The organism is Acinetobacter gandensis, from assembly GCF_001678755.1.
In the GTDB taxonomy this organism is placed as follows: domain Bacteria; phylum Pseudomonadota; class Gammaproteobacteria; order Pseudomonadales; family Moraxellaceae; genus Acinetobacter; species Acinetobacter gandensis.
The window spans coordinates 57,672-111,852 of the sequence record NZ_LZDS01000004.1; the positions used below are offsets into that span (position 1 = coordinate 57,672).

Sequence of the window (54,181 nt, forward strand, 5' to 3'; positions counted from 1 at the left end):
GGATAGTAATGTCAGCTCTCTTTTGTTTTATGTGGATATGATGGGGTAAATCTGACGTAGACTTTGGTCTCAATTGAAAGATATTTTTATATGTAGCACCATATCATAGATGAAAATACATACTCTGTATTTAGCTAATTTATGAATGGTATGTGTCAAAAAAATCAATTGAAAATGCCCGAACGTGTTAGCATTTATAGCATCAGTGTATGTAAAAAATAGGCTTGATATAGGTACATTTTTTCAACAAATTTAGTGCTTCAGACAGTATATAAATGTGCTTAAGTCGGTTTAGAAAAGCCAAATGGTCAATATTTGATTTTTCCAAGACGATTTGCAAAAAATTGCCCGATTAATGTCGGGTATTTCTCAATGAGTAATGATGCCGCTGAGGGCGTTATTGTTCATTAATCACATCAGGTATTCCTGATGTTGTGATAACGCCTCATGGCTTCAGCCTGATGGGGACTAATGTCATGTTACCAATTTGACATTATTAATCATGGGTTCGCTTAAAAAGCATCCTGAAATGTTTTGCAATAGGAAATGGGTCCACAAATGCAAGAAGTTGCTGACGCACTGCGTCTTGACACTGAACTTAGCGCTGACAGTGCAGCGTATATTGAAGAACTTTATGAGCAGTATTTAACGGCTCCAGATTCAGTAGAAGCTGACTGGCGTGCATACTTCGATAAATTCCCGAAAGGTGATCAACCACACAGCAATGTACGCGAGCAATTCCTATTATTAGGCCGTAATTCAAGCCGTGTTCAACCTGTCGTTCAAAGCGCAGTAAGTTCTGAACACGAGCGCCGTCAAATCGGTGTTTTACAGTTAATCGCTGCTTATCGTAACCGTGGTCACCAAAACGCTAAATTAGATCCACTTGGTCTTGCAAAACGTGAAATCGTGCCAGATCTTGATCTTGCTGCACATGGTTTGACTCAGTCTGATCTAGATACAGTATTTAATACTGGTAATCTAGCAATTGGTAAGTCTGAAGCAACTCTAGGTGAAATGGTTCAGGCAATGGAAGCAACTTATACAGCTTCTATTGGTGTTGAATACATGCACATTGTTGATACCAAAGAAAAACGTTGGATTCAACAACGCCTTGAAGGCGCACGTGGTCAATTCGGTTTCTCTGCTGAACAAAAGAAACATGTATTAGAGCGTTTGACTGCTGCTGAAGGTCTTGAAAAATACCTTGGTAATAAATTCGTTGGTGCAAAACGTTTCGGTGTTGAAGGTGGTGAATCATTCATTCCTATGGTGAATGAACTTATTCAACGTGCAGGTTCAGTTGGTTGTAAAGAAGTGGTTATCGGTATGCCTCACCGTGGCCGTTTAAACCTTCTTGTCAACATCATGGGTAAAAACCCAGCAGACCTTTTTGGTGAATTTGAAGGTAAAGCACTTCATAAGAAAGGTTCTGGTGACGTTAAATACCACCAAGGTTTCTCTTCAAACGTAATGACTCCAGGTGGCGAAGTTCACTTAGCATTAGCGTTTAACCCATCTCACTTAGAAATCGTTGGACCTGTAGTTGAAGGGTCTGTACGTGCGCGCCAAGTACGTCGTAAAGACATTGGTGGTGATGACGTATTGCCAATCATTGTTCATGGTGATGCTGCATTTGCTGGTCAAGGTGTAAACCAAGAAACCTTCCAGATGTCACAAACGCGTGGTTACACCGTGGGTGGTACAGTTCATATCGTTGTAAACAACCAAGTTGGTTTCACAACTTCAGATCCACGTGATGCTCGTTCTACAGAATACTGTACTGACATCGCGAAAATGATCCAAGCGCCGATTTTCCATGTGAACGGTGATGATCCTGAATCTGTATTGTTTGTTTCTCAATTGGCACATGACTTCCGTCATACCTTCCGTAAAGACGTCGTTATTGACATGTTCTGCTACCGTCGTCGTGGTCATAACGAAGCGGATGAACCTGCTGCAACTCAGCCAATGATGTATCAAGTGATCAACAAAAAAGCGACAACTCGTACGCTTTATGCAGATCAATTGGTTCAAGAGGGTGTATTAGATCGTGCAGCAGCTGACGCAATGGTTGAACAATATCGTTCAGACCTTGAGGCAGGTAAACACGTAGCGAATGCACTTGTTTTAGAGCCAAATACTAAAATGTTTGTGGATTGGAAACCTTACCTAGGCCACGAATATACAGATAAATGGGATACTACTTTCCCAATCGAACGTCTGAAAGAGCTTGGTGCGAAAATGCGCGAGCTTCCAGAAGGCTTCGTAATGCAACGTCAGGTTGCGAAAGTGATTGATGACCGTCTGAAAATGCAGACTGGTGAAATGCCATTGAACTGGGGTGCTGCAGAAACTTTAGCTTATGCATCTATCTTAGACGAAGGTTTCCTTGTTCGCTTAACTGGTGAAGATGTTGGCCGTGGTACTTTCTCACACCGTCACGCGAAACTTCATAACCAAGTGGATGGTTCAACTTATATTCCATTATGTAACTTGAAAGAAAATCAACCACGTACTGCAATTTATGACTCATTATTGTCAGAAATGGCTGTATTGGCATTCGAATATGGTTATGCAACAACTCTTCCTAAGAGCCTTGTGATTTGGGAAGCGCAATTCGGTGACTTCGCAAACTGTGCGCAAGTTGTAATTGACCAATTCATCGCTTCTGGTGAAACCAAATGGGAGCGCGTATGTGGTTTAACTATGCTTCTTCCACACGGTTTTGAAGGTCAAGGTCCTGAGCATTCATCAGCTCGTTTAGAGCGTTTCTTACAGTTATGTGCTGAAGAAAACATGCAAGTGATCACACCGACTACACCAGCGCAGATTTACCATGCGATGCGTCGTCAAGCACTTCGCCCGATTCGTAAGCCAATGATCGTGACTTCACCTAAGTCGCTTCTTCGTCACAAACTTGCAACGTCTACATTAGAAGAACTTGCAAATGGTACATTCCAAACTGTGATCGATGAAATCGACAACATCAACAAGTCTGACGTAACACGTCTAGTACTTTGTGGTGGTAAGGTTTACTACGACTTACTTGAAAAACGTCGTGAAAAAGAATTGAACAACACTGCAATCGTTCGTATTGAACAATTGTATCCGTACCCAGAAGCACGTCTTGCTGAAGTTCTAGCTCAATATCCAAACGTAACTGAATTGGTGTGGGCGCAAGAAGAACCGAAGAACCAAGGTGCATGGTTATTCATCGCTCCGCGTCTATATGACGACGTGATGAAAGCGGGCAAACAAGTTCGTATTAGTTATGCAGGTCGTGAAGCTTCTGCTGCACCGGCTTGTGGTTCACCATATTTGCATGCAAAACAACAAGCTCAGCTCGTAAATGATGCTTTAGCTATCGTAGCTGAATAACAGGAGATTCTTAAAAATGGCAACCGAAATTAAAGCACCGGTATTCCCAGAGTCAGTTGCTGACGGTACAGTTGCAACTTGGCACAAACAACCGGGTGAAGCAGTATCACGTGACGAAGTTATCTGTGATATTGAAACTGACAAAGTTGTTTTGGAAGTTGTAGCTCCTGCTGACGGTACAATTACAGAAATCGTTAAAAACGAAGGTGATACAGTTCTTTCTGCTGAAGTTATTGCAACTTTTGAAGAAGGTGCTGCTGCATCTGGCGCTGCGCAAACTCAAGCAGTTCAATCTGAAGCTCAAGTTGAACAAGCGGCTGCGCAAACTCAAGCGGGTGCTGCTCCTGTTGTTGAACGTGCACAACCAGTTGCTGATCAAGCTCCTGCTGTTCGTAAAGCATTAACTGAGTCTGGTATTGCTGCTGCTGACGTGGCAGGTACTGGTCGCGGTGGTCGCATCACTAAAGAAGATGTTGCTGCTCATCAAGCGAAACCAGCTGCTCCTGCTGCTGCGCCATTAAGCGTTGCTGTAGGTGAGCGTATCGAAAAACGTGTTCCTATGACTCGTCTTCGTAAACGTGTTGCTGAACGTCTTCTTGCTGCGACGCAAGAAACTGCAATGTTGACTACGTTTAACGAAGTGAACATGAAACCAATCATGGAAATGCGTGCACAATATAAAGATGCGTTTGAAAAACGCCATGGTGCTCGTCTTGGCTTCATGTCATTCTTCGTTAAAGCTGCAACTGAAGCACTTAAACGCTACCCAGCTGTAAACGCTTCAATTGATGGTAACGATATCGTTTACCACGGTTTCTATGACATCGGTGTAGCTGTATCAAGCGACCGTGGTCTAGTGGTTCCAGTACTTCGTGATACTGATCGCATGAACTATGCTGAAGTTGAAAACGGTATCCGTGCATATGCTGGTAAAGCACGTGACGGTAAATTGGGTATCGAAGATATGACTGGCGGTACATTCACTATTACTAATGGTGGTACTTTCGGTTCATTGCTTTCTACACCAATCTTGAACACTCCACAAACTGCAATCTTGGGTATGCACAAAATCCAAGAGCGTCCTATGGCAGTAAATGGTCAAGTAGAAATTCTTCCAATGATGTACTTAGCGCTTTCTTATGACCACCGTCTAATCGATGGTAAAGAAGCTGTAGGTTTCCTTGTAACAATCAAAGAATTGTTAGAAGAACCAGCTAAGCTAATCCTTGATCTTTAATACTTCAGAATAATGCAATGGGCTTAGAGTGATCCTCTAAGCCCATTTTTGGAGATACACATGTCTCAATTTGATTTAGTTGTTATTGGTGGCGGTCCTGGTGGTTATGAAGCTGCTATCCGCGCTGCTCAATTAGGCTTTAAAGTAGCTTGTATTGAAAAACGTATTCATAAAGGTAAACCATCTTTAGGTGGTACTTGCTTAAACGTGGGTTGTATCCCATCTAAAGCATTACTTGATTCATCTCACCGTTACGAAGATACAGTTCATCACTTAGATGACCACGGCATTACAACTGGTGAAGTGAAGTTTGACCTTGCAAAATTACTTGCACGTAAAGACAAAATCGTTGACCAATTAACTGGCGGTATTGACCAGTTATTAAAAGGTAACGGTATTGAATGGTTAAAAGGTACTGGTAAATTACTTGCTGGTAAAAAAGTTGAGTTCGTATCTCACGAAGGCGAAACTCAAATTTTAGAACCTAAATACGTGATTCTTGCGACTGGTTCTGTACCTGTAAATATCCCTGTAGCTCCTGTAGATCAAGACATCATTGTTGATTCTACTGGTGCGTTAGAATTCCAAGAAGTGCCTAAACGTCTTGGTGTGATTGGTGCAGGCGTAATTGGTCTAGAACTTGGTTCTGTATGGCGTCGTCTTGGTGCGGAAGTTGTTGTATTTGAAGCAATGGATGCATTCTTACCAATGGCTGATAAAGCTTTGGCAAAAGACTATCAAAAACTGTTAACTAAACAAGGTCTTGATATCCGTGTTGGTGCTAAAGTTGCTGGTACAGAAATCAACGGTTCTGAAGTTACTGTTAAATACACACAAGGTGGCGAAGAAAAAACTCAAGCATTCGATAAATTAATCGTTTGTGTGGGTCGTCGCGCTTATGCTGAAGGCCTATTGGCTGATGACTGTGGTATTAAATTGACTGAACGTGGTTTGGTTGAAGTTAATGATTGGTGTGCGACTTCTGTTGAAGGCGTATATGCAATTGGTGACTTAGTACGTGGTCCAATGCTTGCGCATAAAGCAATGGAAGAAGGCGTAATGGCTGTTGAACGTATCCACGGTCATGCAGCTCAAGTGAACTATGACACAATCATTTCTGTTATCTACACACACCCAGAAGCGGCGTGGGTTGGTTTAACAGAACAGCAAGCTGCTGAAAAAGGTCATGAAGTGAAAACAGGTCAATTCGGTTTCGCTGTAAATGGTCGTGCGTTGGCTGCTGGTGAAGGCGCTGGTTTCGTTAAGTTTGTTGCTGATGCGAAAACAGATCGTCTACTTGGTATGCACGTGATTGGACCAGCAGCGTCTGACATCGTTCACCAAGGTATGATCGCACTTGAATTTGTATCTTCTGTTGAAGATCTTCAATTAATGACTTTTGGTCATCCGACATTCTCGGAAGTTGTTCATGAAGCTGCGCTTGCAGTAGATGGACGTGCGATTCACGCGATTCAGCGTAAACGTAAATAAGATGTAAAAAGAGCGGCTAAGGCCGCTCTTTTTTGTTTCAGGTGGTTGTTTTTGTTTGAACAATCATCTAAAAATAAAGATAAGAAATATTTTAAGATTTAAAAAGGTTAAAGCTGCTTTGACGGATGTCTGGGCTTTAATAGTTCATAACAAAGCGAAAAAAGAGTAAAAGGTTGTTCAATGAATCTACATGAATATCAAGCGAAAGCGTTATTAAAAAAATATGGTATGCCGGTTCAAGAAGGTATTCTTGCAACAAATGCAGATGAGACAGTGGCTGCATTTGAACAACTCGGTGGTAAATTTGCAGTTTTAAAAGCCCAAGTACATGCGGGTGGTCGTGGTAAAGCGGGTGGTGTAAAAGTAGTGAAGTCTGCTGCTGAAGCTGCAGAATATGCCAATCAAATAATTGGTTCGCGTTTAGTCACTTATCAAACCGATGCAAATGGTCAACCTGTAAACAGTATTTTAGTATCTGAAGATGTATATCCGGTTGAACGTGAATTGTATTTAGGTGCTGTGGTTGATCGCTCAAGCCGTCGTGTAACTTTTATGGCATCGACAGAGGGCGGTGTTGAAATTGAAAAAGTCGCAGAAGAAACCCCTGAAAAAATTATTAAAGTTGAAGTTGATCCACTCGTGGGATTATTGCCATTTCAAGCACGTGAAGTAGCATTTGCACTGAACTTAAAAGATGGTCAAGTAAATCAATTCGTTAAAATCATGTCAGCGGCATATCAAGCTTTCATTGAAAATGATTTTGCATTGTTTGAAATTAACCCATTATCTGTACGTGAAAATGGCGACATTCTATGTGTTGATGCAAAAGTAGGTATTGATTCAAACGCGCTTTACCGCTTGCCAGAAGTTGCAGCACTACGTGATAAATCACAAGAGAATGAGCGTGAATTAAAAGCGTCTGAGTTTGATCTAAACTATGTTGCGCTAGAAGGTAATATTGGTTGTATGGTAAATGGTGCTGGTCTTGCAATGGCAACCATGGATATTATCAAACTCTATGGTGGCCAACCTGCAAACTTCCTTGATGTAGGGGGCGGCGCAACCAAAGAACGTGTTATTGAAGCATTTAAAATTATTTTAGCGGACAGTTCTGTACAAGGTGTATTAATTAACATTTTTGGTGGAATTGTACGTTGCGACATGATTGCTGAAGCAATTATTGCAGCGGTTCAGGAAGTAAACGTAACTGTACCTGTGGTTGTTCGCTTAGAAGGGAACAATGCAGAACTTGGTGCGAAATTACTTGATGAATCAGGTTTGAAATTAATTTCTGCAAATGGTCTTGCTGACGCTGCGGAAAAAATTGTTGCTGCAGTGAAAGGTTAAGGGAGTATCAATCATGAGCGTATTAGTTAATAAAGACACAAAAGTATTGGTACAAGGCTTCACAGGTAAAAATGGTACTTTTCACTCTGAGCAATCGATTGCTTATGGTACGAAAGTTGTTGGTGGTGTGACACCGGGTAAAGGCGGTCAAACGCACCTTGATCTACCTGTGTTTAATACTATGAAAGAAGCGGTACGTGAAACAGGTGCGACAGCAACGTCAATTTATGTGCCAGCACCATTTGTTTTGGATTCAATCATTGAATCGATTGATTCGGGTATTGAACTGATTGTAGTGATTACTGAAGGTGTACCTACACTAGATATGTTGAAGGCCAAACGTTATCTTGAAACGTATGGCAACAATGCACGTTTAATTGGGCCAAATTGTCCTGGGATCATTACGCCAGGTGAATGCAAGATAGGAATTATGCCAGGTCATATTCACCAGCCAGGTAAAATCGGTATTATCTCGCGTTCAGGTACATTGACATACGAAGCAGTAGCGCAAACGACTAAACTAGGATTAGGTCAATCGACGTGTATTGGTATTGGTGGTGACCCAATTCCAGGTATGAACCAAATTGATTGTTTGAAACTCTTCCAAGAAGATCCGCAAACTGAAGCCATTATAATGATTGGTGAAATTGGCGGTACTGCGGAAGAAGAAGCAGCTGAATATATTCAATCGCATGTCACCAAACCTGTGGTGGGTTATATTGCGGGCGTAACTGCACCTAAAGGTAAGCGTATGGGCCATGCGGGTGCAATCATTTCAGGTGGTAAAGGTACTGCTGAAGAGAAGTTCGCTGCATTTGAAAAGGCGGGGATGGCGTATACGCGTAGCCCAGCAGAACTCGGTTCAACGATGTTCCAACTTTTAAAGGATAAAGGTTTAGTTTAAGCCTTTTATATTTTAAAGGAAAAAGCCGTATGTCTTAATTGCACATACGGCTTTTTTGTGGAGAGCATATTGGTTTGCACTAATACATTTCTCTGTATAAAAATAATATGGGTATTAGAGTGTTTAATCTCAGCTGAAAACTATATTTAGCCACATTGAAAAATCCATATTGGACAAAAGACAAAATGGTTAAATTAGAGCAAGATTTACTATGTACTTAACAATCTGAGAATTGATAAATATTTGGTGTTCACTGTTTCTATAGGAGACTATGCTATATTCATAATTAAAATAATTCTTTTGAAGACATAATATTACAGATGTTAAAGCCGATTCATTTATTGTTTTGTCGTTGCTTATTCTTGTTCGGGCTAGCGATGAATAGCACTTATGCTGAAAATGAAGACGTCTACTTGGCTGAGTCTTTGAGTGATGATATTTTCCACTATTATCAGCAGTTAGCCGCACAACATGATGAAGAGGAAAACGATTATACATTGATCAATAACGATTTTTATGAGAATGAATATATTCGTGTATTTAACTACTCGGCCTACAACTCGGATGGTTTGAGCCATAAACTAGGGACAGGGGAGTTTCACAGTTCAGACTTGGATGTACTCAGTATTTCATTCGGGTATGGTATTGAAATTAAAGTCAACAAAAGAAATAAAGTGGGATATGAGTACCTTTCAAATTTTCCTTATGATCGTGGGCAATTGATTCGTTTCTTTTGGGTGCGTTTGCACTAAATGGCTTAACTCGGCTTATTTGAAAAAAAGTTTTTTCCATTACTGTTTAGAATATTTTCACTCAATTGTAGCGTCTAGGATGTTTACATTACTTCTTTGAATTTTCTGATGGTCGGCGAATCGATTACCTAGCTAAACTAACTTAAATTTTTATAATAAATGATAGGTTTGCTGTGCTGAGTGAATTCTTAGCTCTATCGCTTTAACAGCTTAAATGTGTATTTTATTGAAAGTTGAATATTAAAGTAGATGATAAAAAACGCGACAGATCGTCGCGTTTTTTGCTTGTAAGTCTAACTACTATTGAGCTTTGCTTTGCGGTTTTAAGCTTTGGGTTAAACCATTGATGTCGCCGCCTTGAATCCCTAGTTCATTCATCAAGCTATCAATTAGTGGTGCTTGAGTACGATAGCGTAGCGCACTATTTACCACTTGATCAGACAAAGCAACTTGTGAAGATTCCGCACCATCAACCCCAGATGCTACTGAACCGACATTGCCTAAACCATTGACCTGTAAAATTTTGATGTCATCAATATTTTCCATCGGTTTAACACTTTCACGAATGATTTCAGGTAAGTATTTTAACAATGCTAGGCGAATTTGCATTTCAACCTGCTCAGAAGACAATACGTTATTTGCTTCATTCACAGCACGTGTACCTTCAGCATCAACTTGGTATTGTTTTTCCATTGCTTGAGCAAGTAATACTTTTGCGTCTGCTTCACCTTTTGCTTTAAGACGGACTTTTTCAGCTTCAGCTTCAGCTGCAATACGAATCGCTTCTGCATCATCAGCTGCTGCTTGTTTACCTGCTTCAGCAGCTACAGTAATCGCAATTGCATCTTTTTCGGCTTTCTCTTTTGCCGATACCAACTCAACTGCTTTTTGACGTTCAGCTTGTTGAATCTGACGAACAGTAATAACTTCTTCTTCAGCTTTTACCGCTTGAGCACGTGCTTGGTCAGCATGTGCTTTAGCTTCAGATTCAGCACGTGATTTTTCAGCAATCGCAATTGCACGGTCTTGTTCAGCCAGTTCAATGGTTTTCTTTTGTTCGACTTGAGCTTGCTGAATAATCTGTGATTTTTGAATATTCTGGTTTTCAACATCACGTGCTGCAGTAATACGTTTTAAGTCAACTTCACGTTCTGCTGCAATACGCGCTTCTTCAGCTTCACGTTTTTTCGCAGCTTCTTGAGAAGCAATTTCTGCAAGCTGTTCTGCACGGCGTACAGAAATTTCACGTTCTTGTTGCAGTTTCGCGTATTCTTCTTCACGTAAGATTTGTAAGCGTGCTTGTTCTGCTTCTAGGTTTTTAGTTTTAATTGCAAGGTCTGCGTCTTGCTCAATGGCATTACGCTTACGACGACGGTCTTCAATGGTTTCGGTGAGTTTGGTTAAACCTTCAGCATCGAACGCGTTTTGTGGGTTAAAGTATTTAAAACCAGTTTGGTCTAAACCTGTTAAAGAGACAGTTTCCAATTCCAAGCCGTTTTTGTGTAAATCTTCAGAAACCACTTGCTGAACTTTTTGTACGAAGTCGACACGCTTTTCATGTAGTTCTTCCATCGCCATTTCAGCTGCAACGGCACGTAATGAGTCAACGAATTTACCTTCAACTAAGTTTTTCAACTCATTTGGAGACATGGTTTTTTGACCTAATGTTTGTGCAGCAGTTGCGATTGAGTCAGCAGTTGGTTTTACACGTACGTAGAATTCAGCCATGACATCCACACGCATACGGTCACGGGTAATCAAGGCTTGGTCATCAGCACGGCGCACTTCAAGACGAAGTGTATTCATATTTACTGGAATGATTTCATGAAGTACAGGCAATACAATTGCACCACCACCGAGAATGACTTTTTCGCCACCAAAACCTGTACGGACAAATGAAATCTCTTTACTTGAGCGACGATAAAGTCGCGCAATAATAAAACCAATAAAAATGAGCGCGGCAAAAATTATCCCGACTGTTACAAGGATACCGCTTGGAATAATGTCTAACATGGATCTTATCTCTGTTGTTGTAGTTCAAATTAGCGTACAAGGCTAATTATTTTGGTTTAAAAAAGTTATTTTCAGCCCCGTTTTGTAGTTTCTAAATGAACAATTTGATCAGGGCCCTTAATGTGTATTCATTCAAACAGCATTGAATTTCAATCAAATGAAGACTGTTTTAAAGGTTAGTCGCTTGAAAGCCGACAGCGGTTTTTTGGGTGAGTACGACGGACTGACCTTGATTGAAAACTTCATCTAATTCAGGTTCGACCAGAATATAATGGGTCAAACCGTGTTGATCTTGAACACGCGCTTGAGCTGGGTATTTCTGGCGTGCGTTACCTAAAATAATAGTTGCTGTACGACCTATCAATTCATCGCTATAAATAGCTGTAGTTTCATCTTGAGGTAAAATGCGGGCAAGTAGCATTGTGCTATATCGCACGATTGGCATGCACAGGAATACACAAGCAGGTGCAATGAGCCAAGCGCTGAACATCATATTGGTAAACTGATTGACCAAGGCTTGAATTGTGAAGCCAAGTAAACTGTAGGCACATAAGAAAATAATCAGCCATACAAATAGGGGAACACGACCTAAATATAACCAATCAAGAACTTTGGTAAACACACTATGGTCGGCATCAACGCCAAGTTCGGCGTTGTGTCCAACATCTTCAGGCAGGAATTGATCTAAAAAACCTTGCGAGCCGCCACCCAGTAGCGTTAAGACAATTTCAAAAATGCCGAAGAGGAACATCAGGCAAAGACTGATGCTAAATACGATATTGGAAGGATGTGTGAACAGTTCCCACATTATATTTATCTCTATATTTATGCTTATAAAAAATAAAAAAGTAATTCTGGCTGAATCGTTTTTTCCTGTATGTAAAATAGCATTATCTGTCTATATTGTGTAATCAAATTACATGACGAGTTAACAGACTGTTAAGAATTATGTGATGAATGGCAGCTTATTTAAGCGAAATTTCACATTTAAATGTAAAGTTGATACTTAGCAAAAGCTTTGTTTTGGTGTTTTTGCTCTAAATATTTAAACTTAACTTGCTGTTGTGTAATTTTTTTTAGATATAAATAAAAGCAGAGCAGATCTCAATATAAACGCTGAATTAGCATGCTTTGTATTAAATGTTAAAAAGTGTAACTGAAACACTGGCTGCTAAATTCCGATGAAATACAGCAGCTATTTTTGACCTTTAATTAAACAAATTATGCTTCAGTATAAAATTAGATCTTATAGTAAAGAGGTCTGGATACGCACTTTCATATCCAGGGCCGCCTGAACAATAAATGTTTTCATCCATTTGACTTGTTCACCCATTGGGTTGGTTTTTACAGCTGTATCTAAAAAGCCCATGCTAGCTAACTGAAACAATTGTTGTTCAATCGCATCTTCCAGTTGGGTACTGTTTGCAGCAAGCGGTAGGTGAATTAAGTGAAATGCTTTCGGAAAATTATAAAAAGCATAGAGTAAGTTAAAGGCACGCTGATCACCTTTTAGATTACCTGCACCAATTTCATAGCCACGGTCTTGATTACTGTGCGTCACCCCAATTAAAAACTCGAGGTTATTGTCCAAAAGTTGTAGACCAAATTGCAGTCCAATTTGATCGGCTGACAGTTCGTGTTGTACAAAGTTATTTAACGGGCTTCCATCGTCATTCAATGCTTCTTGTAAAACCAAAATGTTATTGGAATGCTGATAGAGATAGCCTGCAAGACTTGCTCTCTCAATCAGTGCTTTTAAAGTTTCAAGTGTGTAATGACTATATGGCATGATCGACAGAATTTGTGAGAGACATGCTCACTGTAGGAGATTTTTATAACTTTTTATATGGATTTATTAGAGGATTTAACGATGAGTTCATTGCTAAAAAATTAATTACAATAGCGAAAAATTTATTAGAATAAGCCACCCATTTTATGTTGCTAAAGACTTAAATTAATTAAAATTGATAAGTGCTATCAGACATTTTGTATATGACGAATAAGAATATCAATATCACAAAACAAGCAATCGTTATGAAGGCTTAATCACTATAATGCATAAATATCTTTAAAAGTGTAATAAGTACACATATTCTAAGCTGGTGTTGTCCATGTCATTAAATGAGGAAAGACTTACTCATCTTAAACAGCTTGAAGCTGAGAGTATTCATATCATCCGTGAAGTTGCTGCTGAGTTTGAAAACCCAGTCATGCTGTATTCAATTGGTAAAGATTCAGCTGTCATGCTGCATTTAGCCCTCAAAGCTTTCTATCCTGCCAAACTACCATTCCCACTACTACATGTAGACACGGGCTGGAAGTTTAAAGACATGATCAAATTCCGTGACAACATGGCGAAAGAGCATGGCTTTGACTTAATCGTGCATCAAAATAAAGAAGGGAAAGACGCAGGCGTAAACCCATTCGATTATGGTAGCTCGAAATATACCGACATCATGAAAACTCAAGGCTTAAAACAAGCGCTTGATAAATACCAGTTCGATGCTGCTTTTGGTGGCGCACGTCGTGACGAAGAAAAGTCACGTGCAAAAGAACGCGTATATTCATTCCGTGATTCGAAACACCGTTGGGACCCTAAAAACCAACGTCCAGAACTTTGGAACCTTTACAACGGTAAAGTGAACAAAGGCGAAAGTATTCGTGTATTCCCATTGTCTAACTGGACTGAGTTGGATATTTGGCAATATATCTACCAAGAGAACATTCCTTTGGTGCCTTTATACTTGGCTGCTGAACGTCCTGTTGTGGAACGTAGCGGTACACTGATCATGGTTGATGATGAGCGTATGCCACTAAAAGAAGGTGAAGTGCCTCAAATGAAATCGGTACGTTTCCGTACTTTAGGTTGTTACCCATTAACGGGTGCGGTTGAATCAACTGCAACAACTTTGCCGGAAATTATCCAAGAAATGCTTTTAGCAACCAGCTCAGAGCGTCAAGGTCGTATGATTGACCATGATGAAGCGGGTTCAATGGAAAAGAAAAAGCAGGAAGGTTATTTCTAAGAATCTCGAAATCTCCCCTTGCGCAGCAGTGCTGCTCACCTCTTTTAAAAGAGGGGCTTAAAAAAGCGGAGCTAAGTCTCCCTTTTTTAAGGGAGATTTAGAGGGATTTAAAGATTAAAGAAACCGATTTCAAAAGAATTTGTGGAGCTTTGAGCAATGTCTCATCAATCAGAACTGATTAGCCAAGATATCTTGGCATATTTAAAACAGCACGAAAATAAAGACTTATTGCGTTTCTTGACTTGCGGTAACGTCGATGATGGTAAATCAACTTTAATTGGTCGTTTACTTTACGATTCAAAATTGATTTATGAAGATCAGTTGCAAGCTGTAACGCGTGACTCGAAAAAAGTGGGCACTACAGGTGATGCACCTGACTTGGCTTTACTTGTAGATGGTCTACAAGCTGAACGTGAGCAGGGCATTACCATTGATGTGGCTTACCGTTATTTCTCTACAGAAAAACGTAAGTTCATTATTGCTGACACCCCAGGACACGAACAATACACGCGTAACATGGCGACAGGTGCGTCGACTGCAGATCTTGCGATTATCTTGATTGATGCGCGTTATGGCGTTCAAACACAAACGCGTCGTCACTCGTTTATTGCTAGCCTTTTGGGAATTCGCAATATTGTTGTTGCAATCAACAAAATGGACTTGGTTGAATTCTCTGAAACGCGTTTCAATGAAATTCAAGCGGAATACAACGAGTTCGTGAACCAATTGGGCGATCGTAAACCTGCAAATATTATCTTCACGCCAATTTCTGCGTTGAATGGCGATAACGTGGTGAACAAGTCGCCAAATACGCCGTGGTATACTGGCGAGACCTTGATGGGTACGCTTGAGTCGGTAGAAATTAACCGTACGTCAGCGAAAGCAGATTTCCGTTTCCCTGTGCAATATGTCAATCGTCCAAACCTTGATTTCCGTGGTTTCTGCGGTACGATCGCACTTGGTGATATCAACGTTGGCGATACCGTAACGGCTTTACCATCAGGTAAATCATCAACAGTAAAAGAGATTGTTACTTTTGACGGCAACTTGGAACGCGCGGTTGCAGGTCAGGCTGTAACGCTTACTTTAAATGATGAAATTGATATTTCGCGCGGTAATATGCTGATTCGTGCGGATCAAGCTGTTCCTAGCATTTCACGTTCGGTAAATGCGACTGTGGTGTGGATGGCGGATCAACCGCTGGTGATTGGCAAGTTGTACAACATTAAGATTGGTACGCAAACCGTTCCGGCCAAAGTAACCGCGATTCATTACCGTACCAACGTTAACACACTGGAGAAGGTTCAAGTCGAAAACCTTGAGCTGAATGCGATTGCCAATGTGACTGTTGAATTTGATGCGCCCGTGGTATTTGATCGTTACCAAGACAGCCGTTACACCGGTTCATTCATCTTTATTGACCGTTTAAGCAACGTAACTGTTGGTGCGGGTATGGTGGAAGAGTCTGTTGAATGGACTGCGCATAGCAACCCTGTAACAGTGGAAGATCGTGCTGCACGTTTAGGTCAAAAACCTGCTGCGGTGACGGTGTCTGCACAAGCACTGGAAAATGCACAAGCAATTGAAAGCTTGTTGATTCAGCAAGGTGTGGTTGCGATTGCGAAAGCAGGTTTAACTGCTGAGCAAGTTGCGCTTGTTCGTGAAACTGGTGTAGTTGTGATTACTGATGCTGCTGAAGGCACTGATGTGACTTATGCATTCGATACTGCTGAAGAAGTTGCTGAGAAAATTGTTGAGTTGGTTCGTCTGTAATCGATTAATCCACTTCAAATAAAAGACCCGCCGGAAGGCGGGTTTTTTATTGCTATAGATTAATTGCTGAAAAATAAAACACTTAAATTGTGTGTGATGGTTCTCATAAATATTTTCTCTGTAAAATGATTATATTGAGGGGTTTTTATGAAAAAGTTTTTATTTTTAATGGGGTTATGTTTGGCTTTTACAGTAGAGGCTAAGCAAAATGGGCAAAGTACAGAGGTAATTAAGCAGAAAATAATACAGCAGTCTATTGATAGTTATCCGGGAAATTGCCCTTGTCCTTACAATACTGCAAGAAATGGTAGTCGGTGTGGTAAGCGAAGTGCCTACAACCGTGCGGGTGGTTATACGCCACTTTGTTATCCTCAAGATGTGAATGACCAAATGGTTCGAGAGCATCGTAAGTAATTAAAAAATATATTTGAATGAGTAGTGATGGGGGGGAGTATGCCTAAAAATTTATTGGCGATTATAATAACTTTAATGGCTACATCGGTCTTTGCGGAAACTGAATGGGCAAATATTGGCTTTGATGCTGATAGAGAGTTTTATTATGAATATAATCCAGCCTCGATTAGTCAAGTTAAAGAGTATTCTTATAAAGGTCATCAAAAGGTTTGGATAAGAAGTACTGTGATTAATGATATTTCTCAAGATGGATTGGCAGTTGGTGATTATAGACTTCAATTGATGTGGGTAAATTGCTCTGATAATACCTTGGGATTAAAATCTATTGTTGGTTATAAAAAGACTGGAAACGTAATTGCTAACTATGGACGCAATTATTCATATGTTGAAATGCAAGATGCAATACCCGGTACTATGGGGCAAGCATTTGTTGATAGTGTTTGTAGCTGATAAGTTAATTAAAACAAAATTATATTAAGCCACTTCACAGTGGCTTTTTTAATATTTTAAATAAAACATGACAAATAGTAAATTAATAATAAGATATATCTTAATTAATCTTAAGGTGTATCTTTGCTATGCCAAATTCAGACATCATTGCCGATATTGAAAGTCCGGTCAAGACACGTAAGCGTCTATTTGAAGCAGGGCACATGAAAATATTGGTGCTGCACCTCATCTCCCAAGCGCCCAAGTTCAGCTACGACATTATTAAAGATGTCGGTACAGTTGTCGGCGGTGGTTACAGCCCAAGTACGGGTACGATTTACCCAACGCTGAATTACTTAGAAGAACAACAGTATATTCACGCTGAACTTAATGCTGACGAGCGCAAGCAGTACAGCATTACGGCTCTAGGTACGCAACACTTAGCGGCACAACAGAGCACCATTGAAAAAATCCTCTGCCGTTTTGATACGCGTAAACAAATCCATAATAACGAAGTGTATATCGACATTAAACGTGCGATGGAAAACCTTAAAGCATCACTGCGCCTAAAAATATTGCATAGCGAACTCAGTGCAGAACAAGTACGAGAGATTGCGGACAAAATTGATCAAGCTGCAGTTGAAATTAGCCGTATGGAGTTGACCCAATGAAACAGCATCAATATCAAATTACTGTAAAGCACGTGGCTGATGCACAGGGCAATCCATCGGCATATACAGAGGAATTACAGTTTAATGCCTATAACCATGATGATATGTTTAAGGTGTTAGAGCATTTGACTAAAGCGCAGCTCTTTGATGATGAAAAGACCAAAGCCTTTGCTGTGGGTCTGAAGCTGTTTGGTGAAACCTTGCTAGAGAACAAAGACCATCCTTTATTTAAAGATTTCATGCCGCATTTTGGCCAATTTATGAAAACACTGAAACAAACCGTAAAAGCCCAGAACGCAGCCCAAGACGAACAATAGGTATTTACAGATGAATCAACTCCCAAAATTTCATCCCAAACATCTGGCATGGCTGATGCCGTTATTTTTATCAGGCATTATGAGCGGTTCAATCTCATGCTTTAATATGCTAATGAATAAAGGCCTGGTCGACGGTTTTATTGGTATTTGGCTACGCGCTTGGGGTATGTCGTGGATGGTGGCGTTTCCGCTAATATTAATTATGCTGCCGTTGGTACGTAAGTTTCTGATGCAGTTTGTACAGATGCCGCCAGCAGTTCAAGAAACAGTTAAAAAACCTGCAGCTGAATAAAATACGAATGCTTTAGGCTTGATGTTCCTGCATGGTTTTTAAAATGATACTTTGCAGGTTAGATTTCGTTTTTACACCTGCTATTCGTTGTACCACTTGCCCTTGATAGAAAATCAAAGTGGAAGGCAAGCCATAGACGTTATAGCGCAGGGTAAGAATGGGCGATTGATCAACATTCACCTTACCAAATTTCAGGTTTAGAAATTGTGCTGACATTTGCGTAGCGCATTGTTCAAAGATTGGAAAGTTTTGCACGCACGGTGCGCACCAGTCCGCATAAAAGCGAATTACTGCAAAACCGTCAAACCATTCATAATCGCTGTAGTTATCTTCGTTATATTCAACAACCTGAACCATGTGCTGCCTATTATCAATTTGCTAAATAGTCAGCCAATTATACATAAGTCCATTGTTATTCAATCTGCATGCTTTCTATGTTCAAATAGTGCAGAGATAGATGAATAGTCAATAATTGAAAAAGGAAGAACAATGTCACAGGCTTTGATGCAACAAGTCATTATTACCGAACCGGGCGGCGTAGAAAAATTGGCCTATGAAAGCGTTGCTGTACCTACTGCAAAATCTGATGAAGTACTGGTAAAGGTTCATGCCTTTGGTATTAACCGTCCAGACATCTTACAGCGTCAAGGTTTATATCCAATGCCTAAAGGTGTAACACCTGTACCGGGTTTAGAAGTTGCAGGCGAGGTGGTTGCAGTCGGTGCTGATGTCACCTTATTTAAAGTGGGTGATAAAGTCTGTGGCCTAACCAATGGTGGTGGTTATGCTGAGTATTGTGTTGTACCTGAAAGCCAAACTTTGAGTATTCCTGAAGGGGTGAGCTTTACTCAAGCAGCGGCCATTCCTGAAACGTTCTTTACAGTTTGGGCAAATGTATTCCAAATGGGTAAAGCCAAAGCAGGTGAAACGGTACTTATACATGGCGGTACTAGCGGTATTGGTACTACAGCGATTATGTTGTGTAATGCTTTAGGTATGAAAACCTTTGCGACGGTAGGTTCAGATGAAAAAGTCGCTGCTATTTCAAATATCACTCATGCCATTAACTATAAAACTCAAGACTTTGAGCAAGTGATTAATGAGGCGACCGCTGAGCAAGGCGTCGATGTGATTTTAGATATCGTGGGTGCACCGTATTTAGCACAGAACTTAAATCTATTACGTCGTGATGGTCGTTTGGTTTATATCGCATTCTTAGGTGGTGCAAAAGCCAAAGAGGTGAAGTTAGGTCAAATCATGATGAAACGCTTAACCATTACCGGTTCAACCATGCGTGCACGTAATACCGAAGAAAAAGCAGAAATTGCTAAGGGTATTCAGGAAAATGTTGTGCCTTTATGGGCAAAAGGTGAATGCCTGCCAATGATCTACAAGACATTTAAGTTTGATCAAATCCAAGAAGCACATGCAGCCATGGATAAAGGTGATCATGTGGGTAAGATTGTGGTCGAAGTAATTTAAATATAAATTTTTGAGAATAAAGTATTTAAGAAATACAGTTCTAAAGTAAGAAGAGAGGGCGTTGTCCCTCTTTTTTTATTGGTGTGTTAAATTTTAGGCATAAAAAAACCAGCTTATCGCTGGGTTCTTTATTTACACCATCTTCAGTAGTAGAAGAATGGTGCCCGAGGCCAGACTCGAACTGGCACGCTTTGTGGGCGGGGGATTTTAAATCCCCTGTGTCTACCGATTTCACCACTCGGGCTTAACAAGATTGGAGGCGGAGGTCGGAATCGAACCGGCGTACACGGAGTTGCAGTCCGCTGCATGACCACTCTGCCACCCCGCCATGTCTTGTTGATGCGTATATTAGCAAGCTCTGAAAAAAAAACAATAGCAGATTCATCTGTATGAGCATAAAAGCAGCATACAAGGTAAAAAATTTAAAATAATCATGTATTATGTGCAAAATTGATTCATATCATCACTTGGAGAAGTGCCGTGGCATTAGTTTTAGATGGTCGTGCATTGGCGAAGCAAATTGAAGCTGACTTGTTAACTCGCGTTGAAGCGCTAAAAGAGAAAACTGGTCGTACCCCAATTCTTGCGACTATTTTGGTAGGTGACGATGGTGCATCTGCAACTTATGTACGTATGAAAGGGAATGCTTGCCGCCGTGTTGGTATGGATTCATTAAAAGTTGAGCTTCCTAAAGAAACCACAACTGAACAATTACTTGCTGAAATTGAAAAATTAAATGCAAACCCAGATGTTCACGGTATTTTGTTACAACACCCAGTACCTGCTCAAATTGACGAACGTGCTTGCTTCGATGCAATCTCACTTGAAAAAGACGTTGATGGTGTTACTTGCTTAGGCTTCGGTCGTATGGCGATGGGTGAAGCTGCGTATGGTTCTGCAACACCAGCAGGCATCATGACCATTTTGAAAGAAAACAACATTGAAATCGCAGGTAAACACGCGGTAGTTGTGGGTCGTTCAGCAATTTTGGGTAAACCAATGTCTGCAATGTTACTTGAAGCAAATGCGACAGTGACTACTTGCCACTCACGTACTCAAAACTTGGCTGACTTTGTTAAACAAGCTGACATTATTGTAGGTGCGGTTGGTAAAGCTGAATTGATTCAAAAAGATTGGATCAAACCGGGTGCTGTAGTGGTTGATGCTGGCTTCCATCCACGTGATGGCGGCGGTGTAGGTGATATCCAATTGGTGGGGATTGAAGAAGTTGCTTCTGCTTATACTCCTGTTCCAGGTGGTGTAGGCCCAATGACCATTACAACGTTGATTCGTCAAACTGTTGAAGCTGCTGAAAAAGCGTTGGGTTAATCTTTTAATTAAAAGATATTTATGTCACAACGGAGTCTTACCGTTATAACTTATAAATGTAAGAAGCCCGTATGTTACTTTTGTTTCGGCAAAAGTAACCAAAACCATTTGTCATCTGCTGAACTCGACATAATCAGTCTTTTGATTAATGGTGTCGCAGAAACAGTGTTCATTCGATTGAGGCCTGTCTCGCACAGCAGCAGATGACGATGTCGCGTATCTAATACGTTTATAAATTCAAATAAAATCATCTCCAAGGCTTAATATGAGCTGTACTTTCCAATTTCCTAAAGCCCCAGACCACCTAATTCAAGCCTTGCATGATGTGATTCCAAACTGTGAATTACTTGCACAGCAATTACCCGAAACTCCAATTTCGTTATGGTTAATTCCACCCGTATTTCCAACCGATAAATTGGATGACGAAGTTATTCGCCGGATTTGGAACGACACGCCGTATTGGATATTTTGCTGGGCATCTGGTCTAGCGATGGCGCAATGGTTGTTGGCAGAACCACAGTATGTCAAAGACAAAGTGGTGCTGGACTTTGGTGCAGGCTCAGGCGTGGTAGCGATTGCTGCAAAAATGGCAGGGGCCAAGCGTGTAATTTGCTGTGATATCGACCAAGTCAGTTTAGATGCTTGCCGTGCGAATGCTGAGCTGAATGATGTTGAATTAGAATATTTGGATGATCTATATAAAGCCGAGCAGGTGGATATTTTGCTAGCAGCGGATGTTTTATATGATCAATGTAATCGCTTCTTTCTAGACGAATTTCTTAAGTTTGCGCCTGAAGTATGGGTGGCGGATAGTCGAGTGAAAAATTTCAGTCATCCAAAATATGAAAAACTTGATGAGCGAAGTGCAACGACATGGCCAGATTTAGATGAATCGCCAGAGTTTCGTAATGTGAGTTTTTATAAAACACTGTAGTTGCAAATTCAAAAATTCAAAGTAAAAAATAAGACGCAAGCAGCGTCTTATTTTTTGTCCTAGGACAGGTCATTTTTTATTAAGAACATGTATAGCGAACAACGCGTAAAGTTGCTGGACGTGCATCTAAAGCATCACGTGCGCCTAGATTGTCTGAGTTACGTAGATCTGGGGTATTCGATAAACCAAAATTCGCACGGGTATTGCCAATTTGGCGACCGTATTGGGTGTTTTTTAAAGCTGGATTGGCAATTTCATTGACGCTAAGAATTTGTAATTTATAAGTTTTTTGTGGGCTTAATACTTTTTGGCAGGCACGTTGAAGTTTGTTGGCATCGAGTTGTTGGTTTTGGCGACCAGCTAATGTATAAGCCAAAGTTGCCGAATCCGCCGACTGTGATTCAATTTGAAAACCTGTTTGTCCATTATAAGCACGTGGTGTGCTTTGGCATGCAGCCATCGACATTGCAACAATACCCAAACTCAAAACTTTATAAATATTTTTCATATTTCATTCGCCGTGTGTATTTATAACTTCAGTATGCCATAGCTTGGACAGGGACTCGATGGCTAAAGTAATTATTGTTGAAATAGATCATTTCGATATGACATAAAAAGCCCATCAATGTGTATTGATGGGCTAGGCTTAAATCACAATAAATCGAATTAATTATCTGTAATCATGCTGTGTTTTTTAGTGTCTTTCATGAAAATGTAAGTCAGTAGTGACAGACCGATCATGAAGGTAATGTAGTAGAAGAAATAATTTTCATGGCCTGCATTTTTGAAGCCCAAAGCGACAAGTTCTGCTGTACCACCAAATAAAGTGTTAGCAATAGCATACGGCAAAGCAACCCCGAGTGCACGGATATGTGCGGGGAACAATTCAGCTTTAACTACAGCGTTAATGGCAGTATAACCAGTCACAATCACCATACCACTCATACAAAGCATAAATGCAGTTGTTGGGCTGGTAGTTGAACCAATACCGTTGAAAATTGGAATCGTGAACAATACACCCAGTACACCAAAGGCAATCATAATTGGTTTACGACCAATTTTGTCAGAAAGCGCACCAACAGCAGGTTGTAACAACATGAAGATGAAAATCGCAGCAGTGGTAATTTCAGTTGCTGTGGTTTTTTCAAAACCTGATGTATTTACAAGATATTTCTGTAAGTAAGTCGTAAAAGTGTTGAAGGCCAATGTACCACCAGCAGTCAACATAATCACAGTGAAAGCTTGTTTAGGGTATTTGGTAAATAACGCCAAGGCACCAGATTTTGGACCACCATTTTTGGCTTGTTCTTGTGCTTCTTTAGATGACTGTGTTTCTACTAAGCCACGACGAATCCAGAACACGACAATCGCGAGTAATGCCCCGATAAAGAACGGTACGCGCCAGCCCCATTCAGTCAAAGCTTGTTCTGATAGGTTGCGTTGCAAAATAATCAACACACACAGTGCAAGTAACTGACCTGAAATGAGTGTGACATATTGGAAACTTGAGAAGAAGCCACGGTGATTTTTACCTGCCATTTCGGTCAAGTAAGTTGCACTTGAACCATATTCACCACCAACACTCAAGCCTTGTAGTAGACGTGCAAGTAATAGAATTGCTGGGGCAAGCATACCAACTGAATCATAGGTTGGAGCGCAGGCAATCATTAATGAGCCGACACACATCAAAGACACAGAAACTGTTAAACCCGCTTTACGGCCTTTGCGGTCAGCATAAATACCCATCACCCATGCGCCAATTGGACGCATTAAAAAGCCTAAGGCAAATACAGCCGCAGCTTGTAAGAGTTTAACGGTGCTGTCGCCATCAGGGAAAAATTGTGGCGCAAAATAGAGGGTAAACGCTGCATAAACATACCAGTCGTACCATTCTACGAGGTTGCCGGCAGATCCACCGAGGATAGATTTGACACGAGTTTTTCTATCAAATTGCTCTGGAGCAACTTGTTCAGATGAGTTTGACACATCATTCTCCGAGGAATGAATGCAAAACATATCCATTTAAACTCTTGAGAGAAAAAGTTTAAATCAATATATTTTGTCGAAATGGAAGATGGGAGGATATTTATTTAATTTATACTCCGATCTAAAGCTAAAATCATGCGACTTTAGTCTAAAAAAAGCGAAATAATTATGCATATAAAGATTTTTCGACTAACTGGAAAAGCTTAAAGCCCCAATAGATAGGGCTTTAAGTATGTATAAAGGTGAATAATTAATCGCCATGATTAATATATCGTCAAGCTGAGGTTGGTTAGTGTTCCTTAATTTGCGAATGATGTTTGGTGTCTTTCATGAAGATATATACAAGTAATGAAATGAAAATCATGATGGTGACATAAATAAAGAACCAACTCTCATGTCCTGCTTCTTTAAAGCTCAGTGCAAAAAATTCCGCTGTACCACCAAAAATAGTATTTGCTAAAGCATAAGGTAAGGCTACACCGAGTGCACGTATGTGAGCGGGGAACATCTCGGCTTTTACTACAGCATTAATCGAGGTGTAACCCGTAACAATGACTAGACCTGCCAAACATAGCCAAAATGCAGTCCAATAATCTTGTGTTGCTCCAAGTGTTTGAAACAATATATAGGTAAACAGCACACCCAATACACCAAAGGCAATCATGAGCGGTTTGCGACCAATCTTGTCGGATAATCCGCCAGCAAGTGGTTGTAAGCACATAAAGATAAACAGCGCCAGTGAGGTAATTTGGGTGGCTTCGGGTTTGGTAAATCCTGAAGTATTTACCAGATATTTTTGTAGATAGGTCGTATACGTATAAAACGCTAATGTACCGCCAGCAGTTAAAAATAGTACCGTGAAAGCTTCTTTAGGATAATGCTTAAACAGTGAAAATAAGCCAGATTCAGGTTGGTCTTTCTGTGTTTGGGCATTTTTAAATGATTGAGTTTCCAATAATCCACGTCGAATATAAAACACTACAATTGCTAAGCACGCACCAATGAAGAAAGGAATACGCCATCCCCAATCATGTAATTGTTGTTCAGTCAGAAGCCATTGCAAAATGAGCAAGACACACAGTGCGGTTAATTGGCCTGCAATCAGCGTGACATATTGGAAGCTGGAAAAGAAACCGCGACGATTTTTTTCCGCCATTTCACTTAAATAGGTTGCACTTGCTCCATACTCACCACCAACACTTAAGCCCTGAATTAATCGCGCAACGACCAATATGATCGGGGCAAGTATGCCAGCCTGATCATGTGTCGGTGAAACGGCTATCATTAATGAGCCAATACACATAAGGGTAACAGATAATGTCAAACCTGATTTTCGGCCTTTTTTGTCGGAGTAAATCCCCATAATCCAAGCGCCAATGGGGCGCATGAGGAAGCCGACGGCAAAGATTGCGGCAGCTTGTAAGAGTTGGGCTGTTTGGCTACCTTCGGGGAAAAAAGGCATGTGCAAAATACAGGGTAAATGCGGCATAGACATACCAATCATACCATTCAACCAAGTTACCAGCTGAACCGCCTAAAATGGATTTGACCCGTGTTTTTGTATCTAAATTTGAGTGAACTACCGTTTCATCCGTCATCCTAAAATCCATATTTTTTATTGTGTGGGTTTATCTTAAGCACATAAAAAAGTATGAAATGTAAACTAAAAAAGAGGTTTTGTTTGCAAAGTGTACAATTTATCATGCTGTCATAGTTTTTGCTTGAACTATGGGTTATGCGCTTTTAAAGCGAAGATTTTTAATTTGATTGAATGTGCTATTGAGATGTGTGGTTTATCCACCTACATTTGGATATAGGCATAAAAAAATGATGATTAAAAATAAAAAATAGGCCTTAAACAGAACAGTAAAATTTAGTTCATTTCATTGATTAATAAAACTGAGAGGTGTGTATGCAAGAACAACACCCAATTTATGACATGGTCGTCATCGGTGGTGGTATTAATGGCGTTGGAATTGCTTGTGATGCAGCTGGACGCGGCTTATCTGTACTGTTGTGTGAGAAGGATGACCTTGCGAGCCATACCTCATCGGCCAGTAGTAAGTTAATTCACGGAGGTCTGCGTTACCTTGAGCATAAAGAATTCCGTTTGGTACGAGAGGCCTTGGCTGAACGGGAAGTACTACTAAGTAAAGCACCACACATTATTCGCCCAATGCGTTTTATTATGCCGCATGAACCACATTTACGTCCTGCATGGTTAATACGCACAGGCTTATTTTTCTATGATCATTTGGGTAAGCGTGAGCAACTTGCAGGTTCAAATCAAGTTGAATTTAGCTCAATCAATAGTCCTTTACATGCAGAAATCACACGCGGTTTTGAGTATTCAGATTGTGCAGTAGATGATGCAAGATTGGTGGTCCTTAATGCGATGCAAGCGAAGGAACTTGGTGCTAAGGTTTTAACCCGTACACAATGTCTGTCTGCAAAAACAGAAAATGGTGTATGGACGGTTAAGCTTGAAAATTCGCATGGTGAATCGGTTGTTCGAGCCAAAGTATTGGTGAATGCGGCAGGGCCGTGGGTCGCAGAATTTCTTCAGCAAAATTTAAAGCAAAAGTCACCTTATGGAGTCCGTTTAATACAAGGCAGCCATATTATTGTGCCTAAACTGTATGATGGTGATAAAGCCTTCATTATGCAAAATGATGATCAGCGTATTGTTTTTGCTATTCCATATTTGCAGGACTACACCTTAATCGGTACGACAGATCAGGAATTTCAGGGTGATCCGAATCATGTCGAAATTACTCAACATGAAATTGATTATCTGCTCGATGTTTCAAATGATCATTTTAAGGTTCAGCTTACACAAGACGATATTGTTGCGAGCTATTCGGGTGTGCGCCCATTATGTGACGATGAGTCAGATAATCCTTCAGCTGTGACGCGAGACTACACATTGTCTTTAACGCAGGTAGAAGGTGCAGTAGCTTTGCTTTCGGTGTTTGGTGGAAAGTTAACGACTTATCGTAAATTGGCTGAATCTGCGATGACCTTATTAAAGCCATACTTCGAGCATATGCGCGGGGTATGGACGGCTGCTGCAAAATTACCAGGCGCTGAGCATTTGGTGTCTTTAGATATTTTAAAGCTGAATATTTTAGAGCAGATTCAAAATTTGGATGATAATACGGCGGAACGATGGACACATGCTTATGGGTCAAGGGTATGGGATTTTTTAAAGAATATTCATAATGTAGATGAGTTAGGTCAGCACTTCGGATGTGGTTTGTATGCACAGGAAGTGGATTATTTAGTTGAGCACGAGTGGGCGAGAACCAGTCAAGATATTTTAAAGCGCAGAACGAAATTGTATTTAAAATTTGAAGAAGAATCAGTTCAAGTTTTGGATAAATATTTGATAAGTTTGCGTGAGCGAAGATTAAAAAAAGAAGTGGCTTAAGGTTTGTGTTCTGACGATATGGTTTGAATAGCCTGAAACGCAAGACTGGAAAAAAGTCTTGTTATTTTTATTAACTCGGCGATTGCTTCATCCGAATATGGTGGCTCAACGGTTTCTGAATTTAACCAGTATTGTAGTTGTAAATGATTGGAATGAACGTATGAACTCAAGGCATTCCAATTCTTTTGATTGAATTGGTTGTTGGTAGAAGCGTATTGGATGGCAATTAATTCAACCATTTGTTTTGTATTTTTTATTTCCTTGCCATTTAGGTATTTGTCTATTTGATTTTTAGTTGCGACAAGCTTAATCCATAGACCTTTAATCACTGCTTCGCAAAGAGGTCTTAGGAGTGCAAATGCTGAGGCTTGAAGTGTTGGGAAATTTAGCAAAAGCAAAAAAATTAAATATTGATGCTGCTGTGCAATTGCAAATAAAGTGGCTGCTACTCGCGAGCGCAAGTCAGTATGAATTATTCTTAATGCTAAGTGCTCGGCTTCTTTATAGGACTCTTGAAATGCTCGTTCTAATTGCATGGTTGTTCAAATAATAAATGGTGCAGAAATAATAAAGCTTTATTTTGAAAGCATAAAAAAAGACCGCATAAAGCGGTCTTTTTTAACTTAATCTAGAAAGAATTAAGCAGATTTAACAGCAGCGATTAACTCAGCTTGACGAGTTTTAAGCGCTTCTGGAAGGCGATCACCTAATTTGTTGAACAATTCAGTGTGGCTTTCAAGCTCTTTGATCCATTGATCTTTGTCTTGAGAAGTAACAAGGTCAAATTGTTCTTTAGTGAAATCTGAACCGTTCCAGTTCAATTGTTCGAAAGTTGGTACACGGCCAATTGGAGTGTCAACAGCAGTTGCACGACCTTCACAACGATCAATGATCCACTCAAGAACACGCATGTTTTGACCAAAACCAGGCCATACAAAGTTACCTTCAGCATCACGACGGAACCAGTTCACGTTGTAGATACCAGGTAGTTTGTTACCGTGAGCAGCAGCTTTAGCAGCAACTTCTTCACCAAGTTCTAACCAGTGAGAGAAGTAGTCAGCCATGTTGTAACCCGCAAATGGAAGCATTGCGAATGGATCACGACGAACGATACCTTGTTGACCAACAGCAGCAGCAGTTGTTTCAGAGCCCATAGTTGCAGCTTTGTAAACACCGTCAACCCAGTCAAATGCTTCTGAAATTAGAGGCACTGTATCTGCACGACGACCACCGAAGATGAACGCAGAAATTGGAACACCTGCTGGGTTTTCCCAATCAGCGTCAATAGAAGGGCATTGACCAGCTGAAACTGTGAAACGAGCATTTGGATGCGCCGCTTTTTCACCAGCAACGTGTGGCTGACCTTTCCAGTTTGTAAGGTTAGCAGGTGCTTCTTTAGTAAGACCTTCCCACCATACTTCGCCGTTGTCAGTTACAGCAACGTTTGTATAGATAACATCTTTAGTTAATGTAGCCATACAGTTCGGGTTGGTCTTGGTATTTGTACCAGGTGCAACACCGAAGAAACCAGCTTCTGGGTTAATCGCATATAGACGACCGTCTTCACCTGGTTTGATCCAAGCAATGTCATCACCTACAGTTTCGATTTTCCAGCCTTCGTAGCCTGCTGGTGGAATCAACATAGCGAAGTTTGTTTTACCACAAGCAGAAGGGAATGCAGCTGCGATGTAGTGTTTTTCGCCTTGTGGGTTTGTCACGCCAAGGATGAGCATATGTTCAGCTAACCAGCCTTGTTGACGACCCATAGAAGAAGCAATACGTAAAGCTAGGCATTTTTTACCAAGCAATGCGTTACCGCCGTAACCAGAACCGTAAGACCAGATTTCACGAGTTTCTGGGTAATGAACGATGTATTTTTCAGGGTTGCAAGGCCATGCAACGTCTTTTTGACCTTCTTCTAGCGGAGCGCCTACAGTGTGTACACAAGGAACGTATTCACCGTCAGTACCAAGAACGTCATAAACAGCTTTACCCATACGAGCCATTTTTGACATGCTTACAGCTACGTAAGGAGAGTCGGTAAGTTCGATACCGATGTGAGCAATATGAGAACCTAAAGGCCCCATAGAGAAAGGGACAACGTACAAAGTACGACCTTTCATTGAACCGTCAAATAAACCGTTAAGGCGAGCACGCATTTCAGCTGGAGCTTCCCAGTTGTTAGTTGCGCCAGCATCTTCTTGCTTTTCTGAACAAATAAAAGTACGACCTTCAACACGAGCAACGTCAGAAGGATCAGAATTAGCAAGGTAAGAACCAGGGTGTTTTTCTTGGTTAAGTTCTTGCATAGTGCCGTTAGCGATCATCAAGTCGATATAACGTTGATATTCTTCTGCGCTACCGTCACACCATTCGATTTTTGCTGGTTTGGTTAATTTGGCAATTTCTTCCACCCAAGCAATAAGCTTAGGGTGACGAACGAATTCTGGTGCGTTCACTTGGGTCATGGTGAGGCCTATCTCAAAAATGTACTAACCGTACAAAGTCTAATCTGCATCATGGGGTACATCATGCAGATAAAATATGAAAAAAAAGTCGCTGTATTAAAGCATAAAATCATAAAAAAAATAAGACTAAAGAAGTGGTAGATTTTATTTGGTAGTTAATGCTATTTAGTAATAAAATTAAATAAAAACAAATGGTTAATAATTTTATTGTGTTTATTTTGTTCTATTTAGAAAAATAATGAACAATATTTTATATAATTATATTTATTAAAAACAATAGCTTGAAATAATTTCTTACATGAGAATTATTATTGATTAAATAAATGGTGGTAATTCGAATTTTACATAAAGGTGCTTTTAATTGTTTGTTAATTCGACAAAATATAAATCAAACGGGTAGAAATGTATAAAAAATGTCTCTTCAAACGAAGCCATTATCTATTATTTACAATAAAAACTCTGGTTTTCATGCTGCAAATAAAGAAGCAGTTTATGAAGAACTGGTTCAAGTCTTGTCCAGTCATGGTTATGAAATTCAATCGTTTGAACTGGGGCAGGATGTCAGTTTTGATGCCTTAATGGATAAGGTGCTTGCACGCCATCAGCAACAGCAAGAGGTTGGTGTGGTGGTTGCAGCAGGCGGTGACGGGACTTTAAATGCCGTCGCGCAGCGTCTAATGCATACCAATATTCCAATGGGTATTTTACCTTTAGGTACCTTCAATTATGTTGCGCGTGTGCTCAATATTCCATTGGATTTAATCCAAGCGGCAAACGTAATAGCAACGGGTCAAAACAGGGAAGTGCATGTTGCACAGTTAAATGATCATATTTATTTAAATAACGCTAGCTTAGGGCTGTATCCGCTATTCATACAAAAGCGTGAATTTTACAATCAAAAATTTGGGCGCTTTCCTTTACACGCCTATACATCAGGGCTTGATGTTCTCATTCGTGATCGTAAAGAATTGAAGCTTGAAATTGAAGTAGATCATCATATCTATCCAGTCAAAACACCGTTGATTTTCTTTGGTAATAATCAATTGCAACTTGCGGATTTAAACTTAAAAATTGCCAAAGATGCTGCACAAGGAAAGGTCGCCGGTGTGGTGGTTGCAAAAAGTGATAAACGCACCTTATTCAAACTGCTGTGGCAGTTGATGCGTGGAAATATTGAAAAAGCACCAGATGTTTATAGTTTTGCAGCGGAGCAAGTCACGATCCACACCAAACGCAATAAAATAACAGTGGCTATTGATGGTGAAATTGTTGAAATGAAACCACCATTACAGATTTCTGTGAAAAAAAATGCCTTAAAAATACGAGTTCCACATGATCCTGCATCTGTCTGATCTGCATTTTGGAACTGAAAAGCCTGAATGTATGTGGGCGATACAACAGTTTTGCCAGCAACATCAGATTGAGGCTGTTGTGGCGAGTGGTGATTTAACTCAGCGCGCACGGTATGCGCAGTTTTTTGCCTGTAAACAATTTTTAGAAAGCTTGAAACGACCTTATATCGTGGTTCCGGGCAACCACGATATACCTCTTTATCATTTATGGAATCGGGTATTTAGTCCATTTACTCGGTATAAACTGTTCTTTGATAATTTAGAAAATGTGCTGGAAACGGAGCATTTTTATTTGGTGGGAGTAAATAGTATTCGCCGGCGTTACCACACACGGGGACACATCTCTTTAGAACAAATACAACGTGTGGATGAGCAGTTAAAAGCCGCACCAAAAAATAAGTTGAAATTGGTGATTGCCCATCAACCTTTTTATACACCTCCCAATGATCCACATGGTGTTAAAGATTGTCCTGTACAAGGCCGATTGGCACTCGAGCAGTGGAGTAAACATGGTTTAAACGGGCTGTTACATGGACATTTACATGTGCCAGCAGCTTACGATTTAAATCAAATCTATCAATTAGGTGCTGCACATCCAGTTTGGGATATTCATGCAGGAACAGCGACGTCGTATCGTTTGCATGACAATCTTCCCAATAGTTTTAATGTCATTGATCATCATATGGATGTACGGCATTATTTCTTTAATGCTGTATCTCAGCAGTTTGAACAGAAGCCTTGATTTTAAGAATTGTTGATCATTGCGATATACAAAAGAGTAATTAGTCGAAAAAAAGTACAAAAAGATTAAAAAAATTAAATTTTACCCTTGAAGCGTTTTTTTCCATCCCCACAAAAGTGTCATCTGAATTAATTTTTGGCGATGGCTTACGGAAATCAAAATGTCATCGTCATTCATCTATAAATAGACTTAGTCTGGAGTTAACTATGAGCAATATTCGTCCTCTACACGATAACGTTGTGATTCGCCGTGTTGAAAAGGAAACTAAAACTGCTGGTGGTCTTATTTTAAGTACTTCAGCAGCTGAACAACCTGCTCAAGGCGAAGTGATCGCTGTAGGTAATGGTAAAGTAACTGACAATGGCGTTCGCGCATTAGACGTTAAAGTTGGCGACAACGTATTGTTTGGTACTTATGCGGGTACAAAAGTAAAAGTAGAAGGCGAAGAGCTTCTTATTATGAAAGAGTCTGACATTTTAGCGGTACTTGAAGCTTAAGCTTCATACACGCATTTAGACCCTTTTATAAAGTATAAATTGTTAAAAATTTAAAAAGATTCGGAGTTAGATATGTCAGCTAAAGACGTAAAATTTGGTGATTCAGCGCGTTCAAAAATGATTGCAGGTGTGAACGTACTTGCAGACGCAGTAAAAGTAACTTTAGGTCCTAAAGGTCGTAATGTTGTTATCGATCGTTCTTTCGGTGCACCACACATCACTAAAGATGGTGTAACTGTTGCAAAAGAAATTGCACTTAAAGACAAATTTGAAAACATGGGCGCGCAATTGGTTCGTGAAGTTTCTTCAAAAACCAATGACATCGCAGGTGACGGTACAACAACTGCAACTGTACTTGCACAAGCAATCTTAAATGAAGGTATCAAATCAGTGACTGCGGGTATGAACCCAATGGACTTGAAACGTGGTATCGACATCGCTGTACGTGCTGTAGTTGAAAACATCAAAGCAACGGCTAAACCAGCTTCTGATACCAAAGCAATTGAACAAGTTGGTTCGATTTCTGCAAACTCTGACACTACTGTTGGTAAACTTATTGCGCAAGCAATGGAAAAAGTAGGTAAAGAAGGCGTTATTACTGTAGAAGAAGGTTCAGGCTTTGAAGATGCTTTGGACGTTGTTGAAGGTATGCAGTTTGACCGTGGTTACATCAGCCCGTACTTTGCAAACAAACAAGACACGCTAACTGCTGAACTTGAAAATCCGTTCATTCTTCTTGTTGATAAAAAAATCAGCAACATCCGTGAATTGATTGCTGTACTTGAAGCTGTTGCTAAAACAGGTAAACCGCTTCTTATCATCGCTGAAGATGTTGAAGGCGAAGCGCTTGCAACTCTTGTTGTAAACAACATGCGCGGCATTATTAAAGTATGTGCGGTTAAAGCCCCTGGTTTTGGCGATCGTCGTAAAGCAATGCTTCAAGACATCGCGATCTTAACTGGCGCAACTGTTATTTCTGAAGAAGTAGGTATGTCTTTAGAAACTGCATCTCTTCAAGATTTAGGTACAGCGCACAAAGTAACTGTTTCTAAAGAAAATACAGTGATTGTTGATGGTGCTGGTAATGCAGATCAAATTGCTGAGCGCGTAACTCAAATTCGTGCGCAAATTGAAGAATCTACTTCAGAATACGACAAAGAAAAACTTCAAGAACGCGTAGCTAAATTGGCTGGCGGTGTTGCAGTGATCAAAATCGGTGCTGCAACTGAAGTTGAAATGAAAGAGAAGAAAGACCGTGTTGACGACGCGCTTCACGCAACTCGCGCTGCGGTTGAAGAAGGTGTTGTAGCAGGTGGTGGTGTTGCACTTGTACGCGCTGCATCTGCACTTGAAGGTGTTACAGGTGCGAATGACGACCAGAACGTAGGTATCAACATTTTACGTCGCGCAATCGAAGCACCGCTTCGTCAAATTGTTGCGAACGCAGGTGATGAGCCTTCTGTTGTAATTAACGCAGTTAAAAACGGTGAAGGTAACTACGGTTACAATGCTGCAACTGGTGAATACGGCGATATGCTTGAAATGGGTATCCTTGATCCAGCGAAAGTAACACGTTCAGCACTTGAACATGCTGCTTCTGTTGCTGCTTTAATGCTTACAACTGAATGTATGATCACTGATATTCCAGAAGACAAACCGGTTGCTCCAGACATGGGTGGCATGGGCGGAATGGGCGGTATGATGTAATTCATCTACCGATCATTTGATCTAAAAAAATCCCCGCATTTTGCGGGGATTTTTTTGTCTGATATTTTAAAAGTACTTAATTAAGCTGTTTGGTTAATTGGAAATTTAACTCAGGCATTTCTAATTTTTCGCCTTTATCACCACGTAACTCAATAAAATTTTCACCGATAAAATAAATTCGATTATCGCCTTCAGCATCGAGTTGAATCATATTGGGTTGGTCTGCTAAGAATTTAAAGGTCCCTTTGACTTTGTTTTCCGTGTTTGCAGGTTTGCCTAAAAATTCTTGGCTGAGCTCAAAGCGGTTATCGAGCTTGAGTTCAAGTTCGGTTTCAATGCCTTTACAGTCCTTGCAAGGCAGTATGCCTTTATACTCACCAGGCCAATCCAACGCGTTTTCAGCAGTATCGCCCATCGTGGTGTCCGCCTGATTAGGATGATCCGTATTGGCGATGACATTATTGTCTGGAGCGGAAGCTCTTTCTGATTGATCGTTATTGTTTGAGCAGCCCATTAAAATCAGGCTGGTTAGTCCAAGGACGAGAATTATTCTTTTCACAGTAATCATCCAGTCGCATTCGAATACATTAAGCTTGATGCCAAACGTACTGTGAAAACAGTGGCTTCATGTAAAATCTTGTGCTTTTCGTATTTCGTGATTTTAAGTTCTTCAAAGAAAGCATGCATAAATGAAGCATTACATTAGAAAAGAAAATAATAAAAAACGAAGATCAAATCCAAGCAGCTGATTAACTCACGGCTCTAAATTGGATGCTAAATTATTGATTACCTAAAAGTGAACGCTAAAGGACATTTATATATTAATTGGGTGATTTTTAGACAGTTTAGACTTTTATATATTTTTTAGCTTGCTAAACTCGGTGCACTTTTAAATGTGTGCGGTGTAAATTGTGTTTGAAAAATTGGCAGAACAAAGCCTAAATGCCTTGGGTTGGAAGTTAGATAATCACTGGTCTTTAGACATTGATCAATGTGTCATGATTGCTGCGCCACATACCAGTAATTGGGATGCGCTATATGCGCGTCTAGCTTTGAAGGCAATGGGGGTAAATGTACGTCTTACCATTAAAGACAGTTATATGAAGTTTCCATTTGGGCCATTTGTCCGCGCTATGGGCGGGATTGGGATAGATCGTCGTCCTAAAGCGCCGGGTGAACCACGTCCGAGTATGGTTCAACTGATGACAGATTTATTTAAAACTCATCCGAAATTGGTGATGTTAGTAACACCTGAAGCAACACGCGCCAAGCAAGAAAAATGGAAAACAGGTTTTTACCATGTTGCAGTCAATGCGGGTGTACCGATTGCCTTGGCTTATATGGATTATAAAAATAAAAAAACTGGCGTTGGTAAAATTGTTTATCCGACAGGGGATTTTGAAAAAGATATGGCTGAGATCATGGCTTTTTATGCCAACATTAATGCAAAATTTCCTGAAAAATTTAGTGTAGATACACGCTATCATCCATGATCTTAAAGTAGATTAGATAGAAAAAAGGACAGCTCAGACTGTCCTTTTTTATTTTGATTTGAGAAAAATCGATGTAAATAGTTTTTGTTATTCTTCAACTTCAGGATGTATCCCACCTAAGTTTTGGCAAGCAGACTTATAAATAATATATTGTTGATCCACGACATCGGTGAGTGGAATGCTAAATAATTTATCGCCATCTTTATATTGATCAATATAAGAAACGACTTTCTGTTTACTTGAAGCAAGTTTTTGCTCATGGAAACTGGTAATCGAACTGTGCGTCATATGTGCGCTTTCGATATTATTACATTGGAATTGAGAAAGTAGCTTTTCGGCTTTTTTTATTTCGCTAGATGTGCCAAACATACAGCCGCTTAACAGAGTTACACCTGCGAGCAGGATGAACTTATTCATGATTTTTTTATGAGCAAATGATGTGGTGTCGTATTCTATTCAGTTTTAAGATAAAAATTAATTTATTTTTTACCATTTGGCTAAAAAATGATTAAATGAGATGTGGTTCATGATTTTAGTTGTATTTTGTAGATCATTTATATTTCAAAAACTGGTTTAGCTGTGCAATAGACTCATGCTAAGTAAAAAGCATCCTGAGCTAAATAATAAACCAAGAACAATGTGTTTAAACTGGCGTTCCGAGACTTTGTAAAACAAACGTGCACCTAAAATTACCGGAAATGCCATGATAATCAGTAATACCGCCAGATAGGGTAAGTGCTGTTTTTGGATAATCCCTTGCCATAGATAGCTGGCTAAGGTCACGATTTGAATTGCGAAATTAAAATGACGCAGAATATAACGCTGCTGTTCTTTCGGTGTCTTTTTAAGCATGAGCCAAGCAGAAGGCAATGCCCCACAAAAGCCACCTAATCCACCCAATATGCCTCCAATATAGCCAATGATCGAATCTGCCCATTTACCCGATTTTGTGATCCATCCAATTGTAGGATTAAAAAAAAGGATCGGGCACCAAATCACTAAAAATGCACCGAGTACCAGCTTAAAAGTGTTTTGATTAATAATATCGAGTAAATAGGTTCCTAAAGGCACGCCAATTAAGCCCGCTATTAAGTAAGGCCAAATGAGTTTGCGATCGAGGTTTATGGAGTTTTTTTCGTAACTGAGGGAAATAAAGTGACTATAGACTGAAGCACTAACAACTAAGGGTGCTGCAATTTGCGGCGGCAGAATCCATACCCAAAAAGACATAGCAATTAGTGCAAATGCAAAACCTGTTAATCCTTGGATGAAACCTGCACATACTGCCCCAAGAATGAAAATTAACCATGTCATTGCATTTTTACTTTTAAAATTCAGTCGCTATTGTAGATAAAATTATCTCTGAAGGGGGGGAGTTTGTTAGTATAAATAAGGAAATAAGTTATCTAAAAATCTGATCGAATAATGTGGTGATTCGCTGATTGTTATCGGTGTTCTATCATAAATGTTTCACTACCAAGCTTGGTTTTTTTACATCTTATTTATAGGTTTAATATTCTAGATGATGGATAAAAAATGGACATGGGTATACATCTCATCTACATAGGTTACCTTTTTGATCCATTTCTTTACAGCAGACTATACCTATTCAAATAGGAGTAGTTCACATGCTTAAACAAGTTTCTTTGCTATCAGTGCTCGCAATTTCACTTACCGGGTGTGTGGTTGCACCGTTTGATGATGGCTCGCGTTATTCGAGTCAATATGGTTATGGATCATCGCATCGATATTCAAATTCTTATGGCTATGAGCGTCCACAATATCGTCCGAATCAGCCGCAATACAGACCACATCATCAGCGTCCACAGCATGTAGGTTCAACCCAACAGCATCGACCTTGGGATAATCAACGGCCTAATGTACAACGCCCGTCACAGCATAAACCGAATGTAAATAAGCCTCAAACCGCTAAACCACAAACAACAAAACCTGTAACGAAACCAAAACCGAATGCTCAATCACAGAAGAAGCGTCCTAATGTTGCACCAGCAGTTAAGCTATCTACAGGTGGATTTAATGCACAGCGACCTTTACGTCCACAAATTTGATCTTGGGACATTCGCTAAGAAAAGGACGCGTAAGCGTCCTTTTTTAAATACATTTGGTTTTAAACTGATTTTTGATAGAGTCCAGCGCGAACTGTACCAGCTTTAGTATTTTTAATTTGTTTCCATGATACGGGTAATTTGAGCTGAGATAGATCTCGATCAGCTTCGACATAAATTAAGCCATTTTCTGCAATTAATGGATCAGCTTGGTTTGCTAAGGTTTCCCATAGGTCGAGGCTATAGGGAGGGTCTAAAAATACTAAATCAAACTGCTCTTTTAATGTAGCTAAGGCTTGTTGAGCAGTCATAATTTTGAGTTGGGCCTGTTGCTTACTCACACGTAATAGTTCGAGATTATCCGTTAAAAATTTTGCTTGCGTACGGTCAGGTTCTATCATGACTGCTTGTGCTGCACCTCGTGAGAGTGCTTCAAATGCTAATGCACCTGAACCGGTACATAGATCTAGAACTTTGGCATTTTGTACGTCCCACATGAGCCAGTTAAAAAGTGTTTCACGTACACGGTCAGGCGTTGGGCGAAGTCCGTCAATACTGGCAAAAGGTAGCTGACGACGTTTCCATTCTCCACCAATGATTCTTAATTGATTTTTCATTGATTATTCCTGATCAGCTGTTGCGGCTGCACTCGCAGCACGAGATGTAGTAGGTGCTGCTTGACCATTTGTCTGAGCGGCCTGGTTACTATTTGAGTTCGCTTCATTTGTTTGCTGGTTTGGATTTGCATTTGGGTCGGCAGACAAAATATTAGCGCCACTTGGTAATTCACCGGGTTTAATCCCAGCTGTCATTAAGCCACCACTTACTTGGTGGCCGGAAGGACGAATTGGATTTTTTTTACGAGTTAGTAGCCAATAGTCAAAAATAGGTTTAGCGATTTGAGCTGCCGAACCACCATGACGGCCATTTTCCCAAACCACAGCAATTGCAATTTCAGGTTTTTCAGCGGGTGCAAAGCCAACAAATAGGCCGTGATCAAGTTGACGTTCTGTAAGTAATGCTTCGTTATATCGTTTACCTTGAGCAATACTTTTAACCTGAGCTGTACCTGTTTTACCTGCAATTTGATACATCGGCGTGCGGATACCACGGCCTGTACCCGTTTGCACTACATCAATCATGGCATCACGCATCTTAATCCAATCTTCTGGTTTACCATTAAATTGAATGCGGCCATTTGGTGCATTATGAACTTTATGCACCTTAGAACCTTTACTTTCACGCAATACATGAGGGGTGACATGAGAGCCTTGGTTGGCTGTAATTGCAGTCGCCATGGCCAGTTGTAATGGGGTTGCGGTAAATGCACCTTGTCCAATACTGACGGAAATCGTTTCACCTTTAAGCCAATTTGATTTGCGGGTACGCATTTTCCATTCAGGATTCGGATATAAGCCTGTACTTTCACTTGGTAAATCGACACCAGTTTTTTCACCGAAACCAAATTGACGCATCCATGAGTTCATTTTTTCAATGCCCATGCGATATGACAGGACATAAAAATAGGTATCACAAGAGACAACTTGTGCTTTATGCATATTTACAGCGCCATGACCGGTTTTTTTGTGGTCACGGAAACGATGGCTATCACCTGGTAAAGTAAAATAACCGGGATCTGAAATAGCCGTGCTCCAATCAACTAAACCATAGTGAATACCACCCATACCAAACATCGGTTTAATGGTCGATCCTGGAGGATAAGCCCCTTGTACAGCACGGTTATAGAGTGGTTGGTCTAAGCTATCACGTAAACCAGAATAATCTTTACTACTAATACCTGTTACGAACAGGTTCGGGTTAAAGCTTGGGCTGGATACCAAAGCAAGAATTTCACCTGTACGCGGATCCATTGCAACAATAGCGCCACGTCGACCTGCCAATTGCTCAGAAGCAATCGTTTGTAAGCCATAATCTAAGGATAAATACAGATCATTACCACGAACTGGATCTTTACGGCCCAAGTGGCGTAACACATTACCAAAAGCATCAGCTTCAACGGACTCATTGCCGGGCATGCCATGTAGTAATTCTTCATACGACTTTTCAACGCCGATCTTACCAATCAGGTTAGAGCCAGCATATAAATCTTTATCAATGGTTTTAAGTTCTTTGTCATTGATACGACCGACATAACCAATCACATGCGCAAAAAGTTCACCATGTGGGTAATAACGGGTCATTTGTGTTTCGATATTAACGCCTGGGAATTGATATTTCACTTCACTAAAACGCGCAATATCATTTTCATTCAGGTTAAGTTTGATTGAAACACGTTCAGTTTTCTTTGAAGTTTTAATTCGACTGCTAAAACGTTCAATGTCTTCATCAGTAAGTTCAAGGAGCGGCGTGAGGCGCTTGACGGTGTCGTCAATATCTTCAACATCTGCACGACTCATGGTTGCAGAGAATACAGGGTAGTTATCAGCCAGTAATACACCATTGCGGTCATAAATATAGCCACGGGATGGCGCTAAAGGCTGTAAACGAATTCGGTTTTGATCTGCAGCGGTTGAAAACGTTTCGTAATTCTTAATTTGTAAATAGGCGTAGCGAGCTACCAATAGCAACATAAAGAATGACACGATCCCAATCGAAATCAGTACACGATTACGATAAATCCGCTTTTCTTGCTGGACATTTTTTAAAGGAAAGTGCTGCTTCATATGCGATCGACTTAAAGACAAAGAACTGAAATAACAGAAGAGGCATATTCTAGCGCAATTGTTATTTTTTTTGAGAATTAAAAACGTGCTGCTCGTGGATGTAGCTCAAACTTTGACTTTGCAGACATGAAAAAGATGCGAGCTTGTGTATAACAGTTCATTTTAATCTGATAAAGTCGCTAAGAATAAAAAAGGAATAATCCAAAAATAATACTAAGGAAGTTAGTGAAAACAATGAATAAATTTTATCCATGGTTGGTGTTAATGATGCTTGGAAGTGTCGCACACGCCAATGACAACGCATTTTTACCTGAGGCAAATTTAGGCAGTACAGGCTATCAAGCTTGGAATCTTGGTGCGGGTTTTACTCAAAAAATCATTCATGTGAATGGTGAATGGGTCAACCCTTATGGCATTGCTTATGCGAAAGCTGGTGTTTTCTTGAACGATGATAAAACACCTGGTGGACAAGTCGGCTTTCGTCACCCAGTTCATTTCACTGGCAAGGATAAAAATGGTTATTATGTCGGGGCTTATGCAGGTTATATCGACACGAAAAAAGTTGATGGTGACGATGAAGCTCGATTAGGCGGTGGTATTGATCTTGCTTATGTGATGTTGAGCTCCGAGCGTATCAGTACGTTTAGTGTTGGCCTGGGTGCAGGAGAGAAATTAGAAGATAAGTCGGGCAATGTTATTGCAGAAATCGAACCTAGACTACAAATCTCATATACTCTAAGTATTGGTTTGTAGTGAAAATAATCAACTTTATGTTTTAACCGCGCTCACTGAATAAAATTAAATATGGAAGTTATGCATGCTTGAGTACGTTAACGATCTGTGGCAAACCTTTTTGCAACGACCCGATTTTTGGGCGGTGCTAAGTATTATCCCCGTTACCGCGTTCGTTACCTGGGCACACGTTTGGATGGCACTTAAAATGGTGTTTTACCCAATTACTTTTTGGGGATTCCATTTAGGCCCAATACCGGTGGGATGGCAGGGCATTGTGCCAAGAAAGGCTGGACGTATATCTGGCATTATTACCGACAACACTTTGTCTAAATTGGGTTCATTGCGTGAATTTTTAGATGCAATGGATCCTGAGGACATGGCGCGTATTATTGGTGAACAAGTTGGTTTTGAGCTTGAACATTTAATTGATGAAGTCATGCTCGACCGAAATGCTGTTCTTTGGGAAAATTTACCGTATTCGATCAAACGTCGTATTTATGCTCAAGCACATAAACAGTTACCAAGTACTTTAAAAGAACTTGTGACCGAACTGACCATGAACGTCGAGTCATTAGTTGACATGCGTGAAATGGTGGTGAGCCAGATGGAGTCTGATCGACGCCTGATGGTGCGAATGTTCCTTAAAGTTGGACAAAAAGAAATTAACTTTATTTGGCATATTAGTGCCTTGATTGGGATGTTCTTTGGTATCTTCCAGATGGTTGTTTGGTTTGTGGTGCCTTGGCATTGGACAGTGCCATTCTGGGCTGCAATCTGGGGCTTTTTGACCAATTGGATTGCTATTTGGATGGTATTCAATCCAATCGAACCACACCCAGTGAAGTATTTACAATTCTTTGAATTAACTAAAGATCGTAAATTTCCTTGGATCAAGCCTGTGATTCCACGTATTGGAACTTACAATATTCAAGGGGCGTTTATGAAACGCCAAGAAGAAGTATCGGATGTATTCGCAAATGTAGTCACAGAAGACCTAATTACGCTAAAATCTATCATGACCGAAATGATGTATGGCGGGAAAAAAGACAAGACTCGTCGCATTGTTAAACGTCATATTAACGAAATTATGGAAACACCATTGGTTCGTACGTCATTACAGTTGTCTTTAGGTCCAAAAGAGTATGCAAAACTCAAGACAGACTTGATCGATCGCTCAATTGAAATTACGATGGTGCCTGTATGCGACCCTGCGTTTAATGCGAGCCGTGCACAGAAAATCTTTCAGATGTTTAGAGACCGTATTCGCGAGTTAACGCCTAAAGAATTTCAAAATTTGTTACGTCCTGCATTTCAGGAAGACGAATGGATTTTGATTGTGTTGGGTGGGGTGACTGGTTTTATAGCTGGTACAATACATTTGTTTGTGGCTTTCTTATAATTAGATGCTGATAGGTGATGTTAATCTTGGGGTTCATATCACCGTATAGCGTCATATACAATGTTTTAAAATGAGGATGTTTTTTTATGCGCATTATATTACTCGGACCACCTGGAGCAGGTAAAGGCACACAGGCTCAGTTGATCTGTAAGCGCTACGATATCCCACAAATTTCAACCGGTGATATGCTCCGTGCTGCGATTCGTGAAGGTACTGAATTAGGTCTACAAGCTAAAAGCGTCATGGATAATGGCGGTCTTGTATCTGATGAGCTGATTATTGGTCTTGTGAAAGAACGTATTGCTCAACCTGATTGCGTAAACGGCTGCATTTTTGACGGTTTCCCACGTACGATTCCTCAAGCTGAAGCGCTTGAAAATGAAGGTATCAACATCGATCACGTGATCGAGATTGATGTACCTGACGAAGAAATCGTTCAACGTCTTTCTGGTCGTCGTCAACACCCTGCATCAGGTCGTGTTTACCACATCGTTTACAATCCGCCGAAAGTGGAAGGTAAAGATGACGAAACTGGTGAAGACCTTGTGCAACGTCCTGATGACCAAGAGGCGACGATTCGTAAACGTCTAGGTTCATACCATACTGAAACTGAGCAATTGGTTGGTTTCTACCAAGGCCGCGCAGCATCTGGTGAAAATGCACCGACTTATGACAAATTAAATGGTCTACGTCCAATCGAACAAGTACAAACTGATTTGTTCGCGATTTTAGATCAAGCAAAATAATTCAGTTCGACTGAAATTTTGACTTTAAAAGAGTCCTACTGCATAGTGGGACTCTTTTTTTATTGTTCATTTTTGAGGACAATCTAGTGCTGAAAGTTGCTTTAATTTTGGGTGTTGTTGTTGCAGTGGTGGTTTTACTGGGACTGCTTTATGTCAGTTTTAAAATGCTGCGTAATGTACAAATTGAAGAAGCAAAAGATGCAAAATTAAACCCGAAGCAGTATCAGTTACATCCCAAATTACAACAAGAGTTAGATAAGAAAAAACAGCAAGACTCTAAATCTGAACAGTAATTTGCTATGAAGGGTTGAGGCCTAAACTACACTAGCATATTACAAAATCAGCAATATATCTGAGTTATATATTGCTGATTTTCATTTGATTAGCATAAAAATGATGCTTGCGATATCTAAGAAATATTAGGCATCTAGGTTGGTTACTTTAATTGGTCTTGCTGCACCAAACTCAAAACGATCAGGCCAGTTACACACGTCAGAAACGATACATTCATTACACTTGGGTTTACGTGCGATACAGCAGTAACGACCATGTAAAATTAACCAATGATGTGAGTCGACAATAAATTCTTTTGGAATCACTTTCACTAAACGGTGTTCGACTTCAAGCACATTCTTGCCGACAGCTAAACCTGTACGGTTACCTAAACGAAAAATATGTGTATCAACAGCCATCGTTGGTTGACCAAAAGCAGTATTCAGCACCACATTCGCTGTCTTACGCCCGACACCGGGTAAGGCTTCTAAGTCTGCACGATTGTTTGGTACGACGCTATTGTGTTTGTCGATCAGCATCTTACAGGCTTTAATGACGTTCTCAGCTTTCGAATTATATAAGCCAATGGTCTTAATATATTCCTTTAATCCATCAACCCCTAAGGCATAAATAGCTTCAGGTGTATTGGCAATAGGAAATAGTTTGTCTGTGGCTTTATTGACGCTAACATCAGTGGCCTGGGCAGATAATGTCACTGCCACTAATAGCTCAAAGGGGCTGCTGTAATTTAGTTCAGTTTTAGGGTTAGGACGTTGCTCACGCAGTCGTTCAAAAAAAGTTTGAATCTGCTTTTTCGTCATATTTTTAACAGCCACAATTAAGCCCCTTGTAATTGTGTTAGTTGTACCGAAAGTGAATCAAGCAACTCACGTTTTTTTGCATCTTCACGAACACTGAGCTGCTTTTCGAGTTTTTTGATTTGTGTTCGGATTTTTGCAAGTTCAATCGTGGTTTTTGCATCAATATTAATGGTCGCTACATTTTGTTTTTCAACCACTTCAATTGCAGGAACAGAGTCCGTTTGGCTTGAAAATTGGGCAAATAATTCAGTGTCAATTTCGGCGCGAACGACAGGACCTTTACGATTGAGTTGACGTTTTTCTTCACGCTGAATATGTGCATAATATCGGCGGCGTAAATCGTCTTGCTCTGCAATTCTTAATGTTTCATTCAGCATCGGTTGGGTGTCTTCAACCAAGTCAATGCAGTCGACCGGGCAAGGAGGAATGCACAGTTCACAGCCCGTGCATAAATCCGTTAATACGCTATGCATGAGTTTTCCTGAGCCAATGATGGCATCGACAGGGCAGGCGCTAATGCATTTGGTGCATCCAATACATTCGTCTTCACGAATCACTGCTTTGACACGTTGAGGACGGCCGTCGGATTGAATTGGCCACACACTTTCTTCTGCTTTTAACGGAGCACGATTTAACAAAATCGCTAAGGCATCAGCCACAGGCTGCCCACCCGGCACGCATTTATTCGCAGCTTCACCTTCATGAATTGATTTTGCATAGGGCAAACACCCATCACGATGGCCACATAGACCGCATTGGGTTTGTGGAAGTAATGCGTCAATTTGTTGAATGAGGGAAATTTCAGAATTCATGGTTCATCGAGTTACAGCAGAAAGTGCGAAAACAAAGCAGGGTAATGAATTCTAGCATGTTTTTAGTGTGTTGAGTGTGCTCGAAAATAGGTCGTTGTTTGCATCATTTATGCGCAAAAAACAACATTAAAATATTCCTTAAAGTTATTAGATATATAACCAAAACATCTTAAAAATCAAATTAAACACATGAAATTTATATATTTTAAAGATTTTTTAAAAAAACTATTGCCCATTGGTTACAAAAGATATTTAATATTTTGCGCCAAAATATATCTTTGATCAAAATTGTGAACAGTTTTGATCCATACATCTGCTGAGGATTAAGCGTTGAAATATAACAGCCTTAACGACTTCCTGGACTACGTTAAAACACGTGATACACATCAACCTGAATTTCTTCAAGCTGTTGAAGAAGTGATGACGAGCCTTTGGCCTTTCATTGAAAAGAACCCAGAGTATGCTGACTACGGTCTGCTTGAGCGTCTTGTTGAGCCAGAACGTGCGATTCAATTCCGTGTTTCATGGGTAGATGACAAAGGTCAAACTCACGTTAACCGTGCTTTCCGTGTTCAATACAACTCAGCAATTGGTCCATTCAAAGGTGGTATGCGTTTCCATCCTTCAGTGAACCTTTCAATCCTAAAATTCTTAGGCTTTGAGCAAACTTTCAAAAATGCTTTAACTACATTGCCTATGGGTGGTGGTAAAGGTGGTTCAGATTTCGATCCTAAAGGTAAATCTGAAGGCGAAATTATGCGTTTCTGCCAAGCATTGATGATCGAGTTATATCGTCATTTAGGTTCAAACACTGACATCCCAGCGGGTGACATCGGTGTGGGTGGCCGTGAAGTTGGCTACATGGCCGGCATGATGAAAAAATTAAGCAACGACACTGCATGTGTATTCACTGGTAAAGGCTTAACTTTCGGTGGTTCACTTGCACGTCCTGAAGCTACAGGTTTCGGTACAGTGTACTTTGCTGAAGAAATGCTAAAAACTCGTGGTGATAGCTTCAACAACAAAGTTGTGACTATTTCGGGTTCAGGTAACGTTGCACAATTTGCAGCTGAAAAAGCAATGTATCTAGGTGCGAAAGTGGTTTCACTTTCAGACTCTAACGGTACTGTATACGTTAAAGATGGTTTCACAACTGAACTTCTTGCTGAAGTAATGGAACTTAAAAACGTAAAACGTGGTCGTATTTCAGAATTCGCATCTAAGCACGGTTTTGAATACCTTGAAGGTCAACGTCCTTGGTCAATCAAATGTGATATCGCACTTCCATGTGCAACACAAAATGAATTGAATGGCGATGATGCTGCTGTACTTCTTGCAAACGGTGTAATCTGTGTTGCTGAAGGCGCAAACATGCCTTCTACTTTGGATGCTGTTGAGAAATTCGTTGAAGCGAAAATTCTTTATGCACCAGGTAAAGCATCGAATGCGGGTGGAGTTGCAACTTCTGGTCTTGAAATGTCTCAAAACGCAATTCGTTTGGGTTGGACTTTCGAGGAAGTTGACGAGCGTCTTCATGCGATCATGAAAGAAATTCACCGTAACTGCGTGAAATACGGTACTGAAGAAGATGGTACTGTGAACTATGTAAACGGTGCAAACATTGCTGGCTTCGTAAAAGTAGCTGATGCAATGCTTGCTCAAGGCGTTTACTAAGTTCTACCTAAGTACGAAATAAAAAACCGAGGCATTAGCCTCGGTTTTTTATTGGAAAATTTTTAAATTGTGCAATGCAAGTCTAAATTAGAGTTTGCTGTCTAAGCTACCACGCGCAATCGTCATGTCATGCACATAGGCATATTTAGATTGATCCGCTGCTGGATTTTTAATTTCATAGCGTTTCACACGAATGATTTGACGCTCATTTGGTGAATGTTCAAAGCCTTCAATTTTGTCATAAAACAAACTCCAGTCTTTATCGACTTGGGTTTTAACTCCATTTTCGGCATATTTAATTTCTTTGACCTGTAAACATGTTTGCGGTGCAACACCTGTACATTGTTTAGTTTCAGGGCTAATTTCTAAGAAAATGGTTTCACCCGCAGATTGGTATTTAGTTTCAGGGGTCATTTTACCTGTGAATACAATCTTTTCACCTTTACTATTGGTTAAAGTAAGGGTGGGTTTTTCTTTATCGTTTAGATTTAAAATAAATGGCACTTTGCGGTTTGAGAAAATATCTGCAGCGATACCTTCCTGCGCCATCATGTTATTCGGGCAAGCCATTTGCGTTGCCATCATACTACCTGTACTGATAGTATTATTTTCGACTGACCAAGAGCTACCTAGCGTATTACAGCTTGTTGAGATACTTAGACGACCTTCTTCGCTAAAGTTTAAAACAATCGGTTTAGGCGCATTTTCAGTGTTGGTACTCCACTGATACGCAGTCAAGGTTTTATCTGCATTTTGTTGTTGTAAAACGGTCAAGGCTATATCTCCAGCTTTTTGGATATCGCTTGATTGACATGCTGCAAGTGCTAAAGGGAAGAGTGCAATCGCTAAATATTTTAATTTCATAAGGCTTGCAGTTCTTGATCTAAATAACAGAATGCAGCATAACCTATTCATTTTAAAAAATTATGGATACATTCACCACGATTCGGTATCAAAATGTATCCATAAATATATATTTGTTATTATATAAATATAATTTATCTATTAAAAGCGTATTTCATCTAATTTTCGCAATTAATCAAATCGATAAATATCCATACCGAGAGAACCCATACTGAAACTGCTATGCACAATCGAGAAGCGATGGCCTGCACCCATTGCGAAAAAGATTGGTGCAAAGTGCTCTATGGTCGGATGATTGCGTTGAACATGCGGAATAGATTGCCAGTCAAGCACTGCGTCATAATCTTGGTGAGTAAGTTTACTGACCACATAATTACGGAAAGTCGAAGCCCATTCAGGTACAGCAGCCGCTTGTCCATTCCAAGCTAATTCGCGCAAGTTATGCGTAATGCTACCGGAACCAATCAACAAAATTTGTTTTTCGCGCAAAGGTGCCAGTGTTTGTCCAATTTTATATATGTCTTGAGCACTTATTGTCATTGGCAGTGATATTTCAACAACTGGAATGTCTGCTTCTGGATACATGTGAAGTAATGGCATCCAAACACCATGGTCACGCGGACGTGTGCTGTTTGCATGTGCTGCAAGTCCAGCATTTGCTAATAGATGTAAAATTTCTTCTGCAAGTTCTGGTTGACCTGGAGCAGGGTAGCGAATCTCATAAAGTTCCGTAGGAAAACCACGGAAATCGTGCCAAGTCTCTGGTCGAATGCCTGTACTTACTTCTAGTGCGTTACTTTCCCAATGTGCAGACATAATAATAATGGCTTGGGGTTTTGGAAGATTGAGACTGAGACGTTCCAGCGCAGGCCCAACTTGCTCAGGATTGATAGCGAGCATTGGAGAACCGTGGGAAATAAATAAACCTGGGAGTGTTTGTAAATTCATGGTCGTCGCCGGAAGTCGTTATATGGAATAGGTTTATCATGCTGTATTTTGAAACTATAACCAATCTGTATAAATTCAACGTATTGTTTCGTTTATGCAACAATGCGAAGAACTAAACAGTGATTTTAGCCAGCACGATGGTAAGGGTGGTTGTTGTTGATGCTCATAGCACGGTAGAGCTGCTCAATGAGCATGACACGAACCATTGGGTGAGGCAGTGTAAGTTTTGATAATGACCAATGCCATGCTGCTGCTTTACGTACGGCTTCAGAGTGCCCATCAGGTCCACCAATTGCTAAGACCACATCATTGCCTTCTAGCATCCAACCTTTCATTGTTTCAGCAAGTTTTTCAGTACTAAATTCACGGCCACCGACTTCAAGAGCAATTAACACCTCATTACCTTTCATGGCATTTAATATGCTATCACCTTCGATTTGACGGTATTTTAAAATATCAGCTTCAGAATCATTTTTACCGCGCTTCGCCATAGGCAATTCAACAATTTGAGTTTGTACAAAGGGTTGAATACGTTTGAAATAGTCTTCAAAACCTGTCAGTACCCAAGCTGGCATTTTTTGACCAATAGTGAGAATGCGGATTTTCATACAGCGCCTGAAATGAAGCAAAAGACTATTATAACGGTGATTTGTTGCTTTGTAATAACAGACACAAATTGCAATTGAAAAGAGGATTTGCTTGCTGTTTAAATACGCAGCATAAGTTACTTATGCTCAAATTTTTAAAAAGCGGAATAATAACAATGATAAAACTACCCCTAAAACGTGGTTTTCAGCTGCTGTATCATTCACTCACGGTAGTTGTGATTCTTTTTAGTTTGCCACTTACTGCACATGCGACTACTCGAATGGCTGAACCTGAAAATTTAAGCGTTTATTTACAGCAAATTATTGGCTCTGAAGGCGAATATAGAAACTATAAAAATATTCAGGAGTTGAATCGTGTCTCCGCATGGATTCGCGAGCAAATGCGTTTATTTGGTGTTAATTGTAGTTTTCAAACCTATACAGTGAATAGTCAACCCTACCGCAATGTGGTGTGCCCATTGAATACGGGAAACAGTACAAAGGTGATTGTAGGAGCGCATTACGATGTATATGGTGAACAAGCGGGTGCTGATGACAATGCATCTGGTGTTGCAGGTGTACTTGAGACAGCACGTATTTTGGCAGCAGAAAAATCGCGGTTGAAACAAAATATTGAATTCGTATTTTATACGTTAGAAGAACCGCCTTATTTTCGAACGGAGTCAATGGGTAGTTTTATCCATGCAAAGTCAGTCGCTAAAAACAAAGATAAAATAAATGGTGTTTATATTTTGGAAATGATTGGTTATTTTGACCCGAAAGCGACTCAAGATTATCCGATTGGTTTGAAGTGGATTTATCCATCACATTCAAATTTCATTGCTGCTGTGGGCAATGTGCAGTCTCGTGATTTGACCTCAAATTACTGTAGTGCAATGGAAAATTTAAACGAATTACAGTGTGAGCGACTTATTTCACCTTCATTTATTCAAGGAATCGATTTCTCAGATCATATGAATTATTGGAAATTTGATATACCTGCAATGATGATTACGGATACGGCATACTATCGAAATAAGCATTACCATACCGAGCAAGATACGATAGAAAAACTCAATGTGGGGAAGATGGCACAAGTTGTAAATGGTTTGGTAAAAACTTTGATTGCGCCATGATGAGCGTATCAAAATCCATTGAAGAACTAAGACAAAACTTGAATGCATAAAAAACGCAGTCCTGAAAGCCTGTGGACTGCGATAAAAGGTCATCTGCCTGGAGATGCAGATGACCATTCTGTTCCAAAAAGAACAATCACATAATGTTGTGCATTTGGAACGAAAATGAAACATACAGCGCGTATATCTCTACCAATATATATATGGGGGATGATTAAGTATTTATCAAGTAATAACCCTGAAATTTTGTAAGACTTTCTAATTTATATTCCTATAGGTATTACATCACTAACTTCAATTCGTTGGATGGAACTTGCTTCATGTATATTTGCTATGGCTAATTTTAATTTCTAATGTTGTTCGATTTTCAATTTTTTAACATCCAATTTTGAACACAAAAAAGCCCTGCGAACAGGGCTTTTTTTAATCATGTAAAATAGTTTTAAAACTTAATGGCGTGCCGCTTTGCCACTTTCAGTTGCTTTGACGATAGGTGTTTTGGCTAAGGCTTTTGGTGCAGAAACCAATGCAAGTGGTAAGATTTCATCAATCGATTTCACGGCTTTAATTTCTAAACCTTCTTTTACATTGTCTGGAATTTCAGACAAATCACGCACGTTGTCTTGTGGGATAAACACGAGTTTTACACCACCACGGTGTGCTGCCAAAAGTTTTTCTTTTAAGCCGCCAATACGCATCGCACGACCACTTAAGCTTGTTTCACCTGTCATGGCAATATCAGGACGAATTGCAATTTTAGTGAAAGCTGAAACAAGTGCTAAAGTAAGGGCTAAACCAGCTGATGGGCCATCTTTTGGTGTTGCACCTTCGGGTAAATGTACGTGAACATCTGTTTCTTCAAAGCGAGACGCTTCGATACCGAGTTCATCAGCACGGGTACGTACGACAGTCATTGCTGCTGTAATTGACTCTTTCATCACGTCACCCAGTGAACCTGTAGTGATGAATTTGCCTTTACCAGGAACTGCTGCCACTTCAATCGTTAATAGCTCACCACCCACGGAAGTCCAAGCTAAACCATTTACACGACCGACTTGTGCTTCTTCTTCAGCCATACCGAAGTCGAATTTGTGCGGGCCTAAGTAGTCAGGAAGATTTTTCGAATCCACTTCAATTTGAAGATTTTTCGATTTCTTACTAACGGCTTCTTTCACGACTTTACGTGCAATTTTAGATACTTCACGTTCAAGGCTACGCACACCAGCTTCACGTGTATAACGTTGTACGATGTCGCGAATGGCTTCTTCATGTACTGTTAATTCTTTAGCGCGTAGACCATTATTTTTAATAGCTTTCGGCACTAAATAACGCTCAGCAATATTCACTTTCTCATCTTCGGTATAACCCGGTAGACGAATCACTTCCATACGGTCAAGAAGCGCTTCAGGAATATTCATGCTGTTTGCAGTACAAATGAACATCACTTCAGAAAGGTCTAAATCAAGATCTAAATAGTGATCATTGAACTTACTGTTTTGCGATGGATCAAGTACTTCAAGCAAGGCAGAAGCAGGGTCGCCACGGTAGTCTTGCGCCATTTTGTCAATTTCGTCGAGTAAGAACAGTGGGTTCTTCACGCCAACTTTAGATAGTGATTGCACAATTTTACCCGGCATCGCACCGATATAAGTACGACGGTGACCACGAATTTCAGCTTCATCACGTACACCACCCAGTGCCATACGAATAAATTCACGTCCTGTCGCTTTTGCTACAGATTCACCGAGTGAGGTTTTACCTACACCAGGAGGGCCAACCAAACATAAAATTGGGCCACGTAATTTTTTCACACGTGATTGCACGGCTAGGTATTCAACAATGCGATCTTTCACATCATCTAGACCATAGTGGTCGGCATCTAATATATCTTGTGCTTTAGCCAAGTTGATGCTGACTTTGCTTGCTTTATTCCACGGCGTATCTAAAATTACTTCTAGATAGTTACGCACCACAGCTGCTTCGCTTGATGCAGGTTGCATCGCTTTTAGCTTACGGAATTCATTTTCAGCTTTTTTACGTACATGTTCAGGTAAGTCTGCTTCAGCAAGACGCTTTTCAATTTCTTGAACGTCATCTTCAGCTCCGCCATTCATATCGGAAAGTTCGCGCTGAATAACCTTCATTTTTTCATTTAAGAAGTATTCACGCTGATTCTTTTCCATTTGGCGTTTTACAGAATCATGTAGCGTTTGTTCAATTTGCTGTTCTTCAGACTGTTGCAATAAATAAGTCATGAGCTCAGCTAAATGTGCTTCAAATTCATCGTGCTCAAGGAATTTTTGCTTGATGTCGATATTTAAAGGCACACGTGTAGCAACGAAGAATAACAATTGTAGTAAATCTTCAATTTTATTCGCTGCAGCAATCAGTTCACGTGCATTGCGTAGTTTTGCTTCTGCATATTGGGCAAAAAGCGCACGTAGTTCTTCAAGACGAGTTGATTGATTTTCAGCATTCAAGTCAACCGTCATTGGGCTTAATGAGTGTTCAGCAGTGAGGTATTCATCTGTATCGATGATTTTCTCAAGTTTCGCACGATATAAGCCCTCAATCAGTACCTTAATACAGTTTTCATCATTCTCATGATTTACAACTTGCACAATCTTCGCGACAGTACCGTATTGATATAAATTATCGTGATCAATTTCTTCTGATAGCGAATCTTTTTGTGCCACTACGAATACAAGATTGTCACTTTCACGCGCAACGTTAACTGCGTTGATCGATTTTTCACGACCCACAAACAGCGCAATTTGCATGTGAGGATATACAACCACATCTCGTAGCGCTAAAAGCGGTAATACGCTCGGAATGATTGTTTCCAAGCTTTCTTCATTCATAATAATCTCAGACATGGGCACTCCTAATGAGTGACAACGGTGTTGCCATGTTTTTATAGTGATGGGTATTTTTTAAATTACAAGGGTAGTGTCAATTAAAATGTATAAAAAATGACTAAATATGTGATTTTAAAGTGTTCGTTTAAGTCAATTTTATCAATTTAGCGCTTAAAGCGTAAAAGTTTTGTAGGGCTAAGTAAGGCATCTAAGGGTTGATCCCAGGCTTCTCGATGTAAGCTTTGCGTTATAAATTGAAAATCGTGTGCAAGACCGAGGCGTATTGGCTTTCTGGGGGCGGTGGCTAATGTTTTGTCATAAAAACCGCCACCCATACCGATACGCGTTCCGACTGGATCACACGCAAGCAAAGGCATAATTAATAAATCGAGGTGGGATACATGAAAACCTCGTGAGGCCATCGGTTCTTTCATACCAAGTGGGTGGTGTGAAAAGCGTTTGTTATAGTATTGATTTCGCGAAATTTTGACCCAAACTAGTTGCTGATTCATGTTGCAAATCATGGGAAGGAAGACTTGTTTACCCTGTAAAAAGCACAGATCAATTATTTTTTGAGTATGTATTTCACCAAAAGCATGTAAATAAATCCCAACTTTATTAGAGGATTTAAAAATAGAATGTCTGATTAATTTATATGCAGTTTTTGACTCAGACTGTTTATGACTCAACATAGAAACTTGGCGACGACGTTGCCTTAAAGTTTTACGTAAAGTTTGGGTATTTAATTCCATAATAGAAGTAGGGAAATAATCAGTCAAAGGTAAGAAATATACTAACCCGCTAAACCTCGGTTTGTCCTATTAATTTTTCTATAGCTACTGAGAATGCTTAAAAATAATAAACATTAATAAATTTACCATTTGTTAAATATTGAAGGAAAGCTAAACCGAAGCTTTGTATTTATAACGGCTTTGTTGCACAAACCTATCTGTAAAGGCTTTTTCAGCGATATAATTTTCAAATGAAGAAGCCTACACACAAAATCTACCGCACAACCAATTGGCCCGCATATAACCGAGCACTTATGAGTCGCGGAAATATTGCCATTTGGTTTGATCCTGCTACGCAATGGTATGCGCCATCAAAAGGC

The 54,181-nt window shown here is 40.1% G+C and carries 49 protein-coding genes, 2 tRNA genes and 2 pseudogenes; 30 read left to right on the forward strand and 23 right to left on the reverse strand.

Annotated features, from left to right (window positions below; all coding sequences use genetic code 11):
• Positions 1 to 558 precede the first annotated feature (558 nt).
• The 6 genes from A9J31_RS02800 to A9J31_RS02825 all read left to right on the forward strand — a co-directional run bounded on the left by A9J31_RS02800 (position 559) and on the right by A9J31_RS02825 (position 9,112).
• Entirely contained in the window at positions 559 to 3,381 is a 2,823-nt protein-coding gene (locus A9J31_RS02800) for a 2-oxoglutarate dehydrogenase E1 component (protein ID WP_067762463.1), read from the forward strand.
• A gap of 16 nt (positions 3,382 to 3,397) precedes the next feature.
• Complete coding sequence (gene odhB, locus A9J31_RS02805) at positions 3,398 to 4,618, forward strand: 2-oxoglutarate dehydrogenase complex dihydrolipoyllysine-residue succinyltransferase (RefSeq protein ID WP_067762367.1); 1,221 nt, start codon at positions 3,398 to 3,400, stop codon at positions 4,616 to 4,618.
• Positions 4,619 to 4,678: 60 nt separating this feature from the next.
• Positions 4,679 to 6,109 (forward strand): dihydrolipoyl dehydrogenase, encoded by a 1,431-nt coding sequence (gene lpdA, locus A9J31_RS02810; protein ID WP_067762369.1) that lies wholly within the window; start codon positions 4,679 to 4,681, stop codon positions 6,107 to 6,109.
• Positions 6,110 to 6,289: 180 nt separating this feature from the next.
• Positions 6,290 to 7,456 (forward strand): ADP-forming succinate--CoA ligase subunit beta, encoded by a 1,167-nt coding sequence (sucC, locus tag A9J31_RS02815; protein ID WP_067762371.1) that lies wholly within the window; start codon positions 6,290 to 6,292, stop codon positions 7,454 to 7,456.
• A 13-nt stretch (positions 7,457 to 7,469) separates the two neighbouring features.
• The gene (sucD, locus tag A9J31_RS02820) at positions 7,470 to 8,360 is read left to right on the forward strand and encodes a succinate--CoA ligase subunit alpha (protein WP_067762374.1); all 891 of its coding nucleotides are present in this window, start codon (positions 7,470 to 7,472) and stop codon (positions 8,358 to 8,360) included.
• Between the two features lie 377 nt (positions 8,361 to 8,737).
• Entirely contained in the window at positions 8,738 to 9,112 is a 375-nt protein-coding gene (locus tag A9J31_RS02825; protein ID WP_245668197.1) for a hypothetical protein, read from the forward strand.
• A gap of 300 nt (positions 9,113 to 9,412) precedes the next feature.
• Here A9J31_RS02825 and A9J31_RS02830 read toward each other — a convergent pair whose 3' ends face one another.
• The 3 genes from A9J31_RS02830 to A9J31_RS02840 all read right to left on the reverse strand — a co-directional run bounded on the left by A9J31_RS02830 (position 9,413) and on the right by A9J31_RS02840 (position 12,914).
• The gene (locus A9J31_RS02830; protein ID WP_067762378.1) at positions 9,413 to 11,125 is read right to left on the reverse strand and encodes a flotillin family protein; all 1,713 of its coding nucleotides are present in this window, start codon (positions 11,123 to 11,125) and stop codon (positions 9,413 to 9,415) included.
• Between the two features lie 169 nt (positions 11,126 to 11,294).
• A complete protein-coding gene (locus tag A9J31_RS02835; RefSeq protein ID WP_067762380.1) occupies positions 11,295 to 11,933 on the reverse strand; it encodes a YqiJ family protein in 639 nt (212 codons plus the stop codon).
• A 438-nt stretch (positions 11,934 to 12,371) separates the two neighbouring features.
• On the reverse strand, positions 12,372 to 12,914 hold the full coding sequence (locus A9J31_RS02840) for a hypothetical protein (RefSeq protein WP_067762382.1): 543 nt from the start codon (positions 12,912 to 12,914) through the stop codon (positions 12,372 to 12,374).
• Positions 12,915 to 13,236: 322 nt separating this feature from the next.
• Here A9J31_RS02840 and cysD point away from each other — a divergent pair, with 322 nt between their 5' ends.
• The 7 genes from cysD to A9J31_RS02875 all read left to right on the forward strand — a co-directional run bounded on the left by cysD (position 13,237) and on the right by A9J31_RS02875 (position 18,047).
• Complete coding sequence (cysD, locus tag A9J31_RS02845) at positions 13,237 to 14,151, forward strand: sulfate adenylyltransferase subunit CysD (protein WP_067762384.1); 915 nt, start codon at positions 13,237 to 13,239, stop codon at positions 14,149 to 14,151.
• A gap of 156 nt (positions 14,152 to 14,307) precedes the next feature.
• Positions 14,308 to 15,924: a sulfate adenylyltransferase subunit CysN gene (gene cysN / locus A9J31_RS02850; RefSeq protein ID WP_067762386.1), complete on the forward strand. Its 1,617-nt coding sequence runs from the start codon at positions 14,308 to 14,310 to the stop codon at positions 15,922 to 15,924.
• Positions 15,925 to 16,071: 147 nt separating this feature from the next.
• Positions 16,072 to 16,338, forward strand: a complete 267-nt coding sequence (locus A9J31_RS02855; RefSeq protein WP_067762388.1) for a hypothetical protein — start codon at positions 16,072 to 16,074, stop codon at positions 16,336 to 16,338.
• A 39-nt stretch (positions 16,339 to 16,377) separates the two neighbouring features.
• On the forward strand, positions 16,378 to 16,788 hold the full coding sequence (locus A9J31_RS02860) for a hypothetical protein (RefSeq protein WP_150923031.1): 411 nt from the start codon (positions 16,378 to 16,380) through the stop codon (positions 16,786 to 16,788).
• Positions 16,789 to 16,916: 128 nt separating this feature from the next.
• A complete protein-coding gene (locus A9J31_RS02865) occupies positions 16,917 to 17,438 on the forward strand; it encodes a PadR family transcriptional regulator (RefSeq protein WP_067762392.1) in 522 nt (173 codons plus the stop codon).
• Positions 17,435 to 17,755, forward strand: coding sequence for a DUF3861 domain-containing protein (locus A9J31_RS02870; protein ID WP_067762394.1), 321 nt, complete (start codon positions 17,435 to 17,437; stop codon positions 17,753 to 17,755). Before A9J31_RS02865 ends, A9J31_RS02870 begins: the two co-directional genes overlap by 4 nt.
• Before the next feature lie 10 nt (positions 17,756 to 17,765).
• Positions 17,766 to 18,047, forward strand: coding sequence for a DUF2798 domain-containing protein (locus A9J31_RS02875; protein WP_067762396.1), 282 nt, complete (start codon positions 17,766 to 17,768; stop codon positions 18,045 to 18,047).
• 12 nt (positions 18,048 to 18,059) lie between these two features.
• Here the strand turns inward: A9J31_RS02875 and A9J31_RS02880 are convergent, their stop codons facing one another.
• Positions 18,060 to 18,404, reverse strand: a complete 345-nt coding sequence (locus A9J31_RS02880; RefSeq protein ID WP_067762398.1) for a thioredoxin family protein — start codon at positions 18,402 to 18,404, stop codon at positions 18,060 to 18,062.
• A gap of 132 nt (positions 18,405 to 18,536) precedes the next feature.
• Here A9J31_RS02880 and A9J31_RS02885 point away from each other — a divergent pair, with 132 nt between their 5' ends.
• The gene (locus A9J31_RS02885; RefSeq protein WP_067762400.1) at positions 18,537 to 19,529 is read left to right on the forward strand and encodes an NAD(P)H-quinone oxidoreductase; all 993 of its coding nucleotides are present in this window, start codon (positions 18,537 to 18,539) and stop codon (positions 19,527 to 19,529) included.
• A gap of 158 nt (positions 19,530 to 19,687) precedes the next feature.
• On the opposite strand, the gene A9J31_RS02890 is transcribed toward A9J31_RS02885, so the two are convergent.
• Positions 19,688 to 19,773, reverse strand: a tRNA-Leu gene (locus tag A9J31_RS02890).
• A 10-nt stretch (positions 19,774 to 19,783) separates the two neighbouring features.
• Positions 19,784 to 19,857 (reverse strand) — tRNA-Cys (locus A9J31_RS02895).
• 152 nt (positions 19,858 to 20,009) lie between these two features.
• Here A9J31_RS02895 and folD point away from each other — a divergent pair.
• Both folD and A9J31_RS02905 read left to right on the forward strand, forming a co-directional pair.
• Positions 20,010 to 20,858, forward strand: coding sequence for a bifunctional methylenetetrahydrofolate dehydrogenase/methenyltetrahydrofolate cyclohydrolase FolD (gene folD, locus A9J31_RS02900; RefSeq protein ID WP_067762402.1), 849 nt, complete (start codon positions 20,010 to 20,012; stop codon positions 20,856 to 20,858).
• A 265-nt stretch (positions 20,859 to 21,123) separates the two neighbouring features.
• Complete coding sequence (locus A9J31_RS02905) at positions 21,124 to 21,792, forward strand: class I SAM-dependent methyltransferase (RefSeq protein WP_067762404.1); 669 nt, start codon at positions 21,124 to 21,126, stop codon at positions 21,790 to 21,792.
• 79 nt (positions 21,793 to 21,871) lie between these two features.
• On the opposite strand, the gene A9J31_RS02910 is transcribed toward A9J31_RS02905, so the two are convergent.
• The 3 genes and pseudogenes from A9J31_RS02910 to A9J31_RS02920 form a co-directional block, all read right to left on the reverse strand.
• Positions 21,872 to 22,300, reverse strand: coding sequence for a hypothetical protein (locus tag A9J31_RS02910; protein ID WP_067762406.1), 429 nt, complete (start codon positions 22,298 to 22,300; stop codon positions 21,872 to 21,874).
• Positions 22,301 to 22,458: 158 nt separating this feature from the next.
• A complete protein-coding gene (locus A9J31_RS02915; protein WP_425394340.1) occupies positions 22,459 to 23,808 on the reverse strand; it encodes an MFS transporter in 1,350 nt (449 codons plus the stop codon).
• 259 nt (positions 23,809 to 24,067) lie between these two features.
• A pseudogene (locus tag A9J31_RS02920) lies at positions 24,068 to 25,388 on the reverse strand (MFS transporter).
• Between the two features lie 302 nt (positions 25,389 to 25,690).
• Here A9J31_RS02920 and glpD point away from each other — a divergent pair.
• Positions 25,691 to 27,208: a glycerol-3-phosphate dehydrogenase gene (gene glpD, locus A9J31_RS02925; RefSeq protein WP_067762410.1), complete on the forward strand. Its 1,518-nt coding sequence runs from the start codon at positions 25,691 to 25,693 to the stop codon at positions 27,206 to 27,208.
• On the opposite strand, the gene A9J31_RS02930 is transcribed toward glpD, so the two are convergent.
• Positions 27,205 to 27,744 (reverse strand): DUF6988 family protein, encoded by a 540-nt coding sequence (locus A9J31_RS02930; protein WP_067762412.1) that lies wholly within the window; start codon positions 27,742 to 27,744, stop codon positions 27,205 to 27,207. The two genes, glpD and A9J31_RS02930, sit on opposite strands and share 4 nt — an antisense overlap.
• A gap of 102 nt (positions 27,745 to 27,846) precedes the next feature.
• Complete coding sequence (locus A9J31_RS02935; RefSeq protein WP_067762414.1) at positions 27,847 to 29,676, reverse strand: phosphoenolpyruvate carboxykinase (GTP); 1,830 nt, start codon at positions 29,674 to 29,676, stop codon at positions 27,847 to 27,849.
• 413 nt (positions 29,677 to 30,089) lie between these two features.
• Between A9J31_RS02935 and A9J31_RS02940 the strand changes: the two genes are divergently transcribed.
• The 4 genes from A9J31_RS02940 to groL all read left to right on the forward strand — a co-directional run bounded on the left by A9J31_RS02940 (position 30,090) and on the right by groL (position 33,974).
• Entirely contained in the window at positions 30,090 to 31,028 is a 939-nt protein-coding gene (locus tag A9J31_RS02940) for a diacylglycerol/lipid kinase family protein (RefSeq protein WP_067762416.1), read from the forward strand.
• Positions 31,009 to 31,770, forward strand: a complete 762-nt coding sequence (locus A9J31_RS02945; RefSeq protein ID WP_067762417.1) for a metallophosphoesterase family protein — start codon at positions 31,009 to 31,011, stop codon at positions 31,768 to 31,770. Before A9J31_RS02940 ends, A9J31_RS02945 begins: the two co-directional genes overlap by 20 nt.
• 206 nt (positions 31,771 to 31,976) lie before the next feature.
• Complete coding sequence (locus A9J31_RS02950) at positions 31,977 to 32,267, forward strand: co-chaperone GroES (protein WP_067762419.1); 291 nt, start codon at positions 31,977 to 31,979, stop codon at positions 32,265 to 32,267.
• 72 nt (positions 32,268 to 32,339) lie between these two features.
• Positions 32,340 to 33,974, forward strand: coding sequence for a chaperonin GroEL (gene groL / locus A9J31_RS02955; protein WP_067762421.1), 1,635 nt, complete (start codon positions 32,340 to 32,342; stop codon positions 33,972 to 33,974).
• 76 nt (positions 33,975 to 34,050) lie between these two features.
• Here groL and A9J31_RS02960 read toward each other — a convergent pair whose 3' ends face one another.
• Positions 34,051 to 34,533, reverse strand: coding sequence for a copper resistance protein NlpE (locus A9J31_RS02960; RefSeq protein ID WP_067762465.1), 483 nt, complete (start codon positions 34,531 to 34,533; stop codon positions 34,051 to 34,053).
• Between the two features lie 352 nt (positions 34,534 to 34,885).
• Between A9J31_RS02960 and A9J31_RS02965 the strand changes: the two genes are divergently transcribed.
• Positions 34,886 to 35,467: a 1-acyl-sn-glycerol-3-phosphate acyltransferase gene (locus A9J31_RS02965; protein ID WP_067762423.1), complete on the forward strand. Its 582-nt coding sequence runs from the start codon at positions 34,886 to 34,888 to the stop codon at positions 35,465 to 35,467.
• 87 nt (positions 35,468 to 35,554) lie between these two features.
• Here A9J31_RS02965 and A9J31_RS02970 read toward each other — a convergent pair whose 3' ends face one another.
• The gene (locus A9J31_RS02970; protein WP_067762425.1) at positions 35,555 to 35,884 is read right to left on the reverse strand and encodes a hypothetical protein; all 330 of its coding nucleotides are present in this window, start codon (positions 35,882 to 35,884) and stop codon (positions 35,555 to 35,557) included.
• Positions 35,885 to 36,040: 156 nt separating this feature from the next.
• Positions 36,041 to 36,781, reverse strand: a complete 741-nt coding sequence (locus A9J31_RS02975; RefSeq protein WP_067762427.1) for a sulfite exporter TauE/SafE family protein — start codon at positions 36,779 to 36,781, stop codon at positions 36,041 to 36,043.
• A 314-nt stretch (positions 36,782 to 37,095) separates the two neighbouring features.
• On the opposite strand from A9J31_RS02975, the gene A9J31_RS02980 reads away from it, so the two are divergent.
• Positions 37,096 to 37,536 (forward strand): hypothetical protein, encoded by a 441-nt coding sequence (locus A9J31_RS02980; protein WP_067762429.1) that lies wholly within the window; start codon positions 37,096 to 37,098, stop codon positions 37,534 to 37,536.
• Between the two features lie 59 nt (positions 37,537 to 37,595).
• Here A9J31_RS02980 and rsmD read toward each other — a convergent pair whose 3' ends face one another.
• Both rsmD and mrdA read right to left on the reverse strand, forming a co-directional pair.
• Complete coding sequence (rsmD, locus tag A9J31_RS02985) at positions 37,596 to 38,150, reverse strand: 16S rRNA (guanine(966)-N(2))-methyltransferase RsmD (protein ID WP_067762431.1); 555 nt, start codon at positions 38,148 to 38,150, stop codon at positions 37,596 to 37,598.
• A 3-nt stretch (positions 38,151 to 38,153) separates the two neighbouring features.
• Positions 38,154 to 40,217 (reverse strand): penicillin-binding protein 2, encoded by a 2,064-nt coding sequence (gene mrdA, locus A9J31_RS02990; RefSeq protein ID WP_067762433.1) that lies wholly within the window; start codon positions 40,215 to 40,217, stop codon positions 38,154 to 38,156.
• A gap of 234 nt (positions 40,218 to 40,451) precedes the next feature.
• On the opposite strand from mrdA, the gene A9J31_RS02995 reads away from it, so the two are divergent.
• The 4 genes from A9J31_RS02995 to A9J31_RS03010 all read left to right on the forward strand — a co-directional run bounded on the left by A9J31_RS02995 (position 40,452) and on the right by A9J31_RS03010 (position 43,390).
• Positions 40,452 to 40,970 carry a hypothetical protein gene (locus A9J31_RS02995; RefSeq protein WP_067762435.1) on the forward strand — a complete coding sequence of 173 codons (519 nt, stop codon included), beginning with the start codon at positions 40,452 to 40,454 and terminating at the stop codon, positions 40,968 to 40,970.
• A 64-nt stretch (positions 40,971 to 41,034) separates the two neighbouring features.
• Positions 41,035 to 42,351, forward strand: a complete 1,317-nt coding sequence (locus A9J31_RS03000) for a DUF445 domain-containing protein (RefSeq protein ID WP_067762437.1) — start codon at positions 41,035 to 41,037, stop codon at positions 42,349 to 42,351.
• 86 nt (positions 42,352 to 42,437) lie between these two features.
• Positions 42,438 to 43,097 (forward strand): adenylate kinase, encoded by a 660-nt coding sequence (adk, locus tag A9J31_RS03005; protein ID WP_067762439.1) that lies wholly within the window; start codon positions 42,438 to 42,440, stop codon positions 43,095 to 43,097.
• Positions 43,098 to 43,183: 86 nt separating this feature from the next.
• Complete coding sequence (locus A9J31_RS03010; RefSeq protein WP_342669159.1) at positions 43,184 to 43,390, forward strand: hypothetical protein; 207 nt, start codon at positions 43,184 to 43,186, stop codon at positions 43,388 to 43,390.
• A gap of 126 nt (positions 43,391 to 43,516) precedes the next feature.
• Here A9J31_RS03010 and nth read toward each other — a convergent pair whose 3' ends face one another.
• Positions 43,517 to 44,191, reverse strand: a complete 675-nt coding sequence (gene nth / locus A9J31_RS03015) for an endonuclease III (RefSeq protein ID WP_067762469.1) — start codon at positions 44,189 to 44,191, stop codon at positions 43,517 to 43,519.
• A 17-nt stretch (positions 44,192 to 44,208) separates the two neighbouring features.
• Positions 44,209 to 45,003 (reverse strand): RnfABCDGE type electron transport complex subunit B, encoded by a 795-nt coding sequence (locus tag A9J31_RS03020; protein ID WP_067762441.1) that lies wholly within the window; start codon positions 45,001 to 45,003, stop codon positions 44,209 to 44,211.
• Positions 45,004 to 45,333: 330 nt separating this feature from the next.
• Here A9J31_RS03020 and gdhA point away from each other — a divergent pair, with 330 nt between their 5' ends.
• On the forward strand, positions 45,334 to 46,677 hold the full coding sequence (gdhA, locus tag A9J31_RS03025) for an NADP-specific glutamate dehydrogenase (RefSeq protein ID WP_067762443.1): 1,344 nt from the start codon (positions 45,334 to 45,336) through the stop codon (positions 46,675 to 46,677).
• Between the two features lie 87 nt (positions 46,678 to 46,764).
• On the opposite strand, the gene A9J31_RS03030 is transcribed toward gdhA, so the two are convergent.
• The 3 genes from A9J31_RS03030 to rlmH form a co-directional block, all read right to left on the reverse strand.
• The gene (locus A9J31_RS03030; protein WP_067762445.1) at positions 46,765 to 47,541 is read right to left on the reverse strand and encodes a DUF4377 domain-containing protein; all 777 of its coding nucleotides are present in this window, start codon (positions 47,539 to 47,541) and stop codon (positions 46,765 to 46,767) included.
• A gap of 171 nt (positions 47,542 to 47,712) precedes the next feature.
• Positions 47,713 to 48,489 (reverse strand): DODA-type extradiol aromatic ring-opening family dioxygenase, encoded by a 777-nt coding sequence (locus tag A9J31_RS03035; RefSeq protein WP_067762446.1) that lies wholly within the window; start codon positions 48,487 to 48,489, stop codon positions 47,713 to 47,715.
• Between the two features lie 125 nt (positions 48,490 to 48,614).
• Positions 48,615 to 49,097 (reverse strand): 23S rRNA (pseudouridine(1915)-N(3))-methyltransferase RlmH, encoded by a 483-nt coding sequence (rlmH, locus tag A9J31_RS03040; protein ID WP_067762448.1) that lies wholly within the window; start codon positions 49,095 to 49,097, stop codon positions 48,615 to 48,617.
• Positions 49,098 to 49,357: 260 nt separating this feature from the next.
• Between rlmH and A9J31_RS03045 the strand changes: the two genes are divergently transcribed.
• On the forward strand, positions 49,358 to 50,212 hold the full coding sequence (locus tag A9J31_RS03045; RefSeq protein WP_245668198.1) for a M20/M25/M40 family metallo-hydrolase: 855 nt from the start codon (positions 49,358 to 49,360) through the stop codon (positions 50,210 to 50,212).
• A gap of 449 nt (positions 50,213 to 50,661) precedes the next feature.
• Here the strand turns inward: A9J31_RS03045 and lon are convergent, their stop codons facing one another.
• Positions 50,662 to 53,088 carry an endopeptidase La gene (gene lon, locus A9J31_RS03050; RefSeq protein WP_067762452.1) on the reverse strand — a complete coding sequence of 809 codons (2,427 nt, stop codon included), beginning with the start codon at positions 53,086 to 53,088 and terminating at the stop codon, positions 50,662 to 50,664.
• Positions 53,089 to 53,234: 146 nt separating this feature from the next.
• Positions 53,235 to 53,822, reverse strand: coding sequence for a 5-formyltetrahydrofolate cyclo-ligase (locus tag A9J31_RS03055; RefSeq protein WP_067762454.1), 588 nt, complete (start codon positions 53,820 to 53,822; stop codon positions 53,235 to 53,237).
• Positions 53,823 to 54,052: 230 nt separating this feature from the next.
• Between A9J31_RS03055 and A9J31_RS15530 the strand changes: the two are divergent.
• Positions 54,053 to 54,181: pseudogene (locus tag A9J31_RS15530) on the forward strand (IS5/IS1182 family transposase); the annotation flags it as partial.

Bases quoted from the DNA above. Each gene is read 5' to 3' on its own strand.
- rlmH (WP_067762448.1), bottom strand. From the start codon at position 49,097: ATGAAAATCCGCATTCTCACTATTGGTCAAAAAATGCCAGCTTGGGTA.
- A9J31_RS02865 (WP_067762392.1), top strand. From the start codon at position 16,917: ATGCCAAATTCAGACATCATTGCCGATATTGAAAGTCCGGTCAAGACA.
- A9J31_RS02835 (WP_067762380.1), bottom strand. From the start codon at position 11,933: ATGTGGGAACTGTTCACACATCCTTCCAATATCGTATTTAGCATCAGT.
- A9J31_RS02880 (WP_067762398.1), bottom strand. From the start codon at position 18,404: ATGGTTCAGGTTGTTGAATATAACGAAGATAACTACAGCGATTATGAA.
- A9J31_RS02935 (WP_067762414.1), bottom strand. From the start codon at position 29,676: ATGACCCAAGTGAACGCACCAGAATTCGTTCGTCACCCTAAGCTTATT.
- A9J31_RS02830 (WP_067762378.1), bottom strand. From the start codon at position 11,125: ATGTTAGACATTATTCCAAGCGGTATCCTTGTAACAGTCGGGATAATT.
- sucC (WP_067762371.1), top strand. From the start codon at position 6,290: ATGAATCTACATGAATATCAAGCGAAAGCGTTATTAAAAAAATATGGT.
- A9J31_RS02910 (WP_067762406.1), bottom strand. From the start codon at position 22,300: ATGAAAAATATTTATAAAGTTTTGAGTTTGGGTATTGTTGCAATGTCG.
- A9J31_RS03020 (WP_067762441.1), bottom strand. From the start codon at position 45,003: ATGAATTCTGAAATTTCCCTCATTCAACAAATTGACGCATTACTTCCA.
- A9J31_RS02885 (WP_067762400.1), top strand. From the start codon at position 18,537: ATGTCACAGGCTTTGATGCAACAAGTCATTATTACCGAACCGGGCGGC.
- A9J31_RS02915 (WP_425394340.1), bottom strand. From the start codon at position 23,808: ATGTTTTGCATTCATTCCTCGGAGAATGATGTGTCAAACTCATCTGAA.
- A9J31_RS02980 (WP_067762429.1), top strand. From the start codon at position 37,096: ATGCTTAAACAAGTTTCTTTGCTATCAGTGCTCGCAATTTCACTTACC.
- A9J31_RS02995 (WP_067762435.1), top strand. From the start codon at position 40,452: ATGAATAAATTTTATCCATGGTTGGTGTTAATGATGCTTGGAAGTGTC.
- A9J31_RS02860 (WP_150923031.1), top strand. From the start codon at position 16,378: ATGCCTAAAAATTTATTGGCGATTATAATAACTTTAATGGCTACATCG.
- A9J31_RS03055 (WP_067762454.1), bottom strand. From the start codon at position 53,822: ATGGAATTAAATACCCAAACTTTACGTAAAACTTTAAGGCAACGTCGT.
- glpD (WP_067762410.1), top strand. From the start codon at position 25,691: ATGCAAGAACAACACCCAATTTATGACATGGTCGTCATCGGTGGTGGT.
- adk (WP_067762439.1), top strand. From the start codon at position 42,438: ATGCGCATTATATTACTCGGACCACCTGGAGCAGGTAAAGGCACACAG.
- A9J31_RS02930 (WP_067762412.1), bottom strand. From the start codon at position 27,744: ATGCAATTAGAACGAGCATTTCAAGAGTCCTATAAAGAAGCCGAGCAC.
- sucD (WP_067762374.1), top strand. From the start codon at position 7,470: ATGAGCGTATTAGTTAATAAAGACACAAAAGTATTGGTACAAGGCTTC.
- lon (WP_067762452.1), bottom strand. From the start codon at position 53,088: ATGTCTGAGATTATTATGAATGAAGAAAGCTTGGAAACAATCATTCCG.
- cysD (WP_067762384.1), top strand. From the start codon at position 13,237: ATGTCATTAAATGAGGAAAGACTTACTCATCTTAAACAGCTTGAAGCT.
- rsmD (WP_067762431.1), bottom strand. From the start codon at position 38,150: ATGAAAAATCAATTAAGAATCATTGGTGGAGAATGGAAACGTCGTCAG.
- A9J31_RS02800 (WP_067762463.1), top strand. From the start codon at position 559: ATGCAAGAAGTTGCTGACGCACTGCGTCTTGACACTGAACTTAGCGCT.
- A9J31_RS02840 (WP_067762382.1), bottom strand. From the start codon at position 12,914: ATGCCATATAGTCATTACACACTTGAAACTTTAAAAGCACTGATTGAG.
- A9J31_RS02825 (WP_245668197.1), top strand. From the start codon at position 8,738: ATGAATAGCACTTATGCTGAAAATGAAGACGTCTACTTGGCTGAGTCT.
- A9J31_RS02905 (WP_067762404.1), top strand. From the start codon at position 21,124: ATGAGCTGTACTTTCCAATTTCCTAAAGCCCCAGACCACCTAATTCAA.
- A9J31_RS03030 (WP_067762445.1), bottom strand. From the start codon at position 47,541: ATGAAATTAAAATATTTAGCGATTGCACTCTTCCCTTTAGCACTTGCA.
- A9J31_RS02855 (WP_067762388.1), top strand. From the start codon at position 16,072: ATGAAAAAGTTTTTATTTTTAATGGGGTTATGTTTGGCTTTTACAGTA.
- A9J31_RS02970 (WP_067762425.1), bottom strand. From the start codon at position 35,884: ATGAATAAGTTCATCCTGCTCGCAGGTGTAACTCTGTTAAGCGGCTGT.
- mrdA (WP_067762433.1), bottom strand. From the start codon at position 40,217: ATGAAGCAGCACTTTCCTTTAAAAAATGTCCAGCAAGAAAAGCGGATT.
- A9J31_RS02975 (WP_067762427.1), bottom strand. From the start codon at position 36,781: ATGACATGGTTAATTTTCATTCTTGGGGCAGTATGTGCAGGTTTCATC.
- A9J31_RS02875 (WP_067762396.1), top strand. From the start codon at position 17,766: ATGAATCAACTCCCAAAATTTCATCCCAAACATCTGGCATGGCTGATG.
- A9J31_RS02870 (WP_067762394.1), top strand. From the start codon at position 17,435: ATGAAACAGCATCAATATCAAATTACTGTAAAGCACGTGGCTGATGCA.
- cysN (WP_067762386.1), top strand. From the start codon at position 14,308: ATGTCTCATCAATCAGAACTGATTAGCCAAGATATCTTGGCATATTTA.
- odhB (WP_067762367.1), top strand. From the start codon at position 3,398: ATGGCAACCGAAATTAAAGCACCGGTATTCCCAGAGTCAGTTGCTGAC.
- A9J31_RS02945 (WP_067762417.1), top strand. From the start codon at position 31,009: ATGATCCTGCATCTGTCTGATCTGCATTTTGGAACTGAAAAGCCTGAA.
- A9J31_RS03035 (WP_067762446.1), bottom strand. From the start codon at position 48,489: ATGAATTTACAAACACTCCCAGGTTTATTTATTTCCCACGGTTCTCCA.
- A9J31_RS02940 (WP_067762416.1), top strand. From the start codon at position 30,090: ATGTCTCTTCAAACGAAGCCATTATCTATTATTTACAATAAAAACTCT.
- A9J31_RS03000 (WP_067762437.1), top strand. From the start codon at position 41,035: ATGCTTGAGTACGTTAACGATCTGTGGCAAACCTTTTTGCAACGACCC.
- nth (WP_067762469.1), bottom strand. From the start codon at position 44,191: ATGACGAAAAAGCAGATTCAAACTTTTTTTGAACGACTGCGTGAGCAA.
- A9J31_RS03045 (WP_245668198.1), top strand. From the start codon at position 49,358: ATGGCTGAACCTGAAAATTTAAGCGTTTATTTACAGCAAATTATTGGC.
- lpdA (WP_067762369.1), top strand. From the start codon at position 4,679: ATGTCTCAATTTGATTTAGTTGTTATTGGTGGCGGTCCTGGTGGTTAT.
- A9J31_RS02950 (WP_067762419.1), top strand. From the start codon at position 31,977: ATGAGCAATATTCGTCCTCTACACGATAACGTTGTGATTCGCCGTGTT.
- groL (WP_067762421.1), top strand. From the start codon at position 32,340: ATGTCAGCTAAAGACGTAAAATTTGGTGATTCAGCGCGTTCAAAAATG.